The 57,671-nt window shown below is 45.4% G+C and carries 47 protein-coding genes (2 of these 47 only partly in view); 43 read left to right on the top strand and 4 right to left on the bottom strand.

Features of this window, described 5'->3' with window-relative positions; all coding sequences use genetic code 11:
- The 25 genes from MHI14_RS02935 to MHI14_RS03055 form a co-directional block, all read left to right on the top strand.
- Positions 1 to 57 carry the final stretch of an S-layer homology domain-containing protein gene (locus MHI14_RS02935; RefSeq protein WP_341129857.1) on the top strand. 3,765 nt of this gene lie to the left of the window's left edge, so only the last 57 of its 3,822 coding nucleotides appear in the window; its start codon lies off the left edge, out of view; the stop codon is at positions 55 to 57.
- 116 nt (positions 58 to 173) lie between these two features.
- Complete coding sequence (locus MHI14_RS02940) at positions 174 to 1,400, top strand: stalk domain-containing protein (RefSeq protein ID WP_341129858.1); 1,227 nt, start codon at positions 174 to 176, stop codon at positions 1,398 to 1,400.
- A gap of 230 nt (positions 1,401 to 1,630) precedes the next feature.
- Positions 1,631 to 4,354, top strand: coding sequence for a stalk domain-containing protein (locus MHI14_RS02945; RefSeq protein WP_341129859.1), 2,724 nt, complete (start codon positions 1,631 to 1,633; stop codon positions 4,352 to 4,354).
- Between the two features lie 47 nt (positions 4,355 to 4,401).
- A complete protein-coding gene (locus tag MHI14_RS02950; protein ID WP_074092506.1) occupies positions 4,402 to 5,562 on the top strand; it encodes a sensor histidine kinase in 1,161 nt (386 codons plus the stop codon).
- Positions 5,563 to 5,569: 7 nt separating this feature from the next.
- Positions 5,570 to 6,292 (top strand): response regulator transcription factor, encoded by a 723-nt coding sequence (locus tag MHI14_RS02955; protein WP_026081439.1) that lies wholly within the window; start codon positions 5,570 to 5,572, stop codon positions 6,290 to 6,292.
- A gap of 357 nt (positions 6,293 to 6,649) precedes the next feature.
- A complete protein-coding gene (locus tag MHI14_RS02960; RefSeq protein WP_036612497.1) occupies positions 6,650 to 7,027 on the top strand; it encodes a hypothetical protein in 378 nt (125 codons plus the stop codon).
- Between the two features lie 399 nt (positions 7,028 to 7,426).
- On the top strand, positions 7,427 to 8,821 hold the full coding sequence (locus tag MHI14_RS02965) for a helix-turn-helix domain-containing protein (protein ID WP_341129860.1): 1,395 nt from the start codon (positions 7,427 to 7,429) through the stop codon (positions 8,819 to 8,821).
- A gap of 281 nt (positions 8,822 to 9,102) precedes the next feature.
- Positions 9,103 to 9,285 (top strand): aspartyl-phosphate phosphatase Spo0E family protein, encoded by a 183-nt coding sequence (locus MHI14_RS02970; protein ID WP_100528416.1) that lies wholly within the window; start codon positions 9,103 to 9,105, stop codon positions 9,283 to 9,285.
- A gap of 311 nt (positions 9,286 to 9,596) precedes the next feature.
- Positions 9,597 to 11,486 carry a helicase-related protein gene (locus MHI14_RS02975; protein ID WP_445670323.1) on the top strand — a complete coding sequence of 630 codons (1,890 nt, stop codon included), beginning with the start codon at positions 9,597 to 9,599 and terminating at the stop codon, positions 11,484 to 11,486.
- 56 nt (positions 11,487 to 11,542) lie between these two features.
- Positions 11,543 to 12,451 (top strand): ComF family protein, encoded by a 909-nt coding sequence (locus MHI14_RS02980; RefSeq protein WP_341129862.1) that lies wholly within the window; start codon positions 11,543 to 11,545, stop codon positions 12,449 to 12,451.
- A 249-nt stretch (positions 12,452 to 12,700) separates the two neighbouring features.
- Positions 12,701 to 18,244: a fibronectin type III domain-containing protein gene (locus tag MHI14_RS02985; RefSeq protein ID WP_341129863.1), complete on the top strand. Its 5,544-nt coding sequence runs from the start codon at positions 12,701 to 12,703 to the stop codon at positions 18,242 to 18,244.
- Between the two features lie 149 nt (positions 18,245 to 18,393).
- The gene (locus MHI14_RS02990; protein WP_341129864.1) at positions 18,394 to 18,801 is read left to right on the top strand and encodes a TIGR03826 family flagellar region protein; all 408 of its coding nucleotides are present in this window, start codon (positions 18,394 to 18,396) and stop codon (positions 18,799 to 18,801) included.
- Between the two features lie 173 nt (positions 18,802 to 18,974).
- Positions 18,975 to 19,259 (top strand): flagellar biosynthesis anti-sigma factor FlgM, encoded by a 285-nt coding sequence (gene flgM / locus MHI14_RS02995; protein WP_047840678.1) that lies wholly within the window; start codon positions 18,975 to 18,977, stop codon positions 19,257 to 19,259.
- 11 nt (positions 19,260 to 19,270) lie between these two features.
- Entirely contained in the window at positions 19,271 to 19,774 is a 504-nt protein-coding gene (locus tag MHI14_RS03000) for a flagellar protein FlgN (RefSeq protein WP_341129865.1), read from the top strand.
- A 19-nt stretch (positions 19,775 to 19,793) separates the two neighbouring features.
- Complete coding sequence (gene flgK / locus MHI14_RS03005; protein ID WP_341129866.1) at positions 19,794 to 21,332, top strand: flagellar hook-associated protein FlgK; 1,539 nt, start codon at positions 19,794 to 19,796, stop codon at positions 21,330 to 21,332.
- A 24-nt stretch (positions 21,333 to 21,356) separates the two neighbouring features.
- Positions 21,357 to 22,277, top strand: a complete 921-nt coding sequence (flgL, locus tag MHI14_RS03010; protein WP_341129867.1) for a flagellar hook-associated protein FlgL — start codon at positions 21,357 to 21,359, stop codon at positions 22,275 to 22,277.
- Between the two features lie 18 nt (positions 22,278 to 22,295).
- Positions 22,296 to 22,865 carry a DUF6470 family protein gene (locus tag MHI14_RS03015; protein ID WP_341129868.1) on the top strand — a complete coding sequence of 190 codons (570 nt, stop codon included), beginning with the start codon at positions 22,296 to 22,298 and terminating at the stop codon, positions 22,863 to 22,865.
- A 103-nt stretch (positions 22,866 to 22,968) separates the two neighbouring features.
- On the top strand, positions 22,969 to 23,397 hold the full coding sequence (gene fliW, locus MHI14_RS03020) for a flagellar assembly protein FliW (RefSeq protein WP_341129869.1): 429 nt from the start codon (positions 22,969 to 22,971) through the stop codon (positions 23,395 to 23,397).
- A 1-nt stretch (position 23,398) separates the two neighbouring features.
- Positions 23,399 to 23,644, top strand: a complete 246-nt coding sequence (gene csrA, locus MHI14_RS03025; RefSeq protein ID WP_074096614.1) for a carbon storage regulator CsrA — start codon at positions 23,399 to 23,401, stop codon at positions 23,642 to 23,644.
- 145 nt (positions 23,645 to 23,789) lie between these two features.
- On the top strand, positions 23,790 to 25,514 hold the full coding sequence (locus MHI14_RS03030; protein ID WP_341129870.1) for a flagellin N-terminal helical domain-containing protein: 1,725 nt from the start codon (positions 23,790 to 23,792) through the stop codon (positions 25,512 to 25,514).
- A 222-nt stretch (positions 25,515 to 25,736) separates the two neighbouring features.
- Entirely contained in the window at positions 25,737 to 26,036 is a 300-nt protein-coding gene (locus MHI14_RS03035) for a flagellar protein FlaG (RefSeq protein ID WP_370739105.1), read from the top strand.
- Between the two features lie 17 nt (positions 26,037 to 26,053).
- A complete protein-coding gene (fliD, locus tag MHI14_RS03040) occupies positions 26,054 to 27,973 on the top strand; it encodes a flagellar filament capping protein FliD (protein WP_341129871.1) in 1,920 nt (639 codons plus the stop codon).
- Positions 27,974 to 27,990: 17 nt separating this feature from the next.
- A complete protein-coding gene (fliS, locus tag MHI14_RS03045) occupies positions 27,991 to 28,401 on the top strand; it encodes a flagellar export chaperone FliS (protein WP_074096610.1) in 411 nt (136 codons plus the stop codon).
- Positions 28,394 to 28,735, top strand: coding sequence for a flagellar protein FliT (locus MHI14_RS03050; RefSeq protein ID WP_341129872.1), 342 nt, complete (start codon positions 28,394 to 28,396; stop codon positions 28,733 to 28,735). The genes fliS and MHI14_RS03050 overlap by 8 nt, the downstream gene beginning before the upstream one ends.
- Before the next feature lie 157 nt (positions 28,736 to 28,892).
- Positions 28,893 to 30,014: a hypothetical protein gene (locus tag MHI14_RS03055; RefSeq protein WP_341129873.1), complete on the top strand. Its 1,122-nt coding sequence runs from the start codon at positions 28,893 to 28,895 to the stop codon at positions 30,012 to 30,014.
- A 226-nt stretch (positions 30,015 to 30,240) separates the two neighbouring features.
- Here MHI14_RS03055 and MHI14_RS03060 read toward each other — a convergent pair whose 3' ends face one another.
- Positions 30,241 to 31,395 (bottom strand): hypothetical protein, encoded by a 1,155-nt coding sequence (locus MHI14_RS03060; protein ID WP_341129874.1) that lies wholly within the window; start codon positions 31,393 to 31,395, stop codon positions 30,241 to 30,243.
- A 368-nt stretch (positions 31,396 to 31,763) separates the two neighbouring features.
- Between MHI14_RS03060 and MHI14_RS03065 the strand changes: the two genes are divergently transcribed.
- From MHI14_RS03065 to MHI14_RS03085, 5 genes are all read left to right on the top strand, one after another.
- The gene (locus MHI14_RS03065; RefSeq protein WP_024631599.1) at positions 31,764 to 31,961 is read left to right on the top strand and encodes a cold shock domain-containing protein; all 198 of its coding nucleotides are present in this window, start codon (positions 31,764 to 31,766) and stop codon (positions 31,959 to 31,961) included.
- A 421-nt stretch (positions 31,962 to 32,382) separates the two neighbouring features.
- Positions 32,383 to 32,946 (top strand): ribosome hibernation-promoting factor, HPF/YfiA family, encoded by a 564-nt coding sequence (hpf, locus tag MHI14_RS03070; protein ID WP_047840659.1) that lies wholly within the window; start codon positions 32,383 to 32,385, stop codon positions 32,944 to 32,946.
- Between the two features lie 787 nt (positions 32,947 to 33,733).
- On the top strand, positions 33,734 to 36,238 hold the full coding sequence (gene secA, locus MHI14_RS03075) for a preprotein translocase subunit SecA (protein WP_339312668.1): 2,505 nt from the start codon (positions 33,734 to 33,736) through the stop codon (positions 36,236 to 36,238).
- 242 nt (positions 36,239 to 36,480) lie between these two features.
- Positions 36,481 to 37,594 (top strand): peptide chain release factor 2 gene (gene prfB / locus MHI14_RS03080; RefSeq protein WP_124116498.1). Its coding sequence is split into 2 segments (ribosomal slippage): positions 36,481 to 36,552 and positions 36,554 to 37,594, totalling 1,113 coding nucleotides; the frame shifts between segments, so codons are not numbered across the junction.
- A gap of 132 nt (positions 37,595 to 37,726) precedes the next feature.
- Positions 37,727 to 38,635: a YitT family protein gene (locus MHI14_RS03085; RefSeq protein WP_341129875.1), complete on the top strand. Its 909-nt coding sequence runs from the start codon at positions 37,727 to 37,729 to the stop codon at positions 38,633 to 38,635.
- Positions 38,636 to 38,886: 251 nt separating this feature from the next.
- On the opposite strand, the gene cls is transcribed toward MHI14_RS03085, so the two are convergent.
- Positions 38,887 to 40,335 carry a cardiolipin synthase gene (gene cls / locus MHI14_RS03090; protein WP_133386068.1) on the bottom strand — a complete coding sequence of 483 codons (1,449 nt, stop codon included), beginning with the start codon at positions 40,333 to 40,335 and terminating at the stop codon, positions 38,887 to 38,889.
- A gap of 331 nt (positions 40,336 to 40,666) precedes the next feature.
- On the opposite strand from cls, the gene argC reads away from it, so the two are divergent.
- The 7 genes from argC to argH all read left to right on the top strand — a co-directional run bounded on the left by argC (position 40,667) and on the right by argH (position 50,042).
- Positions 40,667 to 41,716: an N-acetyl-gamma-glutamyl-phosphate reductase gene (gene argC, locus MHI14_RS03095; RefSeq protein WP_339311019.1), complete on the top strand. Its 1,050-nt coding sequence runs from the start codon at positions 40,667 to 40,669 to the stop codon at positions 41,714 to 41,716.
- Between the two features lie 130 nt (positions 41,717 to 41,846).
- On the top strand, positions 41,847 to 43,085 hold the full coding sequence (gene argJ, locus MHI14_RS03100; RefSeq protein ID WP_445670324.1) for a bifunctional glutamate N-acetyltransferase/amino-acid acetyltransferase ArgJ: 1,239 nt from the start codon (positions 41,847 to 41,849) through the stop codon (positions 43,083 to 43,085).
- A 307-nt stretch (positions 43,086 to 43,392) separates the two neighbouring features.
- Positions 43,393 to 44,232, top strand: a complete 840-nt coding sequence (gene argB, locus MHI14_RS03105) for an acetylglutamate kinase (protein ID WP_341129876.1) — start codon at positions 43,393 to 43,395, stop codon at positions 44,230 to 44,232.
- Between the two features lie 359 nt (positions 44,233 to 44,591).
- Positions 44,592 to 45,845: an aspartate aminotransferase family protein gene (locus MHI14_RS03110; protein ID WP_341129877.1), complete on the top strand. Its 1,254-nt coding sequence runs from the start codon at positions 44,592 to 44,594 to the stop codon at positions 45,843 to 45,845.
- A gap of 199 nt (positions 45,846 to 46,044) precedes the next feature.
- On the top strand, positions 46,045 to 47,010 hold the full coding sequence (gene argF, locus MHI14_RS03115) for an ornithine carbamoyltransferase (RefSeq protein ID WP_339311010.1): 966 nt from the start codon (positions 46,045 to 46,047) through the stop codon (positions 47,008 to 47,010).
- 286 nt (positions 47,011 to 47,296) lie between these two features.
- Positions 47,297 to 48,532, top strand: a complete 1,236-nt coding sequence (locus MHI14_RS03120; protein ID WP_017692004.1) for an argininosuccinate synthase — start codon at positions 47,297 to 47,299, stop codon at positions 48,530 to 48,532.
- Positions 48,533 to 48,638: 106 nt separating this feature from the next.
- Positions 48,639 to 50,042: an argininosuccinate lyase gene (argH, locus tag MHI14_RS03125; RefSeq protein ID WP_341131671.1), complete on the top strand. Its 1,404-nt coding sequence runs from the start codon at positions 48,639 to 48,641 to the stop codon at positions 50,040 to 50,042.
- A 203-nt stretch (positions 50,043 to 50,245) separates the two neighbouring features.
- Here argH and MHI14_RS03130 read toward each other — a convergent pair whose 3' ends face one another.
- Complete coding sequence (locus MHI14_RS03130; RefSeq protein WP_341129878.1) at positions 50,246 to 51,034, bottom strand: alpha/beta hydrolase; 789 nt, start codon at positions 51,032 to 51,034, stop codon at positions 50,246 to 50,248.
- Positions 51,035 to 51,308: 274 nt separating this feature from the next.
- On the opposite strand from MHI14_RS03130, the gene MHI14_RS03135 reads away from it, so the two are divergent.
- From MHI14_RS03135 to MHI14_RS03150, 4 genes are all read left to right on the top strand, one after another.
- On the top strand, positions 51,309 to 51,932 hold the full coding sequence (locus MHI14_RS03135) for a YhbD family protein (protein ID WP_340964680.1): 624 nt from the start codon (positions 51,309 to 51,311) through the stop codon (positions 51,930 to 51,932).
- 14 nt (positions 51,933 to 51,946) lie between these two features.
- The gene (locus MHI14_RS03140; protein ID WP_340912484.1) at positions 51,947 to 52,675 is read left to right on the top strand and encodes a polymer-forming cytoskeletal protein; all 729 of its coding nucleotides are present in this window, start codon (positions 51,947 to 51,949) and stop codon (positions 52,673 to 52,675) included.
- A 34-nt stretch (positions 52,676 to 52,709) separates the two neighbouring features.
- The gene (locus tag MHI14_RS03145) at positions 52,710 to 53,393 is read left to right on the top strand and encodes a hypothetical protein (protein WP_340912485.1); all 684 of its coding nucleotides are present in this window, start codon (positions 52,710 to 52,712) and stop codon (positions 53,391 to 53,393) included.
- Positions 53,394 to 53,465: 72 nt separating this feature from the next.
- Complete coding sequence (locus MHI14_RS03150; RefSeq protein ID WP_338588675.1) at positions 53,466 to 55,019, top strand: MDR family MFS transporter; 1,554 nt, start codon at positions 53,466 to 53,468, stop codon at positions 55,017 to 55,019.
- 143 nt (positions 55,020 to 55,162) lie between these two features.
- Here the strand turns inward: MHI14_RS03150 and MHI14_RS03155 are convergent, their stop codons facing one another.
- Entirely contained in the window at positions 55,163 to 56,596 is a 1,434-nt protein-coding gene (locus MHI14_RS03155; RefSeq protein WP_341129879.1) for a VanW family protein, read from the bottom strand.
- A 254-nt stretch (positions 56,597 to 56,850) separates the two neighbouring features.
- Here MHI14_RS03155 and ftsE point away from each other — a divergent pair, with 254 nt between their 5' ends.
- Together ftsE and ftsX are read left to right on the top strand one after the other, a co-directional pair.
- On the top strand, positions 56,851 to 57,537 hold the full coding sequence (gene ftsE, locus MHI14_RS03160; protein ID WP_024631580.1) for a cell division ATP-binding protein FtsE: 687 nt from the start codon (positions 56,851 to 56,853) through the stop codon (positions 57,535 to 57,537).
- Positions 57,527 to 57,671, top strand: partial view of a permease-like cell division protein FtsX gene (gene ftsX, locus MHI14_RS03165; protein WP_091036421.1) — the start only. Its footprint extends 773 nt past the window's final position; 145 of the gene's 918 nt are visible here — the first part of the coding sequence; its start codon is at positions 57,527 to 57,529; its stop codon lies off the right edge, out of view. Before ftsE ends, ftsX begins: the two co-directional genes overlap by 11 nt.

Raw genomic sequence — 57,671 nt, forward strand, 5'->3', positions numbered from 1 at the left:
CGTGCACAGGCAGCAGTAATGTTGAAACGTGTCCTGGATAAGTTAGGATATCTGTAATAGTAATTAGCTCTTTATCTTAGTGAAGCGAAATCGATCAGGGGAATAAGTTCAACTGGTTGGTTTCGCTTCTTTATATTATAAAGTCATAAATTTCATGGATAGAGGGTGTAAATTTGCTTAAAAAAATACTAGTTTTTGTCCTCGTTCTGGGGTTAATATCTATACCATCACTGGCGTATGCTCAAGATAATAAAGAATCCATACAACTGTACGTAAATGAAAAGCCAACAAATATTAAACTGATGACAAAATCAGGAACGGTGTATGTTCCGTTTCGAGAGTTTATTCAACTAATGGGGTACCAAGCGGATTACTCAGTGGTAGATCGAGAGATTTCAGTTAAGATCGGGAAATCAAAATTTATCTTTCTACCGGATGATGGTTACATTAGTGGATCGGGAGATTACTACGAATTACAAAGGCCGGGTATCCAGATTGATGGAAAATTCTTTTTACCTATCCGTTATGCCGCCTGGTTAACCAAGCATGCGGTTAAGTATGATAAAAAGTCGAATACGGCGTGGATGGTGCAGTATGGGTATGGTCAAGAGAAAGAGATACTTGATTTGATAACAACATATGATAGAGCTTTCACTGTAGAACTACTAGCTTCAGACCATATGAAGAGATCTTATTTGACGGATAGTAAGATTGCACCCCAAGAAAGAGAAATCCCTGATCGAATCTACAATGTTGTTATAACAAGCATTACATACGAATCTGCGAACCAGGCATTATTGTACGTTACTTATATTCATAATAATCAGGTAATAAATGATCAACATGAGGTCGTATTTCGAGTTATAAAGGAGAACAATCAGTGGAAGATTCTTCAGGATCGATATCTTTCCAGTATTACTACGCTTCCAGAAGATATCGATAAATCTGTACATACGATAAAAGAGAATTTTAATGAGAAGCAACAAAATATCCTATCTGACCTCAGGCAATATTATAGTGCGTTTAATCAGAAAGACTTTGATTTAACGTATAAATATACTTCACCATTTGATATTGAACGAATGAACGCAAATGCAGTTGATGAATGGAGAACATGGGACCACATTACAAGAGCTTCCTTTGAGTATGGAGACACTACGTATCATATGTCTAATGAACGAGTCGTGTTTCTTGGGGAGAAGCAAGCTGTTGTTCATGCAACCTTGGAATGGAGCTACATCTCAGAGAACATAGAGCAGAACCATTCTATATATGAGGCGCTGATCTACCTCGATTACGCCAATGGGCACTGGAATTATAGTTATGATCATGACATTAGTGAGAACGAAGAGGACCCCAATCGAATGTTACCCGAAATTCATTTCCCAGAGTTAAATTGAAAATATAACGAATATCAGTATACAGATAATTCCCATGTATGAGTAGCTAATTGCATACATGGGTTTCTTTTTGCCAAGAATCCCCTCAAAGTTAGCTGGGGGCGTAACTTTTTTCACAAAAAGCAGTCTATTAATAGAAGAGTATACTAGAGATCTCGCTATCGGCTGCTTAATTGGCAGTGTTCGTGATGTCTAAGATTGATATACAAGATGGGAGAGACGTTTCAGACATGCTGGGGAAACATGGGAAACAGCTGGAAGACGTTAAGGGCAGTAAGGTGAAGAAATGGGCGATTGTGACGCTGGCAGGTGTGATCTGGATTGCACCGGTGATGAGTGCAGGCGGGCAGATGTGGTCAGGCACTTCGTGGCAATCGGTGGCCGCAGCGGCATCCACGAATACAAGCAAGTTGAGTGAAGAAATTCTGACTTCGGGTGCGAAGCTCATGAAATACAGATATACAACAACACGTTCCGGTTCCAAGGTCAACGTACTTGCGGATGTAATCCAGGTAGATCTGCAGAACCCGTATGTGAAGCTGGATGTGATGACAGGCAAGGGCGGTAATCTGAACAGTAAACAGAGCACAGGTGCCATGGCTAAGGAAAATGGTGCAGTAGCCGCTGTGAATGGCGATTACTTCAATGTATCCGGGGAGCTCGCGCCCATTGGTGGACAGGTCTCCGATGGCGTACTGGTCTCCACACCTTCCGAACTGTCGGGCATGTATGCTCTCACGGTGACCAAGGATGGCAAGCCGATGATCGACGAGTATTCTTTTGACGGAACCGTGAAGGCACAGGATGGTTCAACCTTTGCTTTGCGTGGGATAAATAAAGAGGATTACACGGTAGAATCGGGTGCGGTGAAATATAGTCATGCCAACTCGATGTATATTTATACACCGGCATGGACCTCGACCAAACGTCCAAATGATCCTTCCACAACGCCAACAGAGGTACTCGTGCAGAACGGAGTAGTCACCCAAATCTCGGATAAAAAAGCGTTAAACATGACGGTGCCGAAGGATGGGTACATTTTGCGTGCGCATGGAACAGCGGCGACATGGATCATGAGCCATCTTTCCGTTGGGCAAACCCTGGATGCGGATTACAAGCTGAAAGCCAAAACAACCGGGCAATCGGTTGATCCAAGTAATCTGGAAATGATGATTGGCGGTCACACCATTTTGGTGAACGGTGGAAAGGCAGCATCCTTCTCCCGTGATATCGCATCTTCCGGCATTGGTGGCATTCGTGCAAGAACGGCAGTAGGATACTCCCAGGATGGTCGGTATGTCTACATTATTGCAGCGGAGAAAAATAGTAACAGTAGCGGTATGTCGCTGACGGAACTGCAATCCTTTATGACCAGTGTGGGTGTATGGAAAGGCATGAACCTGGACGGAGGCGGCTCCACAACAATGGTAACCCGTCCGTTAGGTGAGCAAACCGCCGGTCTGACGTTCAACACAGAGTATGGCACCGAGCAACGTCAGGTCGTAAACACGCTGGGTGTGTTCTCTACGGCTCCTGCAGGTAAACTGAAGGGCTTTGCTGTGAGTGGCAGCCAAACGTTGCTGGTGGGACAAGAGGGTAAGTACACAGCCAAAGGATATGACACCTACTACAACCCGATTGCAACAGGCGATATCAGCATGTCCTGGAAGTCCAGCAACAACGGCATCGTGAGTGTCAGCAATGGCACGATCAAAGGCGTGAAGCCAGGTACAGCAACGTTGACGGCAACGAGCAATGGAGCTTCATCCTCCATTAAAGTATCGGTACTGGGTGGAAGTGAATTGGCTTCCCTGACAGCAGGATCAGGTCTCGGTTCGCTCAAAGCGGGCACAACGATGTCCATTCCTGTAACGGCAACGACGAAGAGCGGACAAAGTGTTACGGTTCCGGCAGACTCGCTGACATGGGAATTTATCGGATTCAAAGGTAAAGTTACTGCTGACCAATTAACCGTATCTTCTGTCAATTCCGGTGCACAAGTGGGATATGCGATTGGTCGTTATGATGGTTATAGCACAGTCGTAGTCCTCTCGGCTTCTGCCAGCGAAACGATCTGGGAGAACTTCGAGAACGTGAATTATCCGATCAACTTCACGACAAACGCAGCGGGTGTAACTGGTACGGCAACCGTTACAGCAGGAACTGGTGAAAAAGCCGGCTCCAATGTACTGCAACTCGGTTATGATATGACTGCTGGAACAGGCAAAATGTACGCTTATGCACAACTGAATGGCTCTACCGGTAGAGAGGTATCTGCTGCAGCTACATCAATGTCGATGGATGTTATGGGAGATAAAAGCCTGAACTGGCTGCGTGCTGAATTCACGGATGCCAATGGCAAAACGGTATATGCCGATCTTGCCAAGGCGATTGACTGGAACGGGTGGAAGAAGCTGAGCGTGGATCTGAACGGACTGAACATCGCCTATCCGGCGAAGCTGAAGCGGGTCTATGTGGTGAACGTGGAAGAAGGTCAGGATGAGCGTGCGAAATCAGGTACGGTTGCTTTTGACAATATCGCATTCACGATGCCTTCCAAGTCCAGTGAAGTTGGATTGCCTACGGGTACAGCTTCGCTTGTGCTTGGACAGAAATCGATGACGGTGAATGGAACGAAAAAAGCGATTGATGCAGCACCGGTCCTGAAAAATGGTACCACGTATGTGCCAATCAAACATGTTTTGGACGCTTTTGGTGGCCAGGCAAGCTGGGATAGCAAAAATCAGCGGATCACGGTATTACGTGGTGGCAAGCTGATTGATCTGGTTGTAGGGCAGAAAGAATTCATTCTGAATGGTAAAAGACAGAGCGCAACTGTTGCACCATACGTAACGGGTGGTAGGACTTTAGTCCCGCTTAGACTCGTTTCCGAGCAACTTGGTCTGACTGTAAAATGGGAACAGAAAACGAAGACCGTTACCATCTCATCGTGATATGGTATGATATATACCGGAAACGATAGAAATGGAGTCGAACAAACGTGGATTTACAAGCCGATGCCATAGACCGCGTCATTAAAAACGCCATACAAGTCATGGAAAACAGCAAATATCAAATGTTCGAAATTATGGACGCAACTCGTGATGAGCTGAAAACACTCAACGAGGAGTTGAAGTCGGTACTGAAGGAGACGGCGGAAACGATCGAGAAAGTAGATCAATTGGAGCTGAACTACCGTCGTTCCCGGATCCGGCTGACTGAGGTTAGCCGCGACTTTGTCCGTTATTCCGAGCATGATATCAAGCAGGCGTATGAGAAAGCAACACAGCTGCAGCTGGATCTGATGATTTATCGTGAGAAGGAAATGTATCTGAAGGCTCGTCGGGATGATCTGCAGAAGCGTGCCAAAAATGTGGAAGCTTCAGTGGAGCGTGCCGAGACCATCGGTTCGCAGATGGGTGTTGTACTCGAGTACCTGTCAGGTGAACTGGGTCAAGTGACCCGGATCATCGAATCTGCCAAAAATCGACAAATGATTGGTTTGAAAATAATTTTGGCCCAGGAAGAAGAGCGGAAACGTATTGCTCGTGAGATTCATGACGGGCCTGCGCAGATGCTCGCCAATCTAGTGCTTAGGACGGAAATTGTAGAAAGAATGCTCATTAAGCAGGATTTTAAGATGGTCCAGGCCGAAATAGTAGATTTGAAAGGCCAGGTTCGTTCCAGTCTTGAAGAAATGAGAAAAGTTATTTTCAATCTGCGTCCTATGGCACTGGATGATCTGGGACTGATTCCAACGCTTCGGAAGTACGTGCAGGATTTTGAGGTAAAAACGAAAATCCGGTCGCTTTTTGAAACAAGAGGTAAGGAACACCGTTTATCTTCCGCCATGGAGGCAGCGATCTACCGCCTTGTGCAGGAAGGTCTGTCGAATGCTGCAAAGCATGCTTATCCCACTTATGTTGTAGTGGAAATTACATACCAGGCTCAGCTCGTCAAAATTGTCGTTCAGGACAATGGGCTTGGGTTCAAACCGGAGCTTCTTGCGAAGAAAAGCAAGGATCATACCCACTTCGGTCTGATTGGGATGAGAGAACGGGTTGAACTGTTAGAAGGAAGAATAGAGATTGAATCCGGAGAAAATCAAGGAACCAAAATAGTGATTCATATCCCGACAAACGTGGATAAGGGAAAGGAGTAGCAGGATGATGGAAAACCGTGATACTGGTAAAGCATCGATTAAAGTTCTTTTGGCTGATGATCATCAGCTGTTCCGTGAGGGACTGAAACGCATTTTAAATATGGAGGACGACATTGAGGTCATCGGCGAATGCGGCGATGGTATTCAAGTGCTCGAATTCTGCAATCAGGATAAACCTGATATCGTATTGATGGATATCAACATGCCAATCGAAAATGGGGTAGAAGCAACGGAGAAATTGCGTGAGCTGTTCCCTGATGTCAAAGTAATTATCTTGTCCATTCATGATGATGAAAGTTATGTATTTGAGACGCTTCGTAAAGGGGCTAACGGATACTTGCTGAAGGATATGGAGGCCGAGTCTCTGATCAATGCGATTCGTTCCGTGCATGAAGGACATGCGTTCATTCATCCGAAAGTAACAGGCAAACTGATCATGCAGCTGCGTCGTATGACGTATCTTAATGAAACAGGGGCAATGAGTGAAGGAGCTTCGAAGGAAGCAGGTGTTAAATTTGTCGCTGGCGACAATAACCCGCTCACACGTCGTGAGGCTGAAGTACTTCGCTTGATGGCAGAAGGTAAGAGCAACAAAATGATTGGTGAATTCCTGTTCATCAGTGAAAAAACAGTAAAAAACCATGTCAGCAGTATTCTGCAGAAGATGGAAGTGGACGACCGTACGCAAGCTGTTATCAATTCGATCAAATATGGTTGGGTTACGCTCTAATACCTTATGTTTTTCGTAAAGCAGTATTCTTACGGTAAGTCAGTCCATTGGTTGATTCAACCTAGACGAAGTATAGATTGGTGTTCACTCGCGCCCTTTCCAGAATGTTGGATTGGTCTGCGGGTTAATGGACTTTATCACTGCAAATGAGCAAAGTGTAAGGTTGTGCGGAACATATGTTCAAGCTTAGGCGTGAATGAATGACCTGGCCTGTCTTTCTTCGTCCGGTGTCGATCAGCGTGGAATATGAGTGATAGGAAATGCAAGTGTAACCCTTCAGGAAGTACAGCATATACTTGTTGTATACAGGGATGTTCGCCATGGGTGAGCATGACCTTCCGAGGAGGTGCAGTTGCCATGGTTGCTCATCTGACTATGATTCTGCTCATATACTTCCTGGCGGCAATGGCCGTTCATGCCATGCACCAGCGCCATCTTTCCCGTCCGGAATCTGAAGGATTCGAGCAGATCCTGCTCATCCCTTCCAATCAGGCAGGGCGGATCGAAGGCATTGTAAGAGAACTTTGCCGGGAATTATTATACCGTGGTAAGAGCTTCAGATTAACCGTTGTTGCTGATCGTACAGAAGCGGAAACGATTACGATTATTGAAAAGCTTATGCAAAGGCAAGGAATGGAGACATCTTATCTGCCTGCTGTCCCTGCTGATATTGAACGGGTAGCACAGACCGATCACACGTTTCGCCTGATTGATTTGCGTGAGTCAGAGCAATAAATCATCATATGAACGGGAAATGGGATTAGCATTTCGCAGATCTACAGTGAAAAGATTACAGCAGAAGCTGTAGTCTTTTTTTGTAATTGTAGCCAAGTCTGCTTTTAAATTAAAAATGGGTTTTTATGCAATCTATGGTTATTGGCTGGGTATGAGGAGTTCTTGATCACAGAAATAAGATTTTCGAAGTCAGAACTCTTAATTTAAAAGTATAGACGATTCAGATTGGAAAAAGTTTCGCAATTTTAAAGAAAGATTCTGGTTATTAGAAGAATTGGTGTGAGTGTAATAGAGAGGATAGATCAGCTTACAAAATGAAAGCAGAATCTTCCAATATATTGACCTATGGTATATTAAACCATATAATTACTTAAAATGGATGTTGAGCGTGGGTAAAGCGTGTTTCTGGAAGGGGGTATCTTCTTGAGTATAATAGATAAGACGATCCGAACAGAATTTTTATATTACATAGAGGAAAACAAAATCCTTCTTTATCATTTTGCAGAGAAATCAGGCATTAATTCTGGAACGCTAAGTAGAGTGATTAATGGTTCACAGCCTATATCGGTAAAAATCCTGGATATTATGACAGAATACATGGGATTGGAAGATGGGTACTTTTATGAACAGTATGTGAGTGAGTTGTTTGATGATTCTACAATGAACTGGCGACGACTGCGTCCGTTTATCATGCGCTGTGCAGAGCTTGGAAAAAACGATTGTATTGAACGAACTGTAGATTTAATGATGGAGAATCCTGCTTATATCCAACAACTGTTTGATTGTGCCGAATCATTAAACGCCGAAGGTAGCGCGGAAGCTGCACTAATTATATATCGTAAAGTGTGTGAAGGGGAACGGTACCAGCATGCCGAACGATTGGCGATCTGTCAGTATCGAATATTCACGCTCTCGATTAATGATGATCAGCAGAATAATCTGGAATGTGCTGTGCAATTTGATCCGTATGTCGTGCGCCTTAATGAGTTGGATCAACTGGATGCGCTGAAAGATCTGATGAATCTATACCTCTCATTGCGTCGTTGGGACAAAGCGGAACAACTGGCAACACGAATGGGTAAACTGGCGAGGGTGCAGTACAAAATCAAACATCAACGGATTAAAAGGGGGAAGAGTTATCAGGAGCCTTCCAAACCTTTGTTTGGTTATATTTTATACTCGGATTTGATCATAGCATCAATATATGGAGAAAAGAATGAATATCAGCAGGCGTTATACTACGTCTCATGCTATGAAAATCACGAGTGGATTATTGAGAATGATCTTGAGGCGGAGCTTACAAAGAGTCAGTTTCGGGAGTGGGCAACAGCAAATAGGTACCTCTTTGAAATAATGGCAGGAAGAATTGAGATTTTAGATGATTATGTGGATTATTTATCTACAAAAGAAAATGAGATTCTACGTGGGTTATTTAAGCTTATTAAGGCAGCACTAAATTATAATATGAATATGGATCATGTGTTGGAGCGCTTTAAGACCACAATATCATCATTTATGATCACACATGAGAAGGTGGGTTCTTATACCAATCAGATTATAGATGATCAGTTCGTGAATTTCTTGGCAGATGTAGCGGATTATTATCTAAACTCAGACCGGATTCGGGTTGGGATTCAATTTATACTGGATAGTTTGGCAATCTCAGCTAGAATTAATAATGATGCTTGTATGGTCAGAGGGTTCTGTACATTTGATTCCATTCGGCATTTAGCAACAAACGAAGAGCTTCATAAGTACACTACACTGCTGAAGGAGGTTCGAAAAGAGAGATGAAGATAAAATTCATAATCATTGCTACCATAATTACCATCACAACAATGGTGGTACCATTTAATACGTCTTCTGCTACGGAGAATGTACCACCTGAAGTTCCAGAAATTTTGACGACTAATTCTCATGGTCAAGGTGGTTGGTAGATCTTATTTTATAGATTATAGAGAGTTACCTGTGAGAGGATGGCCACGTTTCATTTTCTTATAGGTTTTTTTGTATATCTGACATGAATCTTGGTTTTTACATAAGGGGTTACACTATTTCATAGAGGTGAGGATGCTATGAAATATGTTGTGAACAATCAGGAAAGTGACTTGGAACGTGAACGGGAAAGTTTGCACGCGTTGGTTGCAATTTATGGTTTACAACATCCAATCGTAATTAAGCAATCTGAGATTTTAGATGAGTTGATTAATCGATATAATCGAATGTTCTCAGGCATCTCCAAACTAAGTAATACATAACCGGTTCCTGGACATTTCAGACCAATATGATTGAAGTAAACGTACACCGTAGAATAAGGTTCATCTAAATGATATATATAATAGTCTGGTTAGAAGTTGTTCAGCACTTGATCAGCAACTTCTTATTCGAGTTGGGAAATAAACTTTTTGAATGGCTGAATTTGTAGAGTAGAGATTCAATTGGTATAGTGATAAGTAGATTGATCATAAGAAGATGGAATATGGACATGAAGCACATGCTCCGGCGAACAGCCGGGTTGGCATGTGCTTTTTTTTGCGTTCAGGAAAATTAGGATGGGGGAGGAAAGTAAATGAAAGTTGCTTTATATGTGTGCCGTGTAGGGGAAGGGTGGAGCATGGTGTTATCACTCGATATTCGAGTGGATGTGGCTTGGTGGCTAGAGGGAGGAAGTGGGCGACATGTGCTGCGCTGGTTGCTGTTAGACAAGGCGTTACCGTTAAGTCAGGCGTCCTGGTTGGTTGAACATTTTGAGATGGAGCGAGGTATGGATCAGTGGGGCCAGCGCGAATGGCAGAGTTATCTTGCACGGAAGCTGGATGTGTATGAATTGGCCTCGGGGGAAACAGAGGCTAGAAAAGGCATAGCGGGCAAAGCGGGAAGTGTCGCTACGCTTCGCATTCAGGTAGGCGGGATGCCAGAGTCGTATCCCGCCGGGCAGTGGGCTCAGCTGGAGCGGGACGCGGCCCTGCTGGCTGAGCGGATCAGCGGCCGCCAATTACTGGCGGCCGAGGCGGAGGCGTTGCTGGCGGATACCGCCCAGCCGCCAAGGGAGTGGCGCGCGGCTGCGCAGCTCGCGCGCTTGCATGGGCGGCTGAGTATCACCGCCGCCCTCGAAGGGCCTGCCACGCGCCGTCGGCACGCGTGGCTTGGACGCGCGCGGAGCGCGCCCCGCTGCCACCGTTGTGGCAGCGAAGCCAGGCAGCGCGTGCCCTGCGCTGCCTGCGGCCTGGCGGCGTGCGCCTACTGCGAGGCATGCCTCGCGCTGGGGCGCAGCCGTGCTTGTGCGCTGCTGCTACGCAGTGCAGCGCACGGGGCCGTGCCACGACGCGGCGAAGCATCGCGTGGCACGGCCTTGGCCCCCACCGGCGGCGGGCTCGCCCGGTGGGGGCTTAGCGCAGCGCAGAGCGCGGCAGCAGCCGCGGCGCTTGCGTTTTTGGCCCGGCCACCCGCAGGGGATGGGCCGGGGCGGTTCTTGCTGTGGGCCGTGACCGGGGCCGGCAAGACCGAGATGATATTCCCACTGCTCCAACATACACTGGATCATGGCGGACGAGCGCTGGTCGCTACGCCGCGCAGGGATGTGGTGCTGGAACTAGCCCCGCGTCTGGCCAAAGCTTTTCCGGGCACCTCACTCGCTACCCTTTACGGAGGCAGTGACGAACGCTGGAAAGACGCTCAGCTCACGCTTGCGACCACACACCAACTGATGCGTTTTTATCAGGGATTTGATCTCGTTATCATCGACGAACTGGATGCGTTCCCTTATCACAATGATCCCATGCTCGCTCACGCGGCGGCATCCTCTTGTAAACCGGACGGGAATTTTGTCTATCTATCTGCCACACCGCCTGCTCGGCTTCAGAGGGAAGCAGCACGGGGGAAACTCAATCATGCCAAAGTCCCGGTACGTTTTCACCGTCATCCTTTGCCTGTCCCGCGCTTGGTCAAGATGGTTACCGTTGCTGAATGTATTAAGAAACGAACCCTTCCTTCTGCCTTGAAGACTAACATCCAAATTTCATTGGAGCGTGACGCCCAGGTATTTTTGTTTGTGACACGCATTGCCCAGATTGAGACGTTTGTTAACCTGATGCGTCGTACTTTTCCCGGAATCCATATTGAAGGAACTTCATCTCAAGACCCCGATCGCGCTAGCAAAGTTACAGCCTTTCGTGATCGCGACATTCGTCTGCTCGTAACGACAACGATTTTAGAGCGTGGCGTGACCATTCCGCGCAGCGATGTTTTTATATTGGATGCAGACAATGGTCTCTTTGATGAAGCTTCACTGGTTCAGATGGCGGGCAGAGCAGGGCGTTCCATGGATGACCCGGCGGGTAGAGTGGTTTTTGCATCGTCTCGTCGGACACGTTCTCAGGTGAAGGCCGTTGCACAGATTCGGAAAATGAACACCATCGCTCGTCGCAAAGGCTACCTGCATCCACCATCCCAGACATAATTGTCATCTGCCAAGTTCGGTTCCACATTTCACAATATACTCCCAAGACTGGAGGTATGCCCCCTATGTTCAACTGGCTCAGCAACATAACCGATCATGCACAGCACCTGACCCAGCGTCTTCATCACCTGCTCGCCCCGCCGGGAGCGACTTGTCTGACATGTGGCACTCGAGCGATGCTGTCTTCTACCTATCCAGGCATATGCCCACGTTGTGTGAAGCAGATTCCATGGATCCGTTCCATCCGTTGCCTGCGTTGTGGTCGGGGTGTCGGATGCCCGGACTGTGCTCGTCCACATATGCAAAACCGTTCTTTTATCGCCAACCGCAGCGCCGTACAATACAACACTCTTATGAGAGAATGGATTGGAATGTACAAATTTCGAGGCCATGAAAGATACGCGCCGCTCTTAACCGCGCTGATGATTCAAGCCTTTCAAGCGATGAGAGAGGAGCAGAATTCTGCTTTGGCAAAAGAACCCCCAGCCCCCGTGGCTCATCTCGCCACACTTGCTCAACAAACGAAGCCGCAATGGCGGCCTGACGCGGTCACCTATATCCCGGTGAGCAGCGAGCGGTTGGCCGAGCGCGGCTTCAATCAGGCGGAGCGGCTGGCTGCTGGGCTCGCCGCCGCTTGCCGCCTACCCATCGTGGATCTGTTGCAGCGCCAGATCAACACCACCAAACAAAGCTTCAAATCACGCGGTGAGCGTATTGAAACGATGAAGAACGCTTTTTCCATCAACCCGGATGGCATGCATTTAATAGAAGAAGAGCTATACAGGAAATTTTATCTGCCAACACAGATGAGCATGTCGCATGCCAAACCCATACAGTTACTGCTAATCGATGATATATACACAACAGGTAGCACCTTGGACGCTTGTGGGCGAGTTATCCTAAATGCTGGTTTCTCCATGGAGAGTCCGGTCGAGATTTACACCCTGACACTGGCAAGATCCTAATCGGCAAATCAGTATATTGAGCTATGTTTAATATTCCTCAAGTCTCCCTGCATACACAACCTACGCTTTACCTTCAAGTAGATAGGAAAATGTGTTCCTGTATTAATGATTTCACATTTGCGAATTCCTGTTTTCGTATTTATACCATATGGAATGTAGTTGTTTGATGAAATTATAAATGAAAGCGCAATAAGAAATTTTTTACATGTAAAAAAGAGGAATTGGTTTTCTCGCGCAGAATAGATAGTTTTGTCGTTCACCACAGGTGACAGCATAGGGAGTGGCACAACATATCGGTTGAAGGGGAGAACAAAAGTGGTCGCAGGAAAAAGAAAAAATGGATTTTACTTATGGACTGTCCGTCTACTAGTATTCATGCTGGTATTCGGACAGTTTGGCGTGTACGGGGGGAACCGTGCAGATGCTGCAACGAGTAATAGAATTATCGCATCCAGTAATGATTATCGTTTTGTATTATCAGAACAGAATGGAAATCTGATGGTGAATCAGAAACCGGTTGATTTGGGTTGGGTAAGATCATACAGCTTTTCAGCAACAGGATATTCCTTCTCAAGAAGTCAGTCTATTAGAGGAACTGTTGAAGATATGACGAATGTCACCTTTGGTAAGTATACTTCTACCTATACTGGGCAAGTGACTAATGCATTTATCGTTGACTTTTCCGAGGTTTGGGAATATTACAGTACCATGGAATATAGACAATCAGGTATGAATGTAGGTGTTTGGGACATTTCCAGAGTCGATGAATTTGGGATGGAAACACCCAGATATGTACAAAGTTATGAAGCCTCTCAACTTAGTTTGGTGATTAGTGCGGATACAGGTGCTGTGGTAGATTTTGTATCCAACCTTAATCCATATTACACACGCAAGGCAGAATCATTCAGCTTTGTTAAGGAGTCGGGAACAAAGGAGCCAATTACGACGGTTCCTGCTATTCCAACTGGCCTGGTAGCCACTGCGAATGATGCGACGATCAACCTTAATTGGTCAGCTGCACAACAAGCAGTTCAGTATGAGATTGAAGAAAATGGTGTAACTAAAGGTCCATTTTATGGTCTGAACTATACAAGTAGTCCTTATAGAAATAATACAAACTATACTTACAGAGTACGTGGTAGTAATCAAAGAGGTATAGGTGAGTGGAGTGATCCATTCTCTCTGAGAACTTTACTTGAAAAACCGATCTTAACCGTAAAAGGCGAAGAGGGAAAGAATACATTGAATTGGAAATCCGTTGAATTTGCAGATCGATATCAATTGCGAATTGACGGAGGAGAACCTATTGAATTGGGCAATGTGAACTCATATGAGCATGACGATTTGGAGGCCAATTCAACACATACCTATGTGCTGAAAGCTTTCTCAACTGACAATGAGAGTTCATGGAGTAAACCACTAAGTCAATTGACAGTACCTAACCGTGCAGATGGTTTGAAAATCGCAGATGCTACATTGAATAAATTGTCGTTATCTTGGACTGCTGTTAAGGGAGCCACTGGATATGATCTGGAGATCAATGGGGCGGTTGTTGCGGTAACAGGAACAACATACAACAAGACTGGACTAGCAGCCAATACAGAATATACCTTCAGAATCAGATCCAAAAATTCAGGTGGGGTAGGAAGTTGGAGTGATCCAGTAATGGGCACCACTCAATTGAGCACACCTGTAGTTCAGTCTAATGCCACGGCGGAGGAAGTTGTGCTTGTGTGGGCTCCAATTGAAGGTGCGTCTTCGTATGAAATTGAAGCAGATGGAGTTGTTTCTTCAGGTTTAGAAGATCCAATCTTTAACCACACCAATCTGACACCAGGCACAGCGCATAAATATCGTGTGCGGGCAATCAATGAGACGAATACGAGTGCTTGGACAGCAGTAGTGACGCAAAATACCTTGCCCGGCTCTGTCAGTGGGTTGAATGTGAGTGTAGTCACCAATGCAGCCATTACGGTAAAATGGAATGCGGTTACCGGCGCTACAGGCTACGATCTGGAAATTGACGGCACCCCGATTTCTTTGACAGCTACAAGTTATACGAAGAGTGGACTCGCTGGAAACACGGAGCACACTTTCCGTATTCGTTCGAAGAACGTTGCAGGTGCAGGAGCCTGGAGCGAAATAGTAACAGGTCGTACGCAATTTGATTTGCCTGTATTGAAGGCATCCTCTGAGGAAACAGCAATCACATTGACGTGGACATCCATACCAGATGCTACTGCATATGAAGTTGAAGCAGATGGTGTAATTGTTGCGAATGTAAGTGAATCAAACTACACACACGAAAATATATTACCAGGTACTTCTCATAAATATCGTGTTCGTGTAGCTACTGACAATAACACAAGTGCTTGGACAGCTGTCCTGACACAGAGTACATTGCCTGCAATAGTATCAGGTCTCAATATAGCATCCACAACGAATGCTGCAATTTCCTTGAAATGGAGTGCAGTGACCGGTAGCTCTGGATATGACTTGGAGATTGATGGAGTGGTAGTTCCAGTTACTGGTTTAACATATACGAAGAGTGGACTTGCAGCTAATACGGACCATACGTTCCGTATCCGTTCCAAAAATACGGCAGGTGTGGGTGTGTGGAGTGACGTGGTAAGTGGCACGACTCAACTCAATACGCCTGTTCTGAAAGCATCTTCCCAAGAAGATGCAATTACAGTAACTTGGGCAGATGTTACTGATGCAACCAAATATGAAGTGGAGGCAGATGGTATTGTTGTAGCTACGGTTACGACACCAGTATATACGCACGCAAGTTTGACTCCAGGAACAACGCATAAGTATCGTGTAAGAGCCCTGACGGAGATGAACGTTAGCCCTTGGACTGCACTTCTCACTCAGAATACTTTACCGGGTTCAGTCACAGGGTTGAGTGTAACCTCTGCAACCAATGTCGCTATCGCGCTTAAGTGGAATGCTGTAACCGGAGCAACCGGTTACGACTTGGAGATTGATGGCACGGTAGTAGCTGTAAGTGGATTAACATACAACAAGACAGGTCTTGCAGCCAATACGAATCATACGTTCCGCGTGCGCTCCAAAAATACGGCAGGTGCCGGAGCATGGAGTGATCTCATTGATGGTACGACATTGTTGAATACCCCTGTTTTAAAAGCTTCCTCGGAAGAGACTGCGATTACATTGACATGGGCAGATGTATCAGATGCGATCAAGTATGAGATTGAAGCAGATGGCTCAATTGTGGCAACAGTTAATGAGCCGAAATATGTGCATTCAAGTCTTCAGCCAGGAACAGCGCATAAGTATCGTGTACGAGCACTGACAGATACAAACAACGGGGCTTGGACTGCTGTCTTAAATCAAAATACACTACCAGGTTCAGTTACTGGATTGGGCATTACCTCTGTAACGAACACAACAATGGCTTTGAAATGGAATGCTGTAACTGGAGCAACAGGTTATGAGCTTGAAATTGATGGCACGGTAGTAGCTGCTACTGGATTAACCTACAACAAGACCGGACTTGCGGCTAATACGGATCATACGTTCCGCGTTCGCTCCAAAAATGCGGCAGGGACCGGAGCATGGAGTGATGAGGTAAGTGGTACAACGTTATTAAATACCCCTGTTCTAAAAGCTTCCTCGGAAGAGACTGCGATTACATTGACATGGGCAGATGTAGCAGATGCAACCAAGTATGAGATTGAAGCAGATGGAGTCGTTACTGGTACAATTAGCGAACCGAAATATGTGCACACTAGTTTGCTTCCAGGAACGGCGCATAAATATCGTGTACGTGCACTGACGGACTCTAATACAGGTGCCTGGACTGCAGTGCTGACGCAAAATACGATACCTGCTTCGGTTACTGGTTTAAGTATTAGCTCTGTTTCCAATGTAGCCATTGCCTTAAAATGGACGGCAGTAACGGGAGCAACAGGATATGATCTTGAGATCGATGGTACAGTTGTACCAGTAACGGGAGTAGCTTATACAAAGAGTGGGCTTGTGACAAATACGGATCACACGTTCCGTATTCGTTCTAAAAATACAGCAGGTGCAGGTATGTGGAGTGAGATCGTAGATGGCACAACTTTACTGAACACACCTGTGCTGAAGGCTTCTTCTGAGGAACAAGCGGTCACATTGACATGGCCTGAAGTTAAAGATGCAACCAAGTATGAGATTGAAGCGGATGGAGTCTTAGTGGGTACTGTTAAGGAGCCCACTTATACTCACAATAATCTTATAGCTGGAACAGCACATAAATACCGCGTACGCGCTCTGACCGAAACCAATGTTGGAGCTTGGACTGCGGTCTTGACACAAAATACGTTGCCTGGTTCCGTGACCGGGCTAACGGTAACAAGCGTAACGAACACAGCTGTTGCTCTGAAGTGGAACGCAGTCTCAGGAGCGACAGGATATGACCTTGAAATTGATGGCACGGTGGTACCTATTAGTGGAGTGGTTTACACCAAAACGGGGCTTATCGCCAATACGGATCATACATTCCGTATTCGTTCCAAGAATACTGCTGGAGCTGGGGCTTGGGGAGATGTAACAGATGTTACAACCCAGTTAAACACACCTGCTCTGAAAGCAACATCAGAGGAAACAGCTATTACTTTGAATTGGCTTGATATCAAAGATGCAACCAAATATGAGATTGAGGCAGATGGAGCAATTGTTTCTACAGTAACCGATCCCGCATATGTTCATAGTAATTTGCTTACAGGAACATCGCACACCTATCGTGTGCGTGCATTAACGGATAAGAACAGCAGCGCTTGGTCCACGGTCTTGACTCAAAGCACTATACCAGGCAGTGTGACCGGATTGAGTATGAATTCTGCAACAACAGTAGCCATTGCTATGAAGTGGAATGCGGTTACGGGAGCAACAGGATACGATCTTGAGATCGATGGTAAAATAGTTGCTGTAACGGCTCTGGCTTATACCAAAACAGCACTTCTGGCCAATACAGATCATACCTTCCGCATTCGTGCGAAGAATGCTGCTGGCGTCGGTAGCTGGAGTGAGATCGTAACTGCCTCGACCCAATTAAATGTACCAACAACGCTGAAAGCTGTACCTGAAGAAACTTCAGTTACGCTGACATGGAATGAAGTTGCTGGTGCAACAAAATATGAGATTGAGGCTGATGGCATAGTAGTTGCTACGGTGAGTGATCTCTCGTATGTCCATAATGGAGTACTTGGTGGAACGATTCATAAATATCGTATTCGTGCCCTGACCGACACTAATGTGAGTGCATGGACATCAATATTGTCCCAAACTACGTTACCTGCCAGTGTCTCAGGTTTGAGTATTAACTCAGCAACAACAGCGGCTATCTCGCTGAGATGGGGTGCTGTTACCGGAGCTACCGGGTATGATCTGGAGATTGATGGTACGGTGGTTGCCGTGAGTGGAGTTGCTTATACGAAGAGTGGACTTACACCAAACACGGAGCATACTTTCCGGATTCGTGCTAAAAATGCTTCTGGTGCAGGAGCTTGGAGTGAGATCATAACGGGAATGACTCAATTAACTACACCTGTGCTGAAGGGAACTTCGGACAGAACAAACGTTATTCTGACATGGGACGCGGCTGTGGGTGCTTCGTCTTACGAAATTGAAGCAGATGGGCAAATTGTGGCGACTGTCAGTGAAACAACATTTATTCATTCTGACCTGTTACCGTCCAGTTTGCATAAATATCGTATTCGGGCATTCAACGATCAAAACACAAGTGTATGGTCTTCTGTACTAAGTATTAGAACTTTGAATTAGAGATGTAGAAGGGGGAGCAGGGTTGCGTATATATGCATCCTGTTTCCCTCTTTTCTTTTGCAAATAGACTATGGCTTCATCAGAGAAAATAAGGTAATGTATAGTTATTATCTATTCGGAAATGGAAGTTTGAGAGGGGCGTTTTAGCGATGAATCTAGGTAATTGTCCTCGCTGTGGTAAATTATATGCGTTGAATTTTCGAGATGTATGCTCGAATTGTATTAAGGAAATGGAACAGGAATATCAGATCTGTGTAGATTATTTGCGCGAAAATAAAGGCACCAATATACAGGAACTATCTGATGCAACAGAAGTTTCGATCAAAACTATTACCAAGTTTATCCGTGAGGGACGGATTTCCATCGAAAATGCCCCGAATATGATGTATCCTTGTGAAGTATGCGGAACATTGATTCGTGAAGGTCATATGTGTGACTCTTGTCGTAATCGTTTGACGAAAGACTTGGCTAGTGCAGCTCGTGAAGTAGGTCAGAAGGATAACAACAATGTAGGCGGACGAACCTACAATGCTGTCGACAAACTACGCGATTCATAGGAACGAGGTCTTAAATACAGATCTTGCTATAACAAATGTTTTGAAACGTACCGATAAACTTATTAAAGATTATCGGTTTTTTTTATTATCCTAATCATTTCGATAACATAAAGATAAAGTAAGAAAAACGTATATCAATGTAAAATTCTAACGTGGAAGGAAGTGTAGTTCATATGAAAATCAATGAACCGAGTAGAATTGGCGCCATCAATTCATATCAAAGGAACGTTGAATCCAATCAGCAAGCTGATGCCAAGAAGAGCCGCCGTAAGGACGAGGTATCTATTTCTCCGGAGGCGATGAAGATGCTTGAGGAACAAAGTCGTACACAGGATGCAGGACGCATACAGCGGATACAGGAACTGAAAGAACAGGTCAGTTCGGGAACGTATCAGGTAGACAGCAGCAAGCTTGCTGACAAATTGCTACCGTATTTTAAGTCTTTTGATAAGGAATAGGTGATCACGTAATGGCAGCACTGGACAGATTAATTGCAGTTTTGCAGCAAATGGAACAAAGTCACCGCGATATGCTGGCACTCAGTGAGGTCAAGAGACAGGTCATTGTCAAAAACGATGTGGATGAACTCATTGCTGTTCTGAACAAAGAATCCCGTTTCATGAAACAACAGGAGCCATTGGAGATTGAACGGCAGAGCGCAGTTTACGAATTGCTTCAGGAGCGAGGCATCAAGTCCATGCTGAACCTGAACATTACGGAGATCTCGAAGCTGATTTTTGATCCGGCTGACAAACAGCGATTGCTTGAAGTCCAGAAGAAGCTGGCGGGAACACTGCAGGAGTTAAAGGAAATCAATCAACTGAATCAAAAGCTGATCGAGCAATCGTTGATGTTTATTGATCTTTCAATGGACATCTTTGCTTCTCGGCCAGAACAGGATGCCACATATCAGCATCCTGCTGATAAGAACGGCAATCCAGGGCGAATCGGTCTGTTTGACACGCGTGCCTGATTAATTAGGGGGAAACCAGGTGACATCTACATTTCATTCAATCGAAACGGCTAAACGCAGTTTGTTCACACAGACGACAGCTCTTAGCACAACAGGCCATAACGTAGCCAATGCCAACACGGAAGGCTATTCACGTCAAAAGGTAAACATGCAGGCATCCATTCCAATGGAGCCATTTGCATTTCTGCATAGCACAACACCGGGACAGCTTGGTACAGGGGTTGAGTTCGACTCCATTACCCGTGTGCGCGAGAAATTCTTGGATGACCAATATCGCAATGAAAATACCAACTTCGGGAGTTGGTCCATTCAACGAGATACACTTGAGAAACTTGAAGCTATTGTGAACGAGCCATCGGATACCGGATTCCGGACGGTTATGGATAACTTCTACAAATCATGGTCGGATCTGAGTAAGAACCCTGAGGACGTTACAGCACGCCGGATTGTCAAGGAAACCACACTCGCTCTTACGGATGCAATGAATCAGATTAGTCGTCAACTGGATGCGCTCAGTCAGGATTTGGACAGTAACATCGCTGTGAAAAGTAATGAGATCCAGGGTTACCTGGGTAACATTGCGAACCTCAATAGTGCCATCGTGAAAATTGAGTCTCTTGGCGACAATGCCAACGATTTACGTGACCAAAGGGATTTAATGACGGACAAGCTGTCCAAAATCATGAATGTTACCGTAACTGATTCCCCGCAAGGATATGCTATCCAGATGAATGGACAGGCACTCGTTACCGGCGGGGCAGTACAAGTCGCGGTAGATCCTGCTTTTCTGAATGATGCATATACTGCTGGTACACTCACCAATGGTGAAGTTCATGGCATGATTAAGTCGAGAGACACGTTGGTAAGTGATTATAAGAAACAAATGGATGACCTGGCTAATACACTCGCGAATGGTGATATTGAAATCACACTTCCAGCAGGATCGGTTATCCCTGCAACGAATGCTTTAGGACTTGCAGGGGGAGCACTAGCAACAGACACGAAGGTAACCGTAAAGGGACTCAATGGTCTGCATCAGTTGGGGTATACGATGGATGGTACAACCACCCCAGGTCTACCTTTCTTCACAGCAGCGGGTGGTGGGACATCCATTACAGCTGGTAATATCTCATTAAATGCAGAAATTTTAGCTGATCCGAATAAAATTGCTACTTCTTTGCGTACTACAGATGAGTCCGGCACAGAGACCGTAATCAAAGGTAATAATACTCTTGCCATCTTGCTCGCCAATCTGAAAGATACACCAATGAAGTCTGCCGACGGCATGCGTAATGCAGCTATTGGCGCACAGTTTAGTGCCATTGTTGGACAGCTAGGGGTGCAATCTCAGGAAGCCGCACGTCAGACATCAAACTCGGAATTTTTGGTGGAGCAAGTGGAGACACGTCGCCAATCGGTGAGTGGGGTATCTTTGGATGAAGAGATGTCCAATATGATTAAGTTTCAGCATGCGTATAACGCATCTGCTCGATTTATGACCACTTATGATGAATTACTTGATAAATTAATTAACTCTACTGGGACAGTAGGCAGATAATAGAAGGGAGTGACATAACAGACCATGAGAATAACAAATAATATGCTCAGTTCACAGCTACTCTTGAACCTGAACCGGAACGCACAACAGATGAATAACACCCAGACCCAATTAGCTACAGGTCGGAAGATTAACAAACCTTCAGATGATCCGGTAGGAATAACGTACTCCCTTCGTTATCGTGCAGAGCTATCCTCCAATGAGCAGTATCAGAAAAACGTAGACAGTGCTATTTCTTGGTTGGAATTCAATGATACCGTTATGAATCAAGCTGGGAACGTTGTTCAACGCCTACGTGAACTGGTTGTTCAGGGATCGACAGGCACTAATCCTCAATCTGCACTAGACAGCATTAACGAGGAAGTAAAACAGTTGAATGAACAACTAATTGATGTATCTAATAGTAAACTGAACGGCAAGTATATCTTCAACGGTGAAACCTATGATATTCAGCCATATACATTTCCTACTAATCCAGATGGCTCATTCGATACATCGAATGCTGCTTCTATTATAACGGACAATGGGAAAATTAATTTTATTGTTGGTGAGAGTGTACAGTTACCCATCAATGTGAATGGCAATGAGGTATTTGGTACTGGAACGGAAGAGGATAATCTATTCGTAACGGTTAACAACATTATGAAAGCTCTAACAGAAGGGGATTCGGAGGAGTTATCCAAGCAACTGGATAACATAGATACTCGTATGAATAAAATGCTAGCTATTCGTTCCGAAATCGGTGCCAAAACCAACCGTGTTGATCTCATGATGGGGCGTCTCGACGACCTTAATATCAATCTGACAGATCTGCAAGCCAAAGTAGAGGATGCAGACTATGCTGAACTGGCAATGAAATCTAAAATACAGGAAAACATCTATAATGCTTCCTTGTCTGCAGGAGCCAAAATAATCTCTCCATCTTTGGTGGATTTCCTTAGATAAAAAGGAGGGAGATAACTGTTGAAGACTCTTCCCGTCGTTCAGATTCAAACAACACCATCGTTACTGAGTATGGATGCTGATCCGGGTAGTTTTTCCATTCGTCAGCCCAAGGCCGAAGTTCAATTAAACACTAGACCCGCCAAATTAACGGTAGAGAGTCATCCGATCCAATTGAATGTAGATCAGAGAGATGCTTTTGCAGCCTATAATGGTGGTAATATGTTTGATATGAACAAAAGGATATACTCAGGGATTCAGCAGAGTTTTCTTGAAAATATGGCTGAACGGGTTCAACAGGGCAACCAACTGGCGGCTATTCATAAGTCAGGTAATACCATTGCCAATATTGTCGGATTTAATTGGCAGACCAAACCTTTCCCTGAGACAAGAACCCCAGCTTCGTACGATAATGTAGATATTCGTGTTGATACAAGACCGCCGGACATTAACTTTCAACCTGCCGTTTCTGAAATGAACGTTATTGTTAACAAACCCGAGATAGCATATCAACGGGGGAAACTCGATATTTATGTGAAACAGTATGCGTCAGTTCAATATACTCCACCTGCCATAGATGTGGGATTGTAAGTTATAATGTAGAGCTATAGACGGTCTCGTATGCAGCCATCTATGGCTCTTTTTGTATAAAATCTTCGCCAAGGAGGCGTTTGTTATTCTTATTCAGACAAGCATGTGGGGAGAATTAGAGGTCAATGAGGAAGATATATATCAATTTCCCAAAGGGTTACCCGGATTTGAAGAAGAGACGGAGTACGCATTAATTCCATGGGAAGATACACCATTCAGTTATTTACAATCAGTAAAAGAACCTGGCTTATCGTTTTTGTTGGTTAGTCCATTTATGTTTGTGCCTGATTACAGTTTTGAATTGGGTGAGGTGGATAAGGAAGAGTTAAGGATTGAAGAGCAGGTATCCGTTTTCTCTTTGGTAACTATTCATACTGACATAAATAAATCTACGATGAACTTACTGGCTCCCGTTGTACTTAATCCAGAGCAACGTTTGGGGAAACAAGTGGTACTCCATCAATCCAGCTATGAGACACGCCATCTCATCTGGGCTGAAGACAAAGCAAATTCAGTGAAGGGTGGAGTCTGATATGCTGGTATTATCTCGTAAAAAAGGCGAATCCATTGTGATTCAAGATCATATTGAAGTTACTGTGCTTGCTGTAGAAGGGGATACCGTACGAATCGGTATTTCTGCTCCTAAGCATATTGATATCTTTCGGCAGGAGATCTACGCATCCATTCAGGAAGCGAATCGGGAGTCTGCTACACCTCTCGCAGCCAATATTGAAGCGTTTATGGAACGTTTAAGAAAAACAGAAAATAAAAAAGATTAAAAATATTCCAATTTGCTATAAACAGTTGCTCACCTTCCGTCGATATATAATTTAGACGCTGCTTCGGCAGGGCGGCCGACCTTAATGTCGCGGCGTTTACCACATGGATGTGGAACTAATTTATCTTCAGGGAGGAAACACTCTAATGATTATCAACCATAACGTACCGGCGTTGAACACTCACCGCCAATTGTCCATCAACACAGGTAACACTAATAAAAACATCGAAAAATTGTCTTCCGGTCTTCGTATCAACCGTGCTGGTGACGATGCTGCTGGTTTGGCAATTTCCGAAAAAATGCGCGGTCAAATCCGCGGTTTGGACCAAGCTTCCCGTAATGCTCAAGATGGTATCTCTTTGATCCAAACAGCTGAGGGTGCTTTGAACGAAACTCACTCCATCCTGCAACGTCAACGCGAGATTGCTAACCAATCCGCTAACGGAACGAACACAGATTCTGACCGTCAAGCGCTGCAAGATGAAATGAACGCTTTGACTTCAGAAATCAACCGTATCGGTAACACAACTGAGTTCAACACTCAAAAGTTGCTTCAAGGTGACGGAAAAGCAAACTTGGATAAGACTGCAGTTATTGCAGACGGCAAACTTACTGGTGGAACAGCGCGTACTACAACTGAAGCTACACAAACAGTTGTGGTAACATCTGCTGTAGCAGCTGGTAACAGTCTAGCATTTGATTTAAATGGTGTTGATCTTACTGTAAACTTTGCTGCAAATGATGCTTCTAAAGCGGATTTTGAGTTGTCAGACGTAACGGGAGCTAGTGCTTCTGTTAATATTTCTGCGACTGTTCCTGACAATGCTGCTGCAGCAGGTAAGAGTGGTGCTGCAATTCGTGATGCATTGACTAAAATGATTGAACAGAATGAGACTTTAAAAGGTCAATATGAGGTAACTGGAACAGGTGCAGATGTAATAATTACAGCTAAAAAAGGTGGTACTTTTGAAGGTGCAGCAGGTAACATTGGTGCAGCAACTCCAGGTGGTTTAACAGCAACTGGTGTAGCTGCTAATGCTGGAACAACAACAGCTTCAGTGGCTGCTGCTAAGGATATTACCTTTGCTGCTGGTACTGATGATGCAGCTCTTAAAGCTATGGTTGGTAAAGGCTTCACTGTTGGAGATCAGCAAATTGAATTCTACAACGCAAGTGAAGGAGCTTACAAAGGTAAAGGTATTGGTGTAGCTATTGACACTGCTCTCGCAGCAACAGCAGGTAACAAAGATGACGCAATTGCCAAGGCTATTGCTGATACTGTTGGAAGTAAAATTGAGGGTGTGAAGTTCACTGCAGCTGCAGGAGTTCTTTCAATTACTGCTACTAAAGGTGGATTAGACGGTAACGACATCGAGATCAAAGACGGTGGCATTCAAAAATCCTTCGAAACTTCTTTCCAAATCGGTGCTAACACTGGTCAATCCATGAGCTTGTCTATCAATGACATGCGTTCGAACGCTCTTGGAATTACTGGTAAAGCTGGCGATGCTGGATTTACTAAAGATAACACTGTAACGGATGGAACAAACGATGTTAAAGGCGAAGCGGCTTTGAACATCTCCACTAAAGAAGGCGCAGCTGCAGCAATCGCAGTTCTCGATAAAGCTACTGCTTCTGTATCCAGCGAACGTTCTAAACTGGGTGCTACACAAAACCGTTTGGAGCACACAATCAACAACTTGGGAACAGCTTCTGAGAACCTGACAGCTGCTGAATCCCGTATCCGTGACGTTGATATGGCGAAAGAAATGATGCAACAAACGAAAAACAACATCTTGGCTCAAGCAGCTCAAGCAATGTTGGCACAAGCAAACCAACAGCCGCAAGGCGTTCTGCAATTGCTTCGTTAATTTTAACAGGCTCTACATTAAACCTTGGATCTCTGATCCAAGGTTTTTTTGTTGGATTTAACATATTCCCTAAAGCTCGGGAGTATATACGCCGATATATATTATAAATGCGAAAAGGTTGGAGGTCATTCAAGGGTGAATATTCAATTTTCCTTATCTGCTGCCTCATCTGTAACAAAACCTGCGACTGAGGTGCAGCACCCAGTTGACGCTTCTCAAGCAATAACCGACACAGCAAACATCAGGACAGCGAAGGAAGCTTATGCTAAAGAAAGACAGGGTGTGCACTTATCTGTAGGGGAAGAACTGCTGATCCGTAACATTGATAGAGCGGTGAAAGCCTTGCAAGGTCCGGAAACAACACTAGATATCAGTATTCATGAGAAGACACATGATATTATGGTCAAAGTGTTAAATAAAGAAACAGGGGAATTGCTCCGTGAGATTCCACCAGAAAAAACGTTGGATTTAGTTGCTAAGATGATGGAAATTGCCGGCATCTTAATTGATGAAAAAATATAGAATTCGGAGGTGGAGAAATGGTTACACGTATTAATGGATTTTCCGGTATGGATATTGAAAGTATGGTTAAGAGTATGATGGCGACGAAGCGTGTGCCTTTAGATAAACTCAATCAGGAAAAGCAACTTCTGCAATGGCAACGGGAAAGCTACCGTGAATTAAGCAGCAAATTGTATGATTTTAGAACGAATAAGTTAATTACGAAATATGGTAATTCCACGGCATTGAACGCCAACAAAGCAACAGTCACAGGAAACACCGATGCAGTTAAAGCAACAGCTACTGCAACAGCGAATGGTGTTGAAATGAAGGTCAGTGTCACTCAGCTTGCTAAAAGTGCAACGAAATCGACACCAAGTCTGGGCCAAGGGGTAAGTAGTTCTACATCGTTGGCTGCTCTGGAAGGCGTAGATTTGTCCAAGATGAGTTCAGCAGAAACGGCCGAATACCTTCAAAAAGGTTTTGATATCAAAATTAATGGGGTAAGCTTCACCGATAAAGATGGGAAATCTCTATTTAATGGGATGACGTCGATCTCTACGTTGGTTTCGACCATTAACTCTAACGCTCAAGCGAATGCAATCGCAAGTTATGATGAAATCACAGGTAAGTTATCCATTGCATCTAAAACAGGTGGAGAGGGCAGCGACGTTAAAATTGAAATTCCTACTGACTCCCCTAGCCCTACTGATCCTACGAAGACGATTAAACGAAACTCCTTACTTGCCCTGTTCTCTCCCAAAACGGTGATTGAAACGAATGATCTAGGCGGAGGGGTTACGAACGATAGTACTCTTGCGGAACTCTACAAGCTGAATGGTGGCAAAGATCCTGAGCCGGGGGCGCCTGCCAAAACGTACAGTTTTGTCCTTAATGGAAAAACGCTTAATTTTAATGAAACCGATAAGATTTCCGATGTGGTTAGTAAAATCACCAATGCTGGTGTAGATGCAGAAGCGGAATTCGAGGACGGGAAATTGACTATTACTGCTCAATCTGGCAAAGAGCTGAAGATGAGTGGCGGATCCTATGAGTTTATGAGTTTGTTCAAGGGAACAAAATCTTATACTGGTGGTATCGATACTCTTGAGGAAACTGCTGGTCAGGATGCGAAGGTAAATGTTAATGGTAAAGACCTGGATAATATCAAAAGCAATACGTTTACTCTTAATGGATTTCAGTTGACTCTTCAAAGTGTTACCAAAGGAGCAGATGGGGTGGATAATCCAACCATCATTAAGAACCAAAGTGATCCTGATAAAGCACTGGAGTCTATTAAAAGCTTTATTGAAGACTACAACAGTCTGATCAAGGCTCTGAATTCAAAAGTTGATGAGACGAAATATCGTGACTTTAAACCGTTGACAGATGAGCAGAAGAAAGAATTGAAAGAAACAGAGATCAATACATGGACTGAAAAAGCCAAAAGTGGCTTGCTGAAAAATGATGATATTATCAAATCAGTATTGTCTGAAATGCGTCAAGTGATTACAGATAAACTCGGTCCTTTAAGTGCTCTTGGGATTACAACTGGCAACTATGCGGAGAATGGTAAGTTGGTCATAGCGAATGAGACAAAACTTAAAGGTATGATTAGTGATAATCCACAGCTCGCGCTGGATCTATTTCAGGGACCAGCAAACGCTCCTAAAGAGGGCTTGTTCAACCAATTGGCAGACAAGGTATCTAACGCAATTGAGAAAGTCTACCAACGCGCCGGTACGAACAGATATACAACAGATTTAACCAGCGCATTCCGTGATGAGAACATCATGGGACGCAAAATGAAAGACTACAATAGCAGAATTCTTATGATGCAAACCAACTTACAACGAACAGAAGACAGATACTACAAACAATTTGCTGCGATGGAAGCGGCAATGAACAAGATGCAAACACAGTCGTCCAGCCTCTTTTCCAGTTTAGGACAATCTTAATATAAAGGGTGAGACTTTTGATTACATCTCCTTATGATAAATACCGTCAATCCTCAGTTCAGACTTCAAATCCGGCGCAATTGGTCATTATGTTGTATGATGGAGCAATTCGTTTTGTTAAGACAGCTATTGATGGGTTGACCCAGAAGGATAATGAGAAGACAAGTCTGAATTTGGGGAAAGCTCAGACCATCATTAGTGAATTGATGAGCACCTTGGACCGTTCTTATGATATTTCCAAGAGTCTGCATTCATTATATGAATACACCAATTATCTTCTAGTGGAGGCAAACATTCGCAAAGATGTGACTAAAGCTGAAGAAGCAGTAGGATATTTAACGGATCTTCGTGAAACGTGGCTACAAGCTTCTAAGATTGCTGCAGGTCAGGAAGCGCCACCTGTCACTACTGAAAGTGCTCATGGATAAATCGTCATATCTGACTCAGTTACAGCAGCTGACAAGTAATATCATGGACGTGTTATATGAAGCTGAGTATGAGCAACTCGAAGCTTTTGTTGAAGAGCGCCAAGTGATTATTAATGGACTTGTGGAGCAGTTTTCTCTTCAGCCCGCAAGTGTGACTGAGAGGATAGAGATCGAACAGCTCTTGGGCAACGATAACGAAATTGTAGCACGTATGAATGTTCTGCGATTAGAAGCTCAGGACTGGTTGCATAAACGAGGACAAGCCAAAACACAGCGAAATGCTTATGAGTCAGGTTATACGCCAGATAGTTTTTTGATGGACAAAAAGAAATGATTATTTTACTAAACCTGTATGCATTGCTTGACTTAATTAGTCGGTCAATGCATACAGGTTTTATTTTATTTGTTTTTATTTGTAATAAAAAGAAGGGAATGTATCTGATTTTGTCGAATATATAATTGTTATGAAAATACATAAAAGGAGAATTACTATGAAAAAAGTATTATTAGTAGTTTCTAAATGTTTACTAGGTTTCACATTAATAAGCGGATCATGGAGTGGAACAGCATGGGCAGAATCTGCTGAAACCAATGATGGGAGTCCGAAGCCTGTCCAGTTTGAACTGCCTAACAATGTCTCCAAGCTAGAACTTCCTGAAGGAAGTTTTTCAACTAAGGGGTTTGCTAGAGGTAAAAAGATTGAGGTTGATCGTCCTGAGATTTCTATTCTGTCCAATTTTAACGTGACGGGCGATCGAATAAGTTTTAGTGACAGTTTGACTGCAGCTGACCCAGCAGATTTTTGGTTTTTTAGTGTGCCAACTGATCGCACAATCCTGACACAGTTAAGATCTGCTAATGCTAATTACAGAGTTGATTTGTATTCAATTGATTGGAATACGGGAACTGCAACTCCAACACCATTTTGGGGCAAGGCAGGCGAGATCAAATTTGCAACGGATTTAGCTGCAGGTGACTGGGGCCTCCGAGTTACGTCTACAGGCAGTGTAGGGGACTCGTACAGCATCCATGCCAATATGGCGAATCCTTCTGTGGTTCCTGATCCGAGTAATCCTGCCAATACGGCGAAGCTTATTTCGTACTCTGAAAACCTAATCTCGGCAGTGATGGAGTATCCTAATGGTGATATTACTGTAAATGGAGAAAAGATTGGGAATACCTCGGCTGTGAGTAATATCAATGCTCATCTCACATGGGCAAGGGAATATACCTTTACAAGCGGTGGAGCGCATTCGTCCATAAATCATGATATTGATGATGTACGGATTAAAAGTGTCACCATTCCGCTTAAGTATACATCTCAATATGCGCAGTCTGATAATGCTGTTTTCATAACTCTAGATAAAGGAACATTATTTACCTCATTCCGTTCTAATTTCGTTTCTGGGGTACCTACTTCCAGCTGGAGTACATTTGAAGATGTTCAAGGCAGAACAACACCTCGCAGACTTGATGAAATTGATATGCTTGGTGATCCCGACCTCTTGGTTTATGACTTGGATAAGAAAAAGGTTATTGATTTCGCGAGTAGCTTGAACTATTGGTATGCCAAGGGGATAGAGTCATTCCCCTCTGTAGTGTATTATAAATAATTTAAGACGTTTCAAATTGGATTCGAATATTGGAAAAGTTGACTCAATTAATAAAAGCTCATCGTAAATTTTTACGATGAGCTTTTATTAATTTTTGCTGTAGTAAAGTTACATGTTATTAGCGTTAGATTTCACTGACTCTATGTCGGCATCTACAATCAGTTTCCTACAACTTCGAATTCGTGAAGTTTGATTGAGTTTGTAATACAACGCTGCCTGGCTTTAACTAGTAGATGGAAATCAGATGAATTTGTTCATCTTCTTCGAGATAATGAAAGGATAGTGTGCGGGAACCATATTTATAGATCATGTCATATCCGCCTCCTGCTTCATTTAAATATTCTTTCTGAGGTTTACCTAACCATAACTTAACCATTTCGGGATAGAGATTACGTTGCTCTGAGAACAGGTTGAAGACTTTGACTTTTGAATCATTGTTCAGTTCATGTAAGTAAGAATTAAAACCGATCGCGTATTGCGAATAAACGTAATATGCTCCCCATTCGCCGTTCTCTCTGAGTTTAGCTTTTTTTAATGTATTAAGCAGAGATTTGTGGGTCATGCCCAGCTTGATATTGGGCTGATTCAGCAGAGTTCCTTTCATTGCAGATGTCTTCAGGTTTTCGAGATAGGCACGATCTCCGATTCCTGAATTAGGCCAGTTAGGTTGATTAAAATTAACATAGCGAGTGTCACTTAAACGCAACTCCAATTTACTAATATTTAGTTTGAAGGTTTCTATCTCATATTTAAATACAGTGTTATTATAGAATTTGAATTGCACTCGGGAACCAGATAACATACGTATGCCGTCATCTCTGCCAGCAGGGTAGAAATCAAAATCAGTTAACTTTTTACCTTTGTTATCTACGAATTTTAAGGATTGCAATATGCCTGAACGTATGATGAATGGTTTAGCCAGATTGAAGTTGGACGATCCCCACTCTGTGATGATTAGCATATCGGGTGTACCCGTATCCTTGCTCTTAATGGTGTAATGCCAGGTTTGAGGTAAGGTAATAGAATGAAGATCAAGGTCCGCGGATTGTACTGTACCGTAAGAGTCTCCTTTTTTCAACAAAGCTGCGCGATAAGTGCCTGTATATGTAATGTCACCGGGTTTGTTATTGGTCCAGAAATCTTCCTCCTTTAGAGTTGATTTTTTTTCATCTTGAGCAAAAATATAGACTGTATATTGCGTTTGGTATGCATCACGAAGTGTGAAGGATAAGCGACTGATTTTTTTTAGTTCTTCTGCAGATATTTTATTCTCCTGAGCATCTGCATGATCGGATGTGGCTATTACGAATAGGCCGGAAAAAAGAATAAATAGTAGGGTCATAGCCCCCCATTTTTGTTTCCGTAGTAGTAAGTGAATCATTACTTTGATCTCCCCTTGTTAAATGAATTATGATTGTTGATGAGTATATTCTAAATTTTAACATGCAATTTAATCCTTCACCATCAAATCCTACTTTTTGCAATTGGTAGCTAAGGAGTTGTGTTAATGAAATCTATTAATGATCAATAATAGATAGCTGGAAATAGACTTACCAACCCTCCAATTACCTGATATATTCAAGTTATCCCACCTTTCAACACAATCCCCAATTAATCTACAAAAAATTCCAAGAAAACATTTACTTTTCCAATTGACAATGGATAACTTTGGATGGTATTATCTGAATTGTGGGCAGAGGTTAAGGCCGAAAGCTTCACTTCATTTGATGACGAAGGGAATGTTAGTGCATGCAAGGTAAAGTAAAATGGTTCAACGCAGAAAAAGGTTACGGTTTCATTGAGACTGAAGATGGCGGCGACGTATTCGTACATTTCTCCGCAATTCAATCCGAAGGATTCAAAACTTTGGAAGAAGGTCAATCCGTAGAATTCGACATCGTCGAAGGCGCGCGTGGACCGCAAGCAGCTAACGTAATCAAATTATAATCATCCGGACAATCCGACCTACATATATGGTTAGATGGTTACCAAATTGAATTATCGCTAGCATCAGACTCCGGTACTTTCCGGGGTCTTTTTTTGATTAAATAGATTAGAGATTTGAGAATCATCCGAGGAACTTTATTCTAATGAATTTAATAGATTCAAGAGATAGATTGAAGTTCATTTTACATATTAGATTGAGCTGGCCCAAAAACGGTTAAATACATCATCAAGCGCCTAATAATTCATACCTAGTAAATATTCGATTATGGCTGAATATGATGAAATATCGCGAAATATGGCGTTATGCCTACGTTGGCAGATGTGGCTTGAACAGATGTCATTATTCGGTCACCGGGAGTTTTTACATGGAGCTTACATTCGTGTTATAATGAAGTGGCAAAGGAAAAAGGAGGAGTGCCCTATGAATTTAAGTATTCGAGGTCAACAAATCGAGGTTACTGATGCTTTGAAGGATTATGTCGACAAAAAGTTGAGTAGACTCGAGAAGTATTTCGATGCACCCCTTAACTCTGACGGTGCTGTTACATTGAGCACGACGAGAGGTTTGCATACGGTAGAGGTGACGATCCCTTTGAAAGGCATTGTGCTCCGCGCTGAGGATGAGAGCGATGATATGTATGCATCCATTGACTCCGTGGTGGACAAGCTGGAACGTCAGATCCGCAAACACAAAACAAAAATTAACCGTAAGTTCCGCCAGGAAGGTAGCCTGAAAACACTCTTCGTTGAAGATCCAACAGGTACTGTAGCTACGGCTGAACTGGATGCGGACACGGATGACGATGATCTGGAAGTTGTACGGACGAAACGCTTTATGTTGAAACCAATGGACGTGGAAGAGGCCATACTCCAAATGAACATGGTTGGTCACAATTTTTTCGTATTCTCCAACATTGACAGTGAAGAAGTTAGCGTTGTGTACAAACGGAACGATGGTAAGTACGGATTGATCGAACAAGGTTAATTTAACTTACAGGATCATCGGATTGAACATGTATATGAATATTTAATAATAATGAACACAGGGACTATTGTTTCCTGGATTAGATTTATCAAGAGCTTCCATCCCTTAGGGGATGGGGCTCTTTTGTGCGTAGAGGAGCTGGGAAATGATCTTTGGAAATAAAATGGTGAAACTATTCCCTATGCTGCTGCGTCTAATAGATAGTAAGAAGAAGCACAAACTGTAAAAGTTTACTGCCAGATTCCGATGCTTACGAAAATATTCGTACGCCTACATTCGAGAACTGGATATTGAGATTTCCATCCAAATTTACCATCAAAATTCGTTGACAGGGCTGTCTATCCTGCAAAACGAAACATGACAATCGAACGCTTCCGCTAACGACTATGATTTTTTGCACTTAAACTCCATTTGATATGGCTCAGAAGTTCAAAGAAGTGTGCCGTGGCGTGTTGCGGCGGCCCTTACAAACTGTTACAATTTATGCAAAGAGAATCATTGTCCTGATGAGGAATTGTCAACGAATGATCGCTAATCATAATCAATGACAGGCACAGCACCATGAACATGATTCGCAAGGCTCGGGCTTCGGCTAGTTTTTAATAACCGAATCCGTTTGAATACCGAATCAGCTTCATGAGAAACCCTTGGCAAGCCTGGAGTTGATTCATCCATATTACTTTTTATATTGTTTGTCACCCCCGGGCAAGTGGATGCAACATCCATCCGATGGTGTCGCGTGGCGGCAACAGGGGGTCTATTCTGTTTTGCACGAAAGGGGTATACCATGCTAGGACTTGTCAAAAAGATCTTCGGCGACATGAATGAACGTGATGTTAAACGTCTGATGAAGACGGTCGATGTGATCAATAAACTGGAACCACAATTTCAGGCGTTGTCTGATGAACAACTGAAAGGTAAAACGGACGAATACCGTGCTCGTATTGAAAAGGGAGAAACAACAGATGAGCTTCTTCCAGAGGCATTTGCAACCGTACGTGAGGCATCACGCCGTGTACTGGGCAAACGTCACTACGATGTACAGATGCTGGGCGGTATCGCTCTGCATGAAGGCCGTATATCCGAGATGAAAACGGGTGAAGGTAAAACGCTGGTAGGAACACTTCCGGTATATCTGAACGCATTGATGTCCAAAGGTGTACACGTGGTCACGGTCAATGACTATTTGGCACAGCGGGATAGCCAGGAAATGGGACAAATCTATGAATTCATGGGCATGACGGTAGGGGTTAACCTGAGCGGTATGGACCATGCTTTGAAACAACATGCGTATGCATGTGATATTACGTACGGAACGAACAACGAGTTTGGTTTTGACTATCTGCGTGACAACATGGTTCTTTACAAAGAGCAAATGGTACAACGTCCATTGTTCTTCTGTATCATTGATGAAGTAGACTCCATCCTGGTCGATGAGGCGCGTACGCCACTCATTATCTCTGGACAAGCTCAGAAGTCGACGGATATGTACTATGCAGCAGATCGTTTTGTGAAACGTTTGGTGCCGGAAGAAGACTTTACGGTAGACATTAAGGTGAAATCCGTAGCGTTGACTGAGGCCGGCGTGGCCAAAGCGGAGAAAGCATTTGGTATCGAGAACTTGTATGATCATGCCAACGTTACTCTCAACCATCACATTGTACAGGGCTTGAAAGCCAATGTAATCATGCGTCGTGACGTGGATTATGTGGTCAGTGATGAAGAGGTTATGATCGTTGATGAATTCACAGGTCGTCTGATGTCTGGACGTCGTTATAGTGATGGATTGCACCAGGCGATTGAAGCCAAAGAAGGCATTGAAGTACAAAACGAGAGCATGACCCTTGCTACGATTACCTTCCAGAACTATTTCCGGATGTACCGTAAACTTGCGGGTATGACGGGTACAGCGAAAACCGAGGAAGAAGAGTTCAAAAAAATCTACGGTCTCGAAGTACTGCAGATTCCAACTAACCGTCCGAATAAACGGGATGACATGGCAGATGTCGTGTATAAGAGCATCGATGGCAAGTTCAAAGCGGTTGTGGAAGAGATTGTGGAACGCCACAGCAAGAACCAGCCGGTTCTGGTAGGTACAGTATCCATCGAGAACTCTGAACGCCTGTCTGACATGCTTAAGCGCCGTGGTGTAAAACACCAGGTACTGAACGCCAAGTACCATGCGGAAGAAGCAGAGATCATCTCAGGAGCTGGTCAAGCGGGTGCGGTAACGATTGCAACCAACATGGCTGGACGGGGTACGGATATTATCTTGGGTGAAGGTGTAGCTGAAGTAGGCGGCCTTCATATTATCGGTACAGAGCGTCACGAATCACGCCGGATTGATAATCAGCTGCGTGGTCGTGCAGGACGTCAAGGTGACCCGGGTTCAACACAATTCTACCTGTCACTAGGTGATGAATTGATGAGACGTTTCGGTGCAGACAATGTATTGAACATGATGGAGCGCCTTGGTTTTGAAGAAGACCAACCGATCGAGAGTCGGATGATTACCCGTGCAGTAGAATCGGCGCAGAAGCGTGTTGAAGGTAACAACTTTGACGTGCGTAAAGTCGTTCTCCAATATGATGATGTTATGAACCAACAACGTGAAATTATATATAAACAGCGCCGCGAGGTACTGGAGTCCGAAAATATTAAACAAATCGTTATGGATATGATCAAACCTTCCATTGAACGTATCGTTGAAGCACACTGTGGTGACGATATTCCGGAAAACTGGGAGTTGCAGGAAGTTGCCGATTACATGAACAGCAAATTGCTGGATGATGGTTCGGTAACAAAAGATGATCTGTGGGGCAAGGAAGCAGAAGAGATTATCGAGTACCTGTTTACGAAAGTTCAGAACAAGTACAATGCACGTGAAGAGCGAATTGGCGAAGATATGGTTCGTGAGTTCGAGAAAGTGGTTGTGCTCCGTGCAGTAGACAGCAAGTGGATGGATCATATTGATGCAATGGATCAATTGCGTCAAGGTATCCACCTTCGCGCTTACGGCGGTACAGATCCACTGCGTGAGTACCAGTTCGAAGGCTTCGAGATGTTCCATCAGATGATCGCTTCGATTCAGGAAGAAGTAGCGACTTATGTGATGAGAGCACAGATCGAGAGCAATCAGGAGCGTCAAGCGGTTGTTGAGGAAAGTCAGATCTCGACAAGCGGTGAACCTGCTGAGAAACGTCCAGTGAAGGTTTCTGACCAAATCGGACGTAACGATCCATGCCCATGTGGTAGTGGTAAGAAGTTCAAACACTGCCACGGTCAAGAGTAGTTAGAGGTTTTTTTCTATACACGAATGACATGAACGGCTCCTTGCAGCCGGGTATTCCATAAGATGAAGTGAAGGATGCAAAACCGGTTAATGGTGCATAGTTATAATAATATGACCATGATCATGGAGAAGAGATATACTGGTACAACAGTAGTCTCAACCCAGGGTGACGCATCGCATACTTGATCTGGAGGAATACCCTGGATGCGGGGAGCTTATCTTAATGAAAAGAGGAATTGCACATGATCGATCCAAACGTGAAGCATGACCTGCGTGAAATAGGCAAGAAACTAACAAACCTTAGGGGGTCTCTTTGACTTAGATCTGAAGCAAGAGATGATTGGCAACTTCGAAGTGAAGATGTCTGCCCCGGATTTCTGGGATGATAGTGACAAGGCGCAATCCGTAATCGCTGAGCTAAATGCGGTGAAGGGATCTGTGGATCAATACACCAAACTCCAACAGGATTATGATGATGCGGTGATGATGATAGAGCTGGCGGATGAAGAAGGCGACGAAGACCTCGCTACCGAGATTGGTAACAGTATTACAGCGATCGTGAATAAGGTCGCAGAGTTCGAACTTCAACTTCTCCTGAATCAACCATACGACAAGATGAATGCGATTCTGGAGCTTCACCCGGGTGCGGGTGGTACCGAGTCCCAGGATTGGGGACAGATGCTGCTCCGGATGTACACGCGTTGGTCCGAGAAGCGTGGCTTCAAGGTTGAGGTACTGGATTATCTGCCAGGTGATGAGGCTGGGATCAAGAGTGTTACGTTGTCGATTAAGGGACATAACGCTTATGGTTATCTGAAAGCCGAGAAGGGTGTACACCGACTGGTGCGGATCTCACCTTTTGACTCATCGGGCCGTAGACATACGTCTTTCGTATCCTGTGATGTGGTACCGGAGATTGATGATACGATTGAATTGGACATCCGCACCGAGGACCTCAAGATCGATACGTACCGGGCAAGTGGCGCGGGTGGACAACATATCAATACCACCGACTCTGCTGTACGGATTACTCACCTTCCAACAGGTGTAGTTGTAACGTGTCAGAATGAACGTTCACAGATCAAGAACCGTGAGCGAGCGATGACGATGCTCCGTTCGAAATTGTATGAGCGTAAAATTGAAGAGCAAAAACAACAGCTGGATGAAATCCGAGGGGATCAGTCGGATATTTCATGGGGTAGCCAGATTCGCTCCTATGTGTTCCATCCCTATAGTATGGTAAAGGATCACCGTACAAGCGTAGAGACTGGGAATACAGGTGCAGTAATGGACGGCGACCTCGATGCATTCATCGATGGTTATTTGCGTAGCCAGATTAAAGTAGAAACGGATTAATATAAGTTCCTGTATGGACCCATACGTGTAGGCGTATGCTGGTGTATACAGGAGCTTTTTTTTGAATAATTTTATAGGATAGAACAAATGAGCGAACAACTGAACAGTCACATAAAAGGAGAGCACGAGAACATGCAACAACGATCACAACTTCACAGCAACCGCAAAAAGAGGTTAACCAGCCTAATTCCCCTTAATGGCCCGTGGCGGAACGTGGTGGATACGGTGTCTATCATTGTAGGCTCGTTTTTAATTGCAGTGGCCTTTAATTTATTTTTATTACCGAATCAGATCGCATCGGGTGGGGTGTCCGGGTTATCAATTCTGGGCAAGGAATGGCTTAATTGGGAGCCGGCATATACCCAATGGGCAATTAATATCCCACTTTTGATTGCGGGTTTCCTGCTCATTGGCAAACAGTATGGTGTTCGCTCCGTATTGGGAAGTATTGTCCTGCCACTGTTAGTCTATCTCACGAAGGATTGGGCCATTCCAACAACGAATCCGCTACTTGGTTCACTGTATGGTGGGATTGGCGTTGGTTTAGGGATTGGAATTGTATACCGCGGTAGAGGATCGACAGGTGGCATGAGCATTCTTGCCAGAATCGTACAGAAATACAGTGGACTGAGTTACTCATTGTGTGTAGTCATCATGGATGCTACGGTTATTATTATGGCTGCTTTTGTATTGTCATTGGAACAGTCTCTCTATGCACTAATTGGGTTGTATGTTACTGGTAAAGTGATCGATGCCGTTGAGATGGGCCTAGGCTTTTCCAAGGTGGCGTATATTATCTCCAACCAGACAGAAGCGATTAGCAAAGTGATTCTGGATGATCTGGATCGCGGATTAACAAAGCTTGAGGCCAAAGGTGGCTACACCGACGACCAACGAACAGTACTGATGGTCGTGGTTGGGCAAAATGAGGTACCAAGACTCAAAGCGTTAATCCGGTCTGTGGACCCGGGAGCTTTTGTCATTATCAGTAACGCGCACGAAGTGCTCGGCGAAGGTTTTAAGCGGGGAGAACATGTGTAAACGGGTGTGAAAAATAACGGGTGAGCCGTGTAGGCTCATAAGTTTGGAAGTTTAAGACAAGAAAAAACAGGCATATCCTTCTCCGAAATGACGGGAGAGGATATGCCTGTTTTTTTACTATTACCATAATTTCAACTAAACATCACGATAACGGAGAGGACAGAAATAGCTTGAAGAAGCGAAGCGTTCGTCTAAAAGCTTTCTGAAAGAAAGCTACTTCGGAAGGATGTTCTGTCATCGGAGTGCCACCACTACAGAATCGGAGATAACAGACGGGAAATTGCTTCTTTGAAGCGGATAATCAGACTGCGTTTCTGGTATTCATCGAGCGTCATCTCACGCGATACATGCAGGTCGTGCTCAAAGGTTTGTACGAGTGCTGTCGCAATCGTTTCATCATACATAAAGGCATTAACCTCAAAGTTTAACCGGAAACTGCGGTAGTCAATATTGGCGGTTCCCACGGATGCAACCAAACTGTCAATGATAAGTGTTTTGGCATGAATGAAGCCATTATCATATATAAATACTTTGGCGCCGACCTTTAACAACTCACCAATATAAGATAACGTAGCCCAATATACAAAGGCATGGTCGGGCTTATTTGGAATCATAATGCGAACATCTATACCGGACAGACACGCGAGACGAATAGCTTCGAATACACTGGCATCCGGGATAAAATAAGGCGTTTGAATTAGAATTGAATGTTTAGCCCCATTAATCATCTTGAGATAACTGTTCTTGATATGCTCGGTCTCTGCATCCGGTCCACTGGAGACGATCTGCATGGCAATCTTTCCTGTGCCCTCGATATGAGGGAAATGCGCCGGAACATAAGGTGTGTCGTGTTGCTTGGACGCTTCATTCCAATCCAGGAGGAACCGGGTCTGGAGCGCATGAACGGCATTCCCCTGAATACGCAGATGTGTGTCGCGCCAGTAACCGAACTTCGAGTTTAAGCCGAGATACTCATCTCCGACGTTAAATCCGCCCGTGTACCCAAGGTTACCATCAATGATGACAATCTTACGGTGGTTCCGGTAGTTCATGCGCAAGTTGATCAGACTGAATTTGGAGGGGAAAAAGACTTCAACCAAACCGCCTGCTTCGCGCAATTCTTTGAAAAAGCGTTTCGATACCCGCCGTGATCCGAGCGCGTCATACAGCAAACGAACTTTGATGCCTTCCCGCGCTTTGCGGATAAGTGCATCCCGAATTCTTTTGCCCAGACGGTCGCCTCTATAAATGTAGTATTGTACGTGCACGTGATCCTTGGCCGCTTCGATGTCATCCAAGAGCCGTTGGAACTTGTCTGTTCCGTCCGTAATGATCTCAACCGCATTATCCTCCGTTAACAGAGCGCCGTTCTGCTTCAGGTTCATATAGATCATGTCCTGGCTACTCTCGGTTGCTTGGTTGCGGAAAGGGGTGCGGTTATCGTGCAACTGCGTGAGCTGGGCTTCAATACGTTCCTCTAGCCCGAGCTTCTTACGTTCTTTCCACTGGAAAAGCCGGTATCGGGTCAGATTCTGACCGGTTAAAAGATAAAGTACAAACCCAAACACCGGAATAAAGTTCAAGACGAGCAGCCAAGCCCAGGAAGCGCTGGCATCCTTCCGTTCGAAGAAAACGACTGCTGCGGCAAAAATAATATTCAGGCCAAGGAGTACAATAAGTAAAATGGATTCAATATGCACTATAGTCCCCCACGTCTCATAATGACCATCATGAATCTATTCATATGTCCTTGATTAGCAGGTTAGTTATGAATGAGACCCTGATTGTAATGTTTCCTACTAATACGTATTTTAACAGAAGTATACCTATTCGTCCCGGATGTTAAAAAAAGATATGTTCGGATTGGATGGAAATCCATGTGAAATTGATGATAGAGTGTTGTATTTATATAACCAGAGTCGTATAATAATACACAAATATGCATATAAGCGACGGAATTGCTGTGTTCAAGTATCCTTCATGCAAGGACATAGCACAAGTAGCGCATACATCGAGATTGGGGGAGCGAGAGTGAATAACAAATTAAAAGTAGCAATCGTCGGTTCCACCGGCTACGGCGGGGTGGAACTGATTCGTTTTTTCCAGAACCATCCGCAGGTTGAAATCACATCGGTGATCTCATCATCGAGCAGTGGTGAGTCCATCGCAGATGGATTTCCGCATTTGACGGACGTGATTCATAGGCCACTCGACGGTGTAGATCCGGCTGAGATTGCGAGTCGTGCGGATCTGGTATTCACAGCGACCCCGTCCGGCGTAAGTGCAAAGCTCGTACCAAGCCTGCTGGCAGCAGGGCTTAAGGTCATTGACCTGTCTGGCGATTTCAGACTCAAAGATGGAACAGTGTACGAAGAGTGGTACAAACATCCGGCTCCTCCAGCTGATTTGCTGGAACAAGCTGTTTACGGCATGGCTGAGGTGTACGGTGAAAAGGTGAAGGGACAGAATTTTATATCCAACCCAGGCTGTTATCCAACGGCTACACTTCTTGGACTGATCCCTGCAGTAGAGGCAGGCTGGATTGATCCTTCTACTATTATTATTGATGCCAAATCAGGCGTATCCGGAGCGGGACGCGGAACAAGTCTGACCAACCATTATGCAGAGATGAATGAAAATTTCAAAGCCTATAAACTGAACAAACACCAACATATTCCCGAGATTGAACAAGTGCTTGGTGATATAACAGGAACGGCTGTTACTGTTACCTTTACAACACAACTGGTGCCAATGACACGTGGAATCATGAGTACGATGTATGCAAAACTCATTGGGGAACACAGCGACCGGGAGATCGTAGATTTGTACCGCAAATATTATGAGAACAGACCTTTTGTACGTGTACGTGAACCGGGTATCTGGCCTTCGACCAAAGAAGTGTACGGATCCAACTATTGTGATATCGGATTTGCGGTGGATCCTCGCACAGGGCGTTTGACGATTATTTCGGTCATCGACAACCTGGTGAAGGGTGCTTCCGGGCAAGCGATTCAAAATATGAACCTGATGATGGGATGGGAGGAGAACCTCGGGCTGAACATGACACCGGTATATCCATAAGGGATTGCAATTCAGGAGGAGCGCTGGAACATTCGGTGTACAGTGCTTTCTCGTAGTCAACTTAGGGAGAACGGATCAGGTTAAGCAGGCGATCATCGGCATATAGCTGAACGCATACGGGGGATATGATATGGGAACGAATGTGGAGCAACAGAACTTTACCGTGGTTGAGAACGGAACAATTGTAACCCCTGGGGGATTCACTGCTGGTGGACTTCACTGCGGATTGAAAAAGACATCTCGTAATGACATCGGAGCGATCCGATGTGATGTACCTGCTACAGCTGCTGCTGTATACACAACGAACGTGTTTCAGGCCGCACCACTCAAAGTAACGCGCGAAAGCTTGAGCAACGGACGCCTTCAAGCTGTTATCGTTAACAGTGGTAATGCCAATGCATGTACAGGGCAACAAGGGGAAGAAGATGCTTATGCGATGCGTTCGGCTGCTGCGCGGGAGTTGGGTGTGGCGGAAGAGGACGTGGCTGTGGCATCCACAGGTGTCATTGGGGAATTGCTCAAGATGGATGCTGTACATTCAGGCATCACTGGACTTCCATCACATATGGGCAAAGAGTCGAATGAGGCGGAACAATTTTCACAAGCGATTCTGACAACGGATTTGGTGAAAAAGGAAGCCTGCGTCTCCGTTCTGGTTAACGGCAAGACGGTTACAATTGCTGGAGCCGCCAAAGGCTCGGGTATGATTCATCCGAATATGGCGACAATGCTCGCTTTCATGACCTCTGACGCGGTCATTGGTGCAGAAGCGTTGCAGCGCCTGCTGCGCCAGGCAACCAATCATACATTCAACATGATTACAGTCGATGGGGATACAAGTACAAACGACATGCTGGTAGCCATGTCCAGTGGATATGCAGGCAATGAAGAGCTGACGATGGATCACCCGGATTGGGAAGCTTTTGCAGCAGGCTTCACCTATGTATGCCAAGTTCTGGCCAAAGCCATTGCTCGCGATGGTGAAGGAGCAACCAAACTGGTCGAGGTAGAAGTTACAGGTGCGGTAAGTGATGAATCCGCGCAAGCAATTGCCAAAACCGTCATCGGGTCCAGTCTGGTGAAATCCGCCATGTTTGGCGCTGATGCTAACTGGGGACGGATTATTGCAGCCGTAGGGCGTGCAGGACAACCGGTGAACCCGGATACGGTGGATATTCGTTTGGGAGATATCTCGGTACTCACGCAGTCCCGTCCAGTCGTGTTTGACGAAGAAGCGGCCTTGGCCTATTTGCAGACCGATACAGTTCGCATTGTGGTAGATCTGCACCACGGCGAAGGTACTGCAACAGCCTGGGGCTGTGACCTGACGTATGACTACGTACGAATTAACGCAGCATACCGCACGTAATAAGCCTTTGGGGTAAAGGTTTTGCGATACAGCTGTCTTCAAAAATTATCAATAAAATTTAAACTTGTTGTTTGGTGTTGGACATATAGCGATAGTAATGGAGAAGACGGAATTGATTCTGCAGAAGCGGAGCGGTCGCCTTTGTCTCCGGGTTTTCCCCTATATAGGGATAATTCAAGAAACCTGGAGACAACAGCGATCGAAAGAACAATCCGAATTCGGAATGGATTCCTACCAGCCTTCGTCACCTTATAAAGGTGTTATATTTTTTTGAATGTAATTTTTACTATGAAAGGAGCTTGCCCTCATGAATTCAACAATGCCAAACAAGAGTACCGCAACGGAAGCGAGCACAGAGAAACAGATGTTTGTCATGAAATGTGGAGGCAGCACGCTGGCAGCATTGCCCGAGTCTTTCTTTGCGGATCTGTGTGATTTGCAGTCTCAGGGTACACAGCCAGTCATCGTGCATGGTGGAGGTCCTGCGATCTCGGATAACCTGGCGAAGCTTGGTATCGAAACCGAATTCGTTAACGGCCTACGCAAAACGACTGAACCTGTGCTGGACGTAGTGGAGATGGTGCTCGCTGGAAGTATCAACAAACAGATCGTGCGTTTGATTCAACGTGTTGGTGGTCGTGCACTAGGCTTGTCTGGCGTGGACGGGGGTCTGATCCAGGCTAAAACTGTTACAAACCACGCAGAGATCGGTTGGGTAGGCGATGTCACTGGTGTGAATGCAGAGATTATCCAAGGTATCGTGAACATGGGTTACATGCCGGTTATCGCGCCAGTTGGTGTGGATGCAACCGGACAACGCTACAACATTAACGCGGATACAGCTGCGGGAGCAGTGGCGTCTCATCTCGGCGTGAGTCGGATGATTGTCGTGACTGACGTTCCTGGCATCATGAAGAACGTAGGCGGCGAGAAAAAAGTATTGCCATCCGTATCTGTACAAGAGATTGAAGACATGATCCAGACCGGAGAAATCTATGGCGGCATGATTCCAAAAGTACGTGCAGCTATCGCTTGTATCCATGGTCAAGTACGTGAGGTCGTCATCGTAGACGGCAGCGAACCTCAAATCCTGAGCCGTGTACTAGGCGGAGAAATCATCGGAACAAGAATCATCCGTATGCAATAGTTTGCTCTCGAAGTGCTAGGGTCTTACTAGCCTTATATTATATAAAAAAATATGTGCACGATTTTTTTGTGAATCTGGGCATAACGCGATAACGGAAGAGTGCAGAGCCAATCTGAAGAAAAGACGCAAGAACGGAGAGGACAGAAATAACCTGAAGAAGCGAAGCGTGCGCCTTTATCCCCGGAGTTCAACCTTTAGAAAATTAATCAAAGAAATCCGGGGATAACAGCGATCGGAAGGTTGTTCTGTCATCGAAGTGGAAGTATGCATACATTCGGAAGATGGACTGCAATCGAAGTGGTCTAGTGTTATGTTTATTCACCTTAGGAGTGCATCAACCAATAAGGAGTGATATGGTCATGGCAAAAGGCAACGAACAGCCAGGTTCTGGCACAGCGGTAGCGGGCGCAACAGCAACAGGTGCAGCGGGACAGACGGAAAGCTCGCTATTCCAAACGTATGCGCGTTATCCAATCAGTCTGGTTAAAGGTAAAGGCAGCTGGTTGTGGGATGATCAGGGCAACCGCTATCTCGATTTCATGTGCGGACTCGCTGTAACTAGCCTGGGCCATGCACCGGAGAAAGTTGGAGCCAAGCTGAAAGCTCAGATTGATGAGTTGTGGCATGTGTCCAACCTGTTCCAGATTCCTGGCCAGGAGAAAGCAGCAGCATTGCTGACAGCCAATACGTGCGCTGACGCAGTGTTCTTCTGTAACAGTGGTGCCGAAGCGAACGAAGCGGCTATTAAAGTAGCCCGTCGTTATCACCAGAAGGTGAAGGGTACAGATCGGTATGAAGTGATCACATTTGCCCAGTCCTTCCATGGACGGACGCTTGCAACACTGACAGCAACCGGACAGGATAAGGTGAAAGAAGGATTTTTGCCATTGCCAGCCGGATTTGTAACTGTGCCTTTGCATGATATTCCTGCACTGGAAGCGGCAATTGGACCCAACACAGCAGCTATTATGCTGGAAATGGTTCAGGCCGAGGGTGGTGTATATCCAGTTGAACCGGAATTCGTCAAGCATGTACGGAAACTGTGTGACGAGCACGGATTGTTGCTCATTGTCGATGAAGTACAAACGGGAATGGGACGTACAGGCAAACTGTTTGCACACGAACATTATGGTATTGAGCCAGACGTGTTCACCGTTGCCAAAGGTATCGGTAGTGGTTTCCCTGTAGGCGCGATGCTGGGTAAAGGTTTCCTGCGGGATGCGTTCACACCAGGTAGCCATGCGACAACATTTGGTGGAACACCACTTGCTTCATCCGTTGTGATTGCAACAATCGAAACGATGCTGGAAGATCGTTTGCCAGAGCGTGCAGCGGAGATGGGTGAATACCTGATGAGCTCCCTGCGGAATCGTTTGGCGGGCAATTCCTTTGTGAAGGAAGTACGTGGCTTGGGATTGTTGGTCGGTATTGAATGTGCTGAGCCGGTAGGTGATATTGTGCTTGCTGGGCAAAAACGCGGTATCTTGTTCGTCTCTGCAGGACCGAATGTGATTCGTTTGCTTCCGAACCTGTATGTGAGCAAAGAAGAGATCGACGAGGCCGTATCGCTGGTAGGCACATTGATCGAAGAGCATGTAGCGGCGAAAGCCTAATATAAAAATGAGAACCTTTCTGTCTCGGGGCCATTACAGGCCTCGAAGCAGAATGAGATGATGAATCCCTGTAGCCGCGTGGTGAAATTGCAGAAGGCGGGAATGGATAAACTCGAGAAGCACCAAGACAATTTGTCAACGTTGCTCTCTCTTCTGCCCATGCGGGTGCAGGGAACCGGAAATAAGGAGGACATTATATATGACAGCACAACAGACGGAAAAGGTTCAGAAGATTGATCTGAGAGGCCGGGATTTTATCGAATTCACGGACTACACAGCAGAGGAAATTCGTTATCTGCTTGATCTCGCAATTGAGATTAAAGGCAAGCAAAAAAGCGGTGTACCTTTTCAACCGTTGAAAGGTAAAACGATCGGACTTATTTTTGAAAAATCATCGACACGTACGCGTGTATCCTTTGAAGTGGGCATGTTCCAATTGGGCGGACACGCGCTCTTCCTGAGCAAAAATGATATCCAGCTGGGTCGCGGGGAAACAACACATGATACAGCCAAAGTATTGTCGCGCTACCTGGACGGCATCATGATTCGTACCTTTGGACACCATAATGTAACTGAACTGGCAGAGCATGCGGATGTGCCGGTCATTAACGGCCTGAGCGATGCAGCGCATCCTTGTCAGGTACTGGCGGACTTCCAAACGGTGCTGGAGCATAAAGGCAAGCTGGCAGGTCTGAAAATGGCCTACATCGGAGATGGCAACAACATGGCACACTCCCTAATGCTCGGAGCAGCGAAAATGGGTATGCATGTTGCTGTAGCAACGCCAGAAGGCTATGAGCCGGATAGCGCAGTTGTGGAGCAGGCACGTATTATCGCACAGGAGAGCGGTTCTGAAGTGATTGTAACCTACAGTGCACAGGAAGCTGCGAAAGATGCAGATATCGTGTACACGGATGTATGGGCAAGCATGGGCTTTGAAGAAGAACAGAAGATTCGGGAGCAGGCATTTGCGGCATATCAAGTGGACGAGGAACTGATGAAAGGCGCGAAGCCGGACTACATGTTCTTGCATTGTCTGCCAGCACACCGCGGCGAAGAAGTGAGTGCCGGTGTAATTGACGGACCGAACTCCCTGATCTTTGATCAGGCGGAGAATCGCTTGCATGCACAGAAAGCCTTAATGGCTGCGTTAATGAGCGAATAGCTGCTATTTCATTGAACGGGTTGATTTTAGGCGCAGATTTCGCGATGATAGATTCATCTATAATGTACTTTAAAAAGTTAATTAAACAAGAAGCATACACAAAAATGGAGAGACAGAAAAAGCCTGAAGAAGCGAAGCGGTCGCCTTTATCCCCGGATTTTACCCTTTATCATAAAGGAATGAAAAAATCTGGGGATAACAGTGATCGGAAGGGTTTTCTGGCTCTTAGGATTCAGTGTATGAAGGCTCTGTTTAACTTAACTGATCTTGGGGAGGACCATCGAACATGGCTAAGGAAAAAATTGTACTCGCGTATTCAGGCGGGTTGGACACATCTGTAATTTTGAAATGGTTGAAAGAAACGTATGATGCAGAGATTATCGCGTTCACAGCGGATATTGGACAAAAGGATGAATTGGACGGTTTGGAGGAAAAAGCACTGGCAACAGGCGCTTCCAAAGTATACATCGACGATCTGCGTGATGAATTCGCAAAAGATTTCATCTATCCGATGTTCCAGGCGGGTGCCCTCTATGAAGGACAATACCTGCTTGGTACAAGTATCGCTCGTCCACTGATCGCTAAACGTATGGTGGACATCGCTCGTGCAGAAGGGGCTACGGCCATCGCTCACGGCGCTACAGGTAAAGGAAATGACCAAGTTCGCTTTGAGTTGAACGCGGCTGCGCTGACACCAGACATTAACGTAATTGCACCTTGGCGTCTGGAAGAATTCCGTAACCAGTTCCCGGGACGTGCCGAGATGATTGCTTACGCTGAGAAACATGGTATTCCGGTAACCGCATCTGCAGCTAAACCATACTCCACAGACCGTAACTTGCTGCATATCAGCTATGAGAGCGGTGTGCTCGAAGATCCTTGGTTCGATCCAAGCGCGGACGAGAACAAAGACATGTTCTTGCTGAGCAGTGCACCTGAAGATGCACCAGATCAAGCGGAATATGTTGAACTGGAATTCGAACAAGGTGACTGTGTCGCGCTGAACGGTGAGCGTTTGAGCCCACTGCAAGTGATGGAGCAACTGAACGAGCTGGGTGGCAAACATGGTATTGGCCGTGTAGATATGGTTGAGAACCGTTTTGTTGGTATGAAGAGCCGTGGCGTATACGAAACACCAGGTGGAACGATCCTGTTCACAGCGCATCGCAAAATGGAATCCATCACGATGGACCGTGAAGTGATGAACCTGCGTGACAGCCTGATCACACGTTACAGTACACTCGTTTACAACGGTTTCTGGTTTGCACCGGAACGTCTGGCGCTGCAAGCGCTGGTGACTGAAAGCCAGAAAAACGTAACGGGTACCGTTCGTGTGAAACTGTACAAAGGCAACATCATCGGCGCAGGTGTGAAAAGTCCTGTCAGCCTCTACAATCCGGACATCGCAACGATGGAAGCTGATCCAACGCAAGCTTATGATCAAGGCGATGCAACAGGCTTTATCCGCCTGAATGCACTGCGTTTGAAAGTAAACTCCGGCGTGGAGCAAAACAAAAACTAATTTCAACCTGCATACTAGAGCTACATCAATATAAATTACAAGGCAGGCCGTTCTTGCACATCTGGCAGGAGCGGCTTTGTCCATGAGCGAAAGGGGAGTACTCACCGTGAGCAAGCTGTGGGGAGGACGTTTTACAAAACAAACCAATCATTTGGTTGAGGAATATACGGCATCAATCAATTTTGACAAAGCTTTGGCTGAGGAAGATATCCAGGGCAGTCTGGCCCATGTGACGATGCTGGGCAAATGCGGTATTCTTCCGGCGGAAGATGTAGAGACGATCAAAGAAGGTCTGATCACCGTTTTGCACAAAATCCGTGCAGGTGAAGTGGAATTCTCCGTATCGGACGAAGACATCCACATGAATATTGAGAAAAACCTGATCGAAACGATTGGCCCTGTAGGCGGTAAACTACATACAGGCCGTAGCCGGAACGACCAGGTTGCAACGGATATGCACCTATACCTGCGCGAGCGGGTGGTTGGCTTTGTAGGTATGTTGCATTCCTTGCAGGAAGCACTGATTGGACAAGCGAAAGATAACCTCGATACCATCGTACCGGGTTATACGCATCTTCAACGGGCCCAGCCGATTCTGTTCGCCCATCACCTGATGGCGTATGTATCCATGTTCCAACGGGATGCTGAGCGTCTGATGGACAGCTACAAACGCATTAACATCCTGCCACTGGGCGCAGGTGCGCTCGCGGGTACAACATTCCCGATTGACCGTCATTTTGTGGCGGAACAACTGGGCTTCGACGGCGTGTACGAGAACAGTCTGGACGCAGTAAGCGATCGTGACTTCATCGTTGAGTTTCTGGCGGCAGCTTCGCTCATCATGACTCACTTGTCCCGTCTGAGTGAAGAGTTGGTACTGTGGAGCAGCACAGAGTTTGGGTTCGTTGAACTGGACGATGCGTTCTGCACAGGCAGCAGCATTATGCCTCAGAAGAAAAACCCGGACGTTCCTGAACTCGTGCGTGGTAAAACAGGACGTGTGTACGGCAACCTGATTGGTTTGCTGACAGTATTGAAATCTCTTCCACTGGCATACAACAAAGACATGCAGGAAGACAAAGAAGGCATGTTTGATACTGTAGCGACGCTGGAAGGTGCATTGCAACTGTTCGCTCCAATGATCGCAACAATGACAGTGAACAAAGATCGGATGCGTCAAGCAGTCAACCAGGATTTCTCCAACGCTACGGATATTGCCGACTTCCTCGTGGGCGAAGGTTTGCCTTTCCGTCAGGCACACGAAGTGATTGGTAAAACAGTGCTGTACTGCATCCAGAACAGCAAGTATTTGCTGGATCTGACGATTGATGAATTCCGTCAGTTCTCACCACTGTTTGATGACCGGATCTATGATGTGCTGCAACCGGAAGCGGTAGTGAACGCGCGTAATGTTTACGGCGGAACAGCTTCGGGTCAAGTGGCTGAAGCCATTGGACGTAGTGAGAAGGTACTGAAGATTACCGAGCAATGGATTACGAACCGCGGTTAATGTCACGGTTACAATAGGTTGCCATACAGATACGACAGTACAATAAAAAAAAGCAGGCCAGAGAACTTTGTTCTCAGCGGCCTGCTTTTTGTGTTTTACAGCGATATGTTTTAAATATATTCAACTCAACCGCGAACGGAAGGAAGGTTGTTCTGTCATCGGAGTACCAGCCTTCTTTATCCTCAGTAGCTCCCAATGATCGACTAATCGCGCTTGGGCAAAGGCAACCATTTCAATACATCCTGGATCTTGGCATCCCAGTAGCCCCACTCATGTTCACCAGGCCCTTCCTCGTATGTCAATGCGAAGTTCGTTTGTTCACAGGCATGCCGGAAGGTTTGATTATCCTCATACAGGAAATCTTCCGTTCCGCAACATTGGTAGAGCAAAGGTCGAGGACTTTCGCTAGATTGATTTTCTTTTAACAGATGGATCAGATCGTTCTCTGTACCTGCCACCTCTGGTCCGAAAATTCGCTGTAACTCCGTCTGTTGCAATGCTGAGGATGCGTTTCTATCCATATGTGCAGACATATCGAGTGCTCCGGACAAACTTGCAGCTGCAGCGTATTGATCCGGTTTGCGAAGGGCCAGCTTGAATGCACCATAACCACCCATGGATAAACCTGCAACGAAGTTATCCTCACGTTTTGGTGACAATGGGAAGAAAGAGCGAGCGAGTGCTGGCAGTTCCTCACTGATAAAGCTCCAATAACGTCCCCCTTCTACCATATCTGTATAGAAGCTACGATGTACCTGTGGCATAACAACAGCGATCCCGAGGTTAGCTACATATCGTTCAATGGAAGTCCGGCGCAGCCAGATGGAATCATCATCAGACAGACCGTGCAACAGGTACAGGGTTGGGTGTAACCCTTTGCCAGTCACATTCTCCATACCGATCTGATTGTGGGTTTGTTGCGGCAGAATGACATGCATGCTGGTGCTAAGCCCGAGTGTATCCGAGTAAAAATCACATTTAATAAGTGCCATGAGTATAAGAAACCCCTTTCATAAGTTCGTTAACCACGTGTTCTGACATGAGACGATGGGATGGAAATCGGATGCCTAGGCCTCCAAAGTGTTTATATGTAACAGGTTATACGCATTACTCCTCCATTGCAATAACAAGATCTACAGTAGAAAACAAAGAATTTCACACCAGTGGTTAAAATGGAAGTCTGTAATCGGATCATCGATTTTTCAATGTGGTTTACAACGTAACAATGTTATGTTACACTCATTTCAATAAAAAGGGGGACCATATATGACGGATGATTTGATCTCCAAGAAAGAATTGTTGGACCTGACAGGAATCTCATACGGCCAGTTATACCGTTGGAAGCGGAAAAATCTCATTCCGGAAGAATGGTTCATTCGGAAGTCGTCCTACACCGGACAAGAGACCTTTTTTCCAAAACAACAGATTTTACTGCGCATTGACAAGATTCTTAATATGAAAGACGGATTATCGCTGGATGAGCTGGCAGACGTCTTCTCACCTACGTTGGGTGAAGTGGAAATGTCTCCACAACAACTGTTAGAGCGAAACATTGTTTCACAAATCTCGCTGGATCTGTTGAAAGAAGCAGGTCGGGAACAACCGCTGTATGCTTTGGAACAGATTATGATGCTCTACGTCCTTGATAAGCTGTTAATGAGCGGAGATATTACTCGGCAAGAGGGTGCGTTGCTGATTGAAGTGATGTCCGAACATTATTATCGTTTTACAGGCAAACCCAGCGAACTCGTGCTTATTCGTAAGATGGGTGTTCCTTCATTCATGCTGATAATAGCAGGAACGGAGTTTTATTTTGACAATGGTGTGAAGGTGGTTCTTAGGCAGCCGATGGGAACATTTATGGAAGAATTAAAACTCAAATTGGGATAAGGAGAGGATCATCTATGGAAGAACGAAATAAGCGGAATGATCTGAATGTGGCGGGCATAAGTCAAACGGCAGGCGGGAATTTTCACCGTGTATCTATTGATGGCATGGCTAAGGTGAACGGCAACCTGGACTGCACCTCTATGGAAGTAAATGGAACATTGAAGATGCACGGCGCTTTGAGCTCCGAGAGTGCAACGATTAACGGCATGTGTACGTTGAACGGTCCTTTGACCAGTTCTCGTGTTCGGGTGGATGGCATGACGACGATTAACGGAGATCTCCATAGCCCTGAGCTTGAAGTGAACGGAAAGTGTACCGTACGTGGAAGAGTGGATGGGGAACGAATTGATATTGGCGGTGTGATCGATATTGAAGGGGATGTCCAATGTGAGTCCCTGAATGTAAGGGGCAATATTAAGATCAGCGGCTTACTGAATGCGGGAACAGTGGAGATCAGGCTGCATACATCTTCTTCGGCTAAAGAGATTGGCGGAGAGCGTATCGATATTCGTCGCAAGGAACAACAGAATGGATTTTGGAAAAGTATTGGTCTGGGCGGGACCCCTTCTTTTAAGACATCCTTAATTGAGGGTGATGAGATTGTGCTGGAAGATACCGAAGCTGACATTGTTCGGGGGAGTAACATTTTTATCGGTCGCGGCTGTAACATCAGGCTTGTCGAGTATTCAGGTGAACTTGAGATAGATCAGGATGCCAAGGTGGGCAGCAGTCAGCGAATTTAAAGTTTGGATATGGAGAGAAAGGGATGGGATCGACATGAATAACAATCCTGGGCGTTCATTGGACAAAAAAATGGATATCAGCATCGTTGGTGATGGCAGTTCTTCTGGTGGCGTGTACGGCAAGATCAAGGTCGTAGGGGACGCGTCCTTTAACGACAATCTATCTTGTGATCGATTCAAATGTACGGGTACATCGGTCATATACGGATCGCTTGAATCCACAGATATTAAAATTACCGGCACCCTTACACTGAAAGAGCGAGAGGCCAGCAACGATGTTGAGGATGGAATCCAGGCATCTGGCCTGCATGCCAAAGCTGAGCATATAAAAGTGGTAGGCGAACTTCATCTGTCAGGGGATTGTCAGGCAGAAAATATCAAGCTGAACGGGCGTTTGACGATAGCGGGGATGCTCAGCGCTGAACACATGACGCTCAAAATCATGGGTCCATCCGAGGTCAAAGAAATGGGCGGTTCCATCATCTCGGTGAAGAGTGGCCGGTTGAATGACTTGTTTACGGGGAATAAATCAATTCTTAAAGCACAGATTATCGAAGGTGACGACATTGAATTAGAGAATACGGAAGCCGAGATTGTCCGTGGCGATAAAATAAAAATCGGTCCTGGCTGCCGGATTGGTACAGTGGAATACCGTTCATCTCTGCAAATTCATCCGCAATCGGAAGTTTTGCTGCAAAGCAATCGGTCCTTGGACTGATTAACGAAAACTTCTTTTCGGATATACTAATGCAGTCATATGAATAGAGCGTGAATGGAGAGATTGAGTACAATGGTTGCACGTAAAAACAGTATTGGATTGGTGCTGGCAGGGTTACTGCTCAGCATACTTATGGCTTCGATGGATAACACCATCGTGGCAACAGCTATGGGGGACATTGTCGGGAAGCTGGGTGGGCTCGACAAGTTCGTCTGGGTTACCTCCGCGTACATGGTGGCTGAGATGGCAGGGATGCCGATATTCGGTAAGCTATCCGATATGTATGGACGGAAGAAGTTTTTTGTATTTGGTATTATTGTGTTTATGCTTGGCTCAGCGCTGTGCGGAACGGCAACGTCTATTGTGGAATTGACGATGTACAGAGCGATTCAAGGTATTGGTGCGGGGGCCTTGGTGCCGATTGCCTTTACGATCATGTTTGATGTCGTTGCACCAGAATCTCGTGGTAAATTGGGTGGATTGTTTGGAGCCGTCTTTGGCCTGTCCAGCGTATTCGGACCTCTGCTCGGTGCTTACATTACCCAGTATGCGACATGGGAATGGGTATTCTACATCAACCTGCCACTAGGCTTGATTGCATTTGTGTTTATTGCCTTCTTCTACAAGGAGTCTCATCAGCATCAATCCCAACAGATCGACTGGCTGGGTGCTGTAACGCTGATCGGTGCTGTTGTGTGCCTGATCTTTGGTCTGGAACTGGGCGGCAAAACATTTGCCTGGGGTTCCTGGCAGATTCTTGGCTTGTTTGCGGGATTTGTAGCATTAGCGCTGCTCTTCCTTTTTGCAGAAACCAAAGCCAAAGAACCAATTATCTCCTTCAGCATGTTCCGCAACCGGGTCTACTGGTCCAGTAACGTTATTGGTATGTTCAGTGGTGCGGCGTTCATTACAGCATCCGTGTACATTCCGATCTTCATACAGGGGGTACTTGGTGGTAAAGCGACCAACTCCGGTCTTGTACTGCTGCCCATGATGCTTGGGTCTGTGGTGACGGCGTCCCTGGGCGGGGTGTTGATGACCAAAATCAAGTATCGCAATATCATGATCCCTACGTTGGCTCTGCTTGTCATAGGACTTGGATTGTTGACTACGTTGGATGAGAATTCATCCCTTTGGACGATACGTATCTACATGGTGATGGTTGGTCTTGGTGTCGGTGCTTCGTTCTCCGTACTTAGCAATGCAGCCATGAATGCGTTTGAACCGCAAAGACGCGGTGCGGCGAGTTCTACACTTAACTTTTTGCGGTCCCTCGGCATGACGATGGGCATTACGATCTTTGGTATCGTACAGAGCCAGGTATTTACGCGTAAAATGAACGATGCTCTCGCTGGTTCAGCTGCGGAAGCAGGCGGTGCTTCAGCGGGTGGCGTACCTCAGGGAGTGGATCTGACCGATCCACATGCGTTGCTCTCACCAGAACTCAGACAGGCGATTCCGCCTCAGGTGCTGGATACCATCACACATGCCCTGTCTTCTTCCATCGTACAGTTATTTGCCTGGGCTGTAATTCCGGCTGCACTCGCGTTGGTCGCTTCCTTCTTCATGGGAAAAGAGAAGATGGTTGTAGGCGAAGAGCAAGGCGAATACACAGGCGGTCACTAAACCGTTATGCATACGATACAGCGGCTACTCGTAATTTATAAAAACGAATAACTTATCTTAGCTTAAAACATGAAAGACACACTTCTCGCGTACCTGCAAAAGGGACGGGATGTGTGTCTTTTTGTTTTTGTTGGCTTCAGAACCTAAGGCTGTTTTGTATCGCTAATCCCGTCCTCGACCACAGAAGGCCCTTGTGGATCAGGCAGGCTGCTATGACCGGAGCGGGCAATCAGGCGATTCTGAGCTTTGTACGTGTCCCGTGTAATCGTTTTGGATTCGACCACTTTGCCGTCCAGCCTTTTGGTTCTTACCGTCTCGACAATATATCCGGGCTGTCCGTCTTGCAGCACCTGCTGTGCACCATCAGGCAGTACAGTACTGGACACATATTTTACTGGAACACTTAATGTTTCAATGGTACGAGATTCAAGGGCATAGCTGACATTCTCCGGGAATGTGCCGAAAAATTTCACCATCAATTGGTGGTTCTTCACCTCTGCATGAATGAGTAAGGACTTTCCAGTATTATTCTTGAAGCGAAAGTTGATGGCTCCCGAGGCAAAGGTGGCATCCAGTCCTTTTGGCAAATATTTGACCGGCAGGGAATGGTTGCGACGCTCAATAATATCAAGACCCGTCAATAGCGCTGCGTTATACACCGTACTGGATACCTGGCAGATCCCCCCGCCAATTCCGGGGGTAAGTCTTCCATTGACAATGACCGGTGCCTCACGAAACCCATAATCCTTCTCCGCTTTACGGATGATCTTCTCATAATCGAATGTGGCATCCGGTGGCAAAATCATGCCGTTAATCGCTTCCGCCGCTGCGCTGACATTATGTATCCGGCCTTCACTACTATTGCCCAGACCCGTGGAGAACTGGATGATCTTTCGGTCAATGCCTTCCTGGCGTAGCGAATCAAGGGTTACTTCAGGCTTCAGCGTATACAGTGGTACCTGGATCAGCAATGGGGCGGGTTTCTCATCCGGGTTGAGTACACTGAAATCCCTGTGCAGCTTCGTCTGAATGAGATTTGTGAGTGTATCCCAATCAATCCGGCGGACGCCCTTTTCCGGGATATACTGGACTTTGTCACTTGTGGTAATGCGGCGAACAGCGTCCGCAGGTGTACCGAAGGTTTCTTTTTCCCAGGCAGGGCTGAGATGTTCTTGGAGTGGTCTTGAGTTGTAGGTCATATCGAGAGAGAACTCTTTCGGAAAGTGATAACGTGCATAAGCGCGTTCCCACAGGTTACCTTCCTCCAGCTGCTGTATTGCGGACTCCAAGCTGTTAACGTTGTAACTCACCCCCACCTGAGCTGCGGTATACGACATCGTCTGGGGGTTGGGTTCAGTCACTTCAAAGGTGACAGGCCAGTCCTCCAGCTTTTGGATCTGTTCATCCAATTCATGCAATACGTTCTTGCGATTCTTCCCCTCCACCAGCATGCCGCCAACATGAACATCTTTGGGCAGGGCAGGTTGATTCACGTACATATACAGCAATCCATAAGACGCGGAGCCGATCAAGAGGATGGAGAATAGAACAATGACCGTCAAATGTATTTTTTTCATAACCGTACGCTCCTTTATACTTCGGTTGTTCCCGACTTTGTAACACTTTCTATATATATGATCCAATGCAGGAAAACTTTCGGGTACTCAATAGGTAACAAATTTGTTACAATAAACTTCATATGAATCCATGCTTCACCATTGAAACAGGAACGAAGTGGATTTTTTCCTGATGAAATTCAGGTCTTTTTAAAGGAAATGCCGGGATTGTGTCGAAATGATAATGGCTAACTATGCGAGCAGGAAGTGATGATGTGATAGAAATGCAGGACGTGTGGAAGACCTACGCCAATGGGACCCACGCATTACAAGGGGTGTCGGTGAAGATCGACCGCAATGAATTTGTCTATATCGTCGGTCCGTCCGGCGCAGGTAAATCGACATTTATGAAATTGATGTACAGAGAAGAAGTTCCGACCAAAGGACAAATATCCATTAACGGATTTAATATTGGTAAGTTGAAGCCAAGAAAGATTCCTTATGTGCGTCGTAACATCGGCGTTGTGTTCCAGGATTTTCGTCTGCTGCCACGGATGACAGCATTTGAGAATGTGGCATTTGCCATGGAAGTTATTGAAGCACCGAAGCGTCATATCAAGAAACGGGTGATGGAAGTGCTTGATCTGGTGGGACTGCGCAGCAAGGCGAATCGTGAACCTTCACAGCTCTCGGGTGGAGAACAGCAGCGTATTGCCATTGCACGGGCTATCGTCAATAACCCATCGGTTATTATCGCGGATGAGCCTACAGGTAACCTCGATCCGGAGACGTCGTGGGGCATTATGCAACTGCTGGATGAGATTAATTTCCGGGGAACAACCATTGTTATGGCAACCCACAACAAAGATATCGTGAATACGATGCGTAAGCGGGTAATCGCCATTGAACGTGGACAGATTGTACGGGATCAGATGAGAGGGGAATACGGTTATGAATTTTAGTACTCTCTTGCGCCATTTGCGGGAGGGATTCAAAAACGTATTCCGCAACGGCTGGATGTCTGTGGCCTCCATCATGTCCATCATTGTGTCCTTATTGATTCTTGGTGTGTTTATGTTGCTGGTGCTCAATGTGA

It is taken from the genome of Paenibacillus sp. FSL K6-2393, assembly GCF_038002545.1.
Taxonomy (GTDB): domain Bacteria; phylum Bacillota; class Bacilli; order Paenibacillales; family Paenibacillaceae; genus Paenibacillus.

Excerpts from the sequence above, each read along its gene's own strand:
- MHI14_RS03155 (WP_341129879.1), bottom strand. The coding sequence starts at position 56,596 with ATGAAAAAAATACATTTGACGGTCATTGTTCTATTCTCCATCCTCTTG.
- secA (WP_339312668.1), top strand. The coding sequence starts at position 33,734 with ATGCTAGGACTTGTCAAAAAGATCTTCGGCGACATGAATGAACGTGAT.
- MHI14_RS03140 (WP_340912484.1), top strand. The coding sequence starts at position 51,947 with ATGGAAGAACGAAATAAGCGGAATGATCTGAATGTGGCGGGCATAAGT.
- MHI14_RS03150 (WP_338588675.1), top strand. The coding sequence starts at position 53,466 with ATGGTTGCACGTAAAAACAGTATTGGATTGGTGCTGGCAGGGTTACTG.
- MHI14_RS03055 (WP_341129873.1), top strand. The coding sequence starts at position 28,893 with ATGAAAAAAGTATTATTAGTAGTTTCTAAATGTTTACTAGGTTTCACA.
- hpf (WP_047840659.1), top strand. The coding sequence starts at position 32,383 with ATGAATTTAAGTATTCGAGGTCAACAAATCGAGGTTACTGATGCTTTG.
- MHI14_RS03130 (WP_341129878.1), bottom strand. The coding sequence starts at position 51,034 with ATGGCACTTATTAAATGTGATTTTTACTCGGATACACTCGGGCTTAGC.
- MHI14_RS03145 (WP_340912485.1), top strand. The coding sequence starts at position 52,710 with ATGAATAACAATCCTGGGCGTTCATTGGACAAAAAAATGGATATCAGC.
- MHI14_RS03000 (WP_341129865.1), top strand. The coding sequence starts at position 19,271 with ATGGCAGCACTGGACAGATTAATTGCAGTTTTGCAGCAAATGGAACAA.
- MHI14_RS03110 (WP_341129877.1), top strand. The coding sequence starts at position 44,592 with ATGGCAAAAGGCAACGAACAGCCAGGTTCTGGCACAGCGGTAGCGGGC.
- argJ (WP_445670324.1), top strand. The coding sequence starts at position 41,847 with ATGGGAACGAATGTGGAGCAACAGAACTTTACCGTGGTTGAGAACGGA.
- MHI14_RS02955 (WP_026081439.1), top strand. The coding sequence starts at position 5,570 with ATGGAAAACCGTGATACTGGTAAAGCATCGATTAAAGTTCTTTTGGCT.
- MHI14_RS03060 (WP_341129874.1), bottom strand. The coding sequence starts at position 31,395 with ATGATTCACTTACTACTACGGAAACAAAAATGGGGGGCTATGACCCTA.
- MHI14_RS03050 (WP_341129872.1), top strand. The coding sequence starts at position 28,394 with ATGGATAAATCGTCATATCTGACTCAGTTACAGCAGCTGACAAGTAAT.
- MHI14_RS02990 (WP_341129864.1), top strand. The coding sequence starts at position 18,394 with ATGAATCTAGGTAATTGTCCTCGCTGTGGTAAATTATATGCGTTGAAT.
- MHI14_RS02980 (WP_341129862.1), top strand. The coding sequence starts at position 11,543 with ATGCCCCCTATGTTCAACTGGCTCAGCAACATAACCGATCATGCACAG.
- fliW (WP_341129869.1), top strand. The coding sequence starts at position 22,969 with ATGTGGGGAGAATTAGAGGTCAATGAGGAAGATATATATCAATTTCCC.
- MHI14_RS02970 (WP_100528416.1), top strand. The coding sequence starts at position 9,103 with ATGAAATATGTTGTGAACAATCAGGAAAGTGACTTGGAACGTGAACGG.
- flgM (WP_047840678.1), top strand. The coding sequence starts at position 18,975 with ATGAAAATCAATGAACCGAGTAGAATTGGCGCCATCAATTCATATCAA.
- flgL (WP_341129867.1), top strand. The coding sequence starts at position 21,357 with ATGAGAATAACAAATAATATGCTCAGTTCACAGCTACTCTTGAACCTG.
- MHI14_RS02960 (WP_036612497.1), top strand. The coding sequence starts at position 6,650 with ATGGTTGCTCATCTGACTATGATTCTGCTCATATACTTCCTGGCGGCA.
- argF (WP_339311010.1), top strand. The coding sequence starts at position 46,045 with ATGACAGCACAACAGACGGAAAAGGTTCAGAAGATTGATCTGAGAGGC.
- MHI14_RS03120 (WP_017692004.1), top strand. The coding sequence starts at position 47,297 with ATGGCTAAGGAAAAAATTGTACTCGCGTATTCAGGCGGGTTGGACACA.
- MHI14_RS02945 (WP_341129859.1), top strand. The coding sequence starts at position 1,631 with ATGCTGGGGAAACATGGGAAACAGCTGGAAGACGTTAAGGGCAGTAAG.
- csrA (WP_074096614.1), top strand. The coding sequence starts at position 23,399 with ATGCTGGTATTATCTCGTAAAAAAGGCGAATCCATTGTGATTCAAGAT.
- fliD (WP_341129871.1), top strand. The coding sequence starts at position 26,054 with ATGGTTACACGTATTAATGGATTTTCCGGTATGGATATTGAAAGTATG.
- MHI14_RS03065 (WP_024631599.1), top strand. The coding sequence starts at position 31,764 with ATGCAAGGTAAAGTAAAATGGTTCAACGCAGAAAAAGGTTACGGTTTC.
- MHI14_RS03085 (WP_341129875.1), top strand. The coding sequence starts at position 37,727 with ATGCAACAACGATCACAACTTCACAGCAACCGCAAAAAGAGGTTAACC.
- MHI14_RS03135 (WP_340964680.1), top strand. The coding sequence starts at position 51,309 with ATGACGGATGATTTGATCTCCAAGAAAGAATTGTTGGACCTGACAGGA.
- argB (WP_341129876.1), top strand. The coding sequence starts at position 43,393 with ATGAATTCAACAATGCCAAACAAGAGTACCGCAACGGAAGCGAGCACA.
- MHI14_RS02975 (WP_445670323.1), top strand. The coding sequence starts at position 9,597 with ATGAAAGTTGCTTTATATGTGTGCCGTGTAGGGGAAGGGTGGAGCATG.
- MHI14_RS03030 (WP_341129870.1), top strand. The coding sequence starts at position 23,790 with ATGATTATCAACCATAACGTACCGGCGTTGAACACTCACCGCCAATTG.